Source organism: Providencia sp. PROV268 (assembly GCF_028477805.1).
Taxonomy (GTDB): domain Bacteria; phylum Pseudomonadota; class Gammaproteobacteria; order Enterobacterales; family Enterobacteriaceae; genus Providencia; species Providencia stuartii.
In genome coordinates this window covers 1-57,671 of sequence record NZ_JAMPLW010000023.1, presented here as the reverse complement: position 1 = coordinate 57,671, position 57,671 = coordinate 1, and the positions used below count along the sequence as shown (strand labels likewise).

Below are 57,671 nucleotides of genomic sequence, written 5' to 3'. Positions count from 1 at the left end.
TTCTGCCATCGCTTAGCGAAATATGTCGGTGCATACTGTGCATTGATGGAAGGCCGTCTTGATGCCATTATCTTTACTGGCGGTATCGGCGAAAACTCTGCGCAAGTACGTGAGTTAACGCTGAAGAAACTGGCTCTACTTGGCTTCGAGTGCGACCATGAGCGCAACTTAGCTGCACGTTTCGGTAAAGAAGGCTTAATCACCACAGATAACAGCCGCCCAGCGCTGGTTATCCCAACTAACGAAGAGTTAGTGATTGCTCAAGATTCAGCACGCTTAACCGCTTAAGATTCTCTACCGCCAGCCTAACCCGCTGGCGGTACTACTTTATGATACTGTTTTATTAGAGTAACCGATTAAAGAGGTTCCCGTGTCTCGTACAATTATGTTAATTCCTACCGGCACTAGCGTTGGTTTGACCAGCGTCAGCTTAGGTGTCGTTCGTTCAATGGAACAAAAAGGTGTCCAGTTGAGCGTATTTAAACCTATCGCTCAGCCACGTATTTCCGGTAGTAAAGATCAAACCACTGAAGTTTTACGCTCTCATTCAAGTCTCACCACTATCGTCGAACCATTAAAAATGGAATATGTAGAGTCACTACTGACTTCTTCAAAAAAAGACGTGCTTATGGAAGAGATTGTTGCCCGTTATCATGAGCAAACTAAAAATGCTGAAGTGGTATTAATCGAAGGTTTAGTGCCAACGCGTAAGCACTCTTTTGCACAGTCTCTGAACTATGACATCGCAAAAACCTTAGGTGCAGAAATTGTGTTTGTCACCGCACCGGGTAACAGCAATATAACTCAAATGAAAGAGCGCCTTGAGTTAGTACGTAACGAATTCGGCGGCCAACGCAATAAAAATATTATCGGGGTTATCGTCAATAAAGTGAATGCCCCTGTTGATGAGCAAGGTCGTACTCGCCCTGACCTCTCTGAAATCTTTGATGATTCGACCAAAGCAACCATTGCGAATATCACAGCAAAAGATTTAGAGTGCCTAAGTCTACCGGTTCTAGCATCAATCCCTTGGAACTTTGACCTGATTGCAACGCGTGCCATCGACATGGCAAGACACTTGAATGCCGACGTTGTTAATGAAGGTGAAATCAATACTCGCCGCGTGAAATCAGTGACTTTTTGTGCTCGTAGTATTCCTCATATGCTTGAGCATTTCCGCCCGGGTTCACTCTTAGTGACTTCGGCAGACCGCCCAGATGTATTAGTTTCTGCGTCTCTTGCGGCAATGAATGGCGTTGAAATTGGTGCAATCCTGCTAACTGGCGGCTACCAAATCGACGAGCCTATTCGCCAACTTTGTGAACAAGCTTTTGAAACAGGTCTACCTGTATTTATGGTGAAAAGCAATACATGGCAAACTTCACTGAATCTACAAAGTTTCAGCTTAGAAGTGCCTGCGGATGACCATGAACGTATTGAAAAAATTCAAAACTACGTTGCTCGTCATATTAGCAGTGAATGGATTGAATCACTCGTGGCTGATTCTGAGCGTCCTAACCGCCTATCACCACCTGCTTTCCGTTATCAATTAACTGAACTAGCACGTAAAGCCGGTAAGCGTATTGTTTTACCAGAAGGTGATGAGCCACGTACGGTTAAGGCTGCCTCTATCTGTGCGGAGCGTGGTATTGCAACTTGCGTACTATTAGGTAATCCAGAAGATATTCGCCGCGTCGCTGCTGCGCAAGGTATTGAGCTTGGTACAGGCATCGAAATCGTTGATCCTGTGAAGGTACGCGAAGATTATGTTGCTCGCCTAGTTGAGCTACGCAAAAACAAAGGCATGACCGAAGTTGTTGCTCGTGAGCAACTTGAAGACAATGTTGTTTTGGGTACATTAATGCTCGAAAAAGGTGAAGTTGATGGTCTCGTATCCGGTGCCGTCCACACCACAGCAAATACTATCCGTCCACCTCTGCAATTGATCAAAACAGCGCCGGGTAGCTCATTAGTCTCTTCTGTCTTCTTTATGCTACTCCCTGAGCAAGTCTTCGTTTATGGTGACTGTGCGATCAACCCAGACCCAACCGCAGAGCAACTGTCAGAGATTGCTATCCAATCAGCAGATTCCGCGAAAGCCTTTGGTATCGAACCTCGTGTTGCAATGATCTCCTACTCTACTGGTAATTCAGGTGCAGGAAGTGACGTTGAAAAAGTGCGTGAAGCGACTCGTTTAGCACAAGAAAAACGTCCAGACTTAATGATTGATGGTCCATTGCAGTATGATGCGGCTGTAATGGCAGATGTCGCGAAATCAAAAGCACCAAACTCACCTGTTGCAGGTAAAGCTACCGTATTTATTTTCCCTGACTTGAACACGGGTAACACGACTTATAAAGCGGTTCAGCGTTCAGCCGACCTCGTTTCTATTGGTCCAATGCTGCAAGGTATGCGTAAACCGGTTAACGACCTATCACGTGGTGCATTGGTCGATGATATTGTTTACACCGTTGCTCTGACAGCGATCCAAGCCGTACAAAATGAAAATGCCTAATATAAATTATTAGCATTTTGTCTTAATTAAAAAGCCAACTGAACAAAAACGGTTGGCTTTGTTTTATCTAACAAAAATACGCGAGACGCTTTTCCTCATCTCCTCTTAACTGCTGAAAATTGCAAGATTAATTACCATTAATAGTAATAATAAAGGAACATTTAAAATATAATTAAGCGCGGAGATGAGCATGCTAGATGCTTTTAAATATTCAGTAAAATTTGAGCAAGTTGATATTATCAACCATTTTAAAAACACCTCAAAAAATAATTTTTCTAAAAAAATAATTGGGGTAGATAATATGAAAAGTTTACAAGATGGGATCTGTTATGGGCTAACTAACTCTTTTTTATATTATGCTCATGCAAACCAAGAAGAGATCTATGTCACTGAGACATATAACGCTTATAAAAACATAAAAAAAATAAAGTTGGTTGATTTTTTAAAAGACACCTATCATTATAAAGCCTTTAAAAAACATAGTGAGGCCTTGTTAAATCAGAATTTCAATAAAGCTAGGAACATTCAAAATCATCATCACATGATTTATTTTTTAAGAGATATACTGAATAAATTCAATAAAATAAAAAAAGAATATAATGAAGATGACTGTGATTACATAAATAGGTTATTTCAAAAAACACGTTATCAATTAAAGAGGATGAAAAACATTTATATCTAGAGCTACACGAGTTTATCAATAAAGTTTACCATGATGCACTTAATCCTCCTCTTAAGTTAGAAAAAAACCGTTATAATAACTTAGTTAGTGATGTCTCTTCAAAATGTTTTCAGAATGAAAGCGAAATAGACTCACTGCGCTTTCCACTATTTTTCTCTTTAGTGAAAGATTATTATTTAGAGCTTACAAAAGAAAGATTAACACAGCTTGAAAATATACAAAATATACATTATGACTCAATTACATCTATTGATTTCGATATCACCTTTACATCCAAAGAATTAAAAGCACACATTGAAGATTGCTTAATAAAGAAAAAGGATATTATTGGTAACCTGTGCAGTCAAACGCACTCAATGGGAATTGTCGTTAAATATAGAAATGGTAAACCTATTTTTGAATTTTTCGAACCGAATAAAGGACTATTTAAAACAACCGATAAAAGTCATTTTTTTAACTTCTTAGATGCTCTGTTTAATGATAAGTCATATAAGTTTGAAATGAGAGCCAAAACTGAAGAAAAAACTGTCAGTTTGTCTAGCTCACTGGCTGCAAATCAAACATTCAATTATATCCAAGCACCAAGAATAGATGAGCGCTTGGTAAACCAAGATGCAAAAGCATTAAGAATGAAAAGTAGCAAATTAAAACATCACAGAAAAACAATTTAACTTATGGGGTTATAAAACTAAAATATTAAAAACCATACCAGCAAATAACCGCTACACCACCTATTAGAAATAACTAACTGATTGATAGGGCAAAAACACTGCCCTATCAACAATAGCATCTAAATCGCTTTTTGCTTTCTACCCATCAATAACGATACGACCGTTGCAACAATAATATTTAACACAAATGCAGCGATACCGATATTCATAAATTCAAGCCCTTTGCCTAACCAAGGGAACAGTTGCGATAACGAAATGTGCTCAATATAAGTCACTGCAAGGAAAATGACCCCTGCGATAATACCAGCCATTGCCCCCGTCGCCGTCATAGGGTTATGTTTTCTAAAGCTCATCAATAACGCGGGAAAAAATTGTGCGACAATATTAACACCTAATAACATGATAGCCACTAATGTGTCGTTGCTGTGAAAAATAAAGTACAAACTCACTAACGCAACCAAAGGCACCATAAAACGCGCATAAATCCCTGATTGACGTTTCTCTTCACTCACATTTAATGCTTTTTGCACCACTCCCGCCAACATATTAGACGTCGTCAATAATAACATTGAACCAGGTACTAATGCCGTCAGCATACCCGCGGCACCAATAAGACCAACAATAAGCGGTGAAAATGTGGTTTTAGCGATCTCAAATAACGATAAATCCACCATTGAGCCATCAAGATGCGGTATTTGTAATATTGCAGCATAACCAACAAAGAACGCGAACAGCATAATCAAGCTGTATGCAGGAATGAGAATACTATTACGCTTTAATGACTTTTCATCTTTAGCTGTAAATACGGCGGCCATATAGTGCGGCCAGCAAAAATAAGCCACTACAGATAAAAAGATAGTTGAGATATACCACGGAATATTCAATCCCTGCTCAGAAAATGTCAGAAAGCCTGGGCTAGCCGTATCGATAGCACGGAACATATCGCCAAAACTACCGTAGTAATGCAAGGGAATATAAACACCGATAAAGACAACAACAATTAAGATCATCAAATCTTTTAATGCCGATGTCCATGCTGAACCATGAATACCTGAAATCATCACAAACAAGGTCACTGCAATGATGCCTATCCAAATCGCCATATCTGCGGGAATAGCACCATAAGAGGCTTGAGAAACAATAATACCAAGCCCTTTAAGCTGCAATACGAAAAGGGGTACCATCGCCACAATGGAAATTAGGCTAATCAATAGTGCTAAGCCTTGGCTTTGATATTTTGCCCCAAAAAAGTCAGAGATGGTTCTAATATCATTCTGCTTAGCAAATCGCCATACACGAGGATGCACCCAATATAGAAATATCCCCATAAAAGCATTAACCGCCAATGTGTATAATATGGCAGGCCCTTTCCCATATGCCCAGCCACTCCCCCCTAAAAAAGTAAAGGTAGTATAAATTTCACCTGCACTGAGTAAAAAGACTAATAAAGCGCCATAACTACGTCCACCAACAGACCACCCTTCGTGATCCATGGTTTTACCTTTTTTCGACCTCAATGCAAGGTAGATACTCAATAGGAAAAACAGTGTAATGACAACTAAAGCGTAGCTCATTGTTTTTCCTTATTCTTTTTAGAGTCTAAAATATTAATTAGCAGCATAATTAAAGCACTGATCACCACCCAAGCCACAATCCAAAACATTAAAAAAGGCAATCCCATAACAAAAGGCTCTACGCGATTGGCATAGTAAATACCCACAGTTAGAGCCAGTAGCGGGAAGATCACCAAAAAGTGATACCATTTCATACATTAATTCCTTCTTACTTAACCACCAGAAACCAAATGACGTGGCAAATGGCTGAGCATCTCAACTCCCTCTTCAGTGACTAGCAGCATGTCTTCAATCATAATGCTGCCAATGCCGATACCGTAATAAGGTGTTTCTAGGCTCATCACCATTCCCGGCTGAAACACATCAGTCGTCGCTGCACTCACAAAAGGGGCTTCTTCTAACCCGACAAATACACCATCTCCATGCCCTAAGTGACCACGGTTATAGTGTGGTAAGCCAGAACAGCGAATTAATGCCATGGTTTCATTGAACACATCACTTAAACGTACCCCGGGAGCGACACGGTTGAGCATGTATTCATGGCCTTTATGTATGGTTTGATAAATCTCTTTAACTTTATCGTTAGCATTGCCAACAACAAAGGTTCTTGCAATATCAGCCCCATATCCCGCAACATCAACACCACAATCGAATTTAATAAGATCCCCTTCTTTCGCAGGCACATTTTCCGGTAGCATTTTTGGGGAGAAATCACTGCCGACTGAAATTAAATTGAAACGACTGTAGTTAGTTTCTGGAAACTCCATCACTTTAGCTTTAAAAGCTGCGGTTAATTCAGCGGAAGTACAACCCACTTTGATTAATTCGCTAGCAGCTTGAATACCCGCTTCTGTAATTTGAGCACTTTTTCTTAAGTGAGCGATTTCCCATTCACTCTTGATAACGCGCAATTCATTGAAGAGCGGAGCGGAATCCACTAGATTTAATTCTGGGATCACCTTGTCTAGCCACACTTTCCCCATATGGCTGATTTGACCCAATTCAATGGCGACAGGTTTACCATATACATCGGCTTCGGTCAGCGCATCTTTTAATAGCGTAAAGATAGTCTCAATCGGGCTATGAATAGGCCTTTGCTTAACAACTTTGCCATTATCAGGGTGATAAGGATCATCCACATCAACCCATATTGGGAATGTACGCACTTGTGCATTAGGCATTTCCAATTGCAAATTTGCAGCCTCAAATTCATTCATAATCACCAGCGATTTCACTGATGGGTCACGAAAAATTACCGCGATCGCCGAGCCTGTTTGCCTAAAGGTATACATGAAGAAACTAGCAAAACCGGTTAAGTGATAAAAATTATCTCCCACGGTAGCTACGAGGGCTTCAATCCCCTCTCGCTCCATAATCGCACGGGCTTTATTCGTGACATTTTGTAGGTGTTGTTGTTTTAAAGAAGATACATCTTTATGAATTGTCATTATTTATTCTCTCGGATGGTGCAACATGGTGACCAAGAATTAATTAGCAGGAAGGCATAATTCAGTGGGCATATAAATATATCAAATAGCCCACTTATTAATTATAACTAATAGTTATAATATAGTATCAGTAACACTATAGAATAGAAGACAGTATGAATTAAAGGGCTAAAGCATAGCCCTTATCAATTTAAGTCGTTAAGTTACGAATTATTTGCACACGAAATAGCTTTCTCAAACTCATTATTCCGTGTTAACCATAAAGAGAGCGCTTTTAAGGAGTCAGGGGTAAATTCATCACAACGAGCACTAATTTCGGCTGGCGTTAACCAATTCACCTCAACCACCTCAGACTCTTGCAATGCAAAAGGGCCATGGCTCACACAACTAAACAGACCGCCCCATATACGGCAGTTTTCGCCTTCATAATAAAATAAGCCATGTTCAGCAAACGGCACGCCTGCAATGCCTAATTCTTCTTCTGCTTCACGCTTAGCAGAATCTAAAATATTTTCACCTTGAGTCACCACTCCGCCAGCAGTCGCATCTAAGTAGCCCGGATAGAAATCTTTACTATCCGTTCGCCTTTGTACCAGTATTTTGCCCATTCCATCATGGACAACAATGTAAGTAGCACGATGGCGTAAGTTCTCTGCTCGCATCTGGCTACGTGTGGCCTGAGCGATAACCTCATTGTTCTCATCAACAATGTCAACCCATTCAACCACTTCGGTTTGTTCTTCCATCCTTAAAACCTTTTTTTAACCTGTTAACACAGTTTTTATGCCATAGAACTATTGCCGAAATCGGTCAAGCAAACAGTCTGTAACAAGGTATGCTTTTCACGTTCCCCTTGCAAGTGATAGCACACAAATTTGAGTATTGATTTCATGTTGCAGGAGCTTTAATAATAGGCTATTTACAGCAACAACAAGCGAATTTTTAGGAAATGCAATGCAGTCTCAGCAAATTTTCTGAGTAGCTGCTATAGTTAGCTCAGATAAGCTTTACACTGATTAGTCCAATTTTTCACAGGAGGCGATTATGCGGATACTTATTACCGGTGGTACCGGTTTAATTGGTACACCTCTCGTACAACGGCTTGTTGCTCGCTCTGATAAGGTAACAGTACTAAGCCGTTCCCCGCAGAAAGTCTACAGCCGCTTTTGTAAGGCTATCGAATGTTGGACTTCACTACAGGATAAGCAAGATCTCAATGATTTTGATGCTGTGATTAACCTTGCTGGGGAGCCTATCGCTGAAAAGCGCTGGAGTGATGAACAGAAAAAATTGTTGTGTGATAGCCGATGGAAAATCACTCAACGCTTAACTGAATTAATCGCTGCAAGTAAAACACCACCGCATACTTTTTTATCTGGCTCTGCGGTTGGTTATTATGGCGATCAAGGCCAAGCCGTTGTCACAGAATCAGAGCAGCCACACGATGAATTTACTCATCAACTCTGCCAACATTGGGAAGCCCTTGCTCAAAATGCGCAATCACCATCGACCCGCGTTTGTTTATTACGTACAGGCATTGTGATGTCATTAAACGGAGGCGCGCTCGCAAAAGTCCTTCCTATCTTTAAAATGGGGGCTGGTGGCCCAATTGGTCATGGCAAACAATTTATGCCATGGATACATATTAACGATATGGTCAATGCTATCTGTTTTTTGCTCGATAACCCAACTTTATCAGGCCCCTTTAATATGACAGCGCCTTATCCTGTCCATAATGACCAATTTGCCGCTATTTTAGGCGAGGTCATTAACCGCCCCGCTTTTGTTCGAACTCCCGCCTTTATGATTAAGGCCATTTTGGGTGAAGCAGCGACGTTAGTGCTTGGTGGGCAGCAAGCTATCCCAAAACGCTTGGAAGAGGCGGGTTTTCAATTTGAATATATTGAGTTAAAAATCGCCTTAGAAGATTTATTTAAAACGCGTGATAGTTCAACGAGCTAGTTTGAGCAGGCTACTGACCATTCACTGCGTCATGGTCAGTAGATTAACTAAACGGCGACAATTTATAACTGGCAATCGAATAAAACTACTTCCCTCCCTGCCAGCGGGTAAATAAATCTTGGTCTAATTCAATATCAAATTGATCGAGGATTCGGTTCACTGTTTGGTCAACAATATCTTGAATGGATTTAGGCTGATGATAAAAGGCTGGCATTGGCGGCATAATGACCGCTCCCATTTCAGCCGCTTGCACCAGTAACTTTAAATGCCCTAAATGCAGCGGTGTTTCACGTACCCCTAGAACGAGTTTTTTACCTTCTTTCAAGACCACATCGGCAGCACGAGTGACTAATGTATCGGTATAGCTGTGTACAATGCCAGAAAGTGTTTTCATGGTGCATGGCATAATCACCATACCCGTTGTACGAAAGGAGCCGGAAGAAATAGCCGCGGCGATATCGCGGCTATCATAATGATGATCAGCTAATTGCTGAACCTCTTTGACACTATAATGTGTTTCTAATGATAAGGTTTGACGGGCCGCTGCGCTCATCACTAAATGGGTTTCCACATTCTTAACAGGTTTTAGCACCTCTAATAACCTAACGCCATAGATTGCGCCACTTGCTCCTGTTAACCCAATGATTAGCTTCTTCATTCTGCTCCCCGCACGATTCGATATCACCAACAACCATAGTAGCAATTATCGCAATGAAAAGCCCTTAAATCTATCAACCACAATCCCAGTTATAGACCACTTTGCTAAAATCTTTATTTTTTAAATCTTCAGGATGAATAAAAAAGTTACCGACGCCAATATCGCCCCATAAAATGCCAGTTTCATAATCACTGTCGATTTGCAGTAACAATACATAGTCCTGAATTTCTTTACGATACTCTCTAGGGTCGGTTTGAGTAAAGAAAGGATAGCCGCCAATACGATGACCGTTCGACGCAAAGTGTTCATTGTAGGGTTCTAGCCATTCATCGTAAAAATCCTCGCCTTCAAACTGATCTTCGTAATCATACAGATCATCAACATCTAAAATTTTGCGGCCAAACTGAAAGTCGTTCGAGCTGATATATTGTGTCGCGGGTGTGAATTCGAGACTAAACTGCCCTTCTATTGGTGAGTAATACTCATCTTCATAAGCGGCTTCAATGGTGGAGAAGTCTTGTTGGAGTTTTGCGTTATCTTCAATAACACTCTCCCAATAGATGACGCGAAAACCGTTTTGGGTTTGTAGATCATCAAAATCCGCACCATACAAATCATCACCGCCGATAAAAAACTGCAATAATCCAGTTGTTGGATAGTTTTCAAGTGGCGGCATTTGTGCGAAATTAATTTGTGCCAATAGTTTTAAAGGAATGCCATCACTATCGACAGGAAAATCTGAGCCTAAAGGCAAATAAGGCATGCCACCAATACGACTTTCCCACAAAATCGGCTGTTCAACAGGCGTGAGTTGCATCTCTATGGTTGGTTTAGCTGTAGCCGTGATTTTATCAACAAAAGGCTTTAAGTTATCGGGTAAGGCTGTTAGGTCAATCATGAGAACTCCAGATGCATGAGGATATTCACAACAAGATACTCAATTAAAAACAGCAATATATCAGATATAACTGGAAATTTTTATTTTAATAACGTGCTTTTAATTCCTAACTTAAATATTGATTTCACAACGATTAATTACCTATTTTATCTCAAATAAGAGCCTAATATCTTTATTGTCTTTTGGTATCTGGTAATCAAATAAAAATCGCTTATGGTGATTAAATAAGAGCAAGAAACCGATTTCAGGTTAGCAACTGTTTTCATCACTGACTAATTTAAAGATTAAAATATATGCAGTTTTTTTGAATGTTTTTATTGAAAAGTATTTGTAGAATCAATCGCGGTGAATAAAAAAATGCCAGTAATCATCTCGCTGGCATTCTTAATATGTATAAAGAAATGATTAACCTTCGTTATAAATTTCTAGGTTCTCAATTTCATTTTGATCTTTAATTTTTAATTCATCGTCTTTACGGAGATTTTCTAAATAATCTAAGTAAGTTTGGTCAATATCTTTTGTGACATAGATACCATCAAATACAGAGCACTCGAACTCATTAATTTCTGGATTCTCTTCACGAACGGCATCAACCAAGTCATTCAGATCTTGGAAAATTAATCCATCTGCCCCAATCAGTTTACGAATTTCATCGACTTCACGCCCATGGGCGATCAATTCATTCGCGTTCGGCATATCGATGCCATACACATTTGGGAAACGCACTTCTGGTGCAGCGGAAGCAAAATAGACGTTTTTCGCGCCAGCTTCACGAGCGAGTTCGACAATCTGCTCTGAGGTCGTGCCACGCACGATAGAGTCATCCACTAACAATACGTTTTTATCACGAAACTCTGCACGATTTGCATTGAGCTTACGACGCACCGACTTACGACGCTCCTGCTGGCCTGGCATGATAAAGGTGCGCCCCACATAGCGATTTTTGACAAATCCTTGGCGATATGGTTTATCTAATATGTGGGCAATTTCTAGGGCGATATCGCAAGAGGTTTCTGGAATTGGAATAACCACATCAATTTGCAGATCTTCCCATTCACGGGCAATTTTAGCACCTAATTTCTGCCCCATACGTAGTCTCGCATTGTAAACCGAGATCTTATCAATAAAAGAGTCTGGACGAGCAAAATAGACGTATTCAAATAAACAAGGCGTTAATTGTGGGTTTTCTGCACATTGGCGAGTATACAACTGCCCCTGCTCTGTCACATAAACCGCTTCACCGGGTGCGACATCACGTAAGAATTCAAAGCCTAACGTATCCAACGCAACACTTTCTGAAGCGACCATGTACTCTTGTGCGCCGTTTTCTAATATGCGGCGCCCCAAGACCAATGGCCGGATACCATAAGGGTCACGAAACGCCAACATACCGTGCCCAATAATCAATGCAACACATGCGTATGCGCCACGCAACCTTTTATGCATTGCCGCAACCGCCGTAAACACATTGTTTGGCTCTAACGGAAAGTGGTCAAAACGGTCTAATTCATAAGCCAAGATGTTCAACAAAATCTCAGAGTCGGAGGTTGTGTTGACATGGCGGCGGGCGGTTTCAAATAAACGGCGCGTTAATTCATGCGCATTTGTCAGATTACCATTATGAGCAAGGGTGATACCAAAAGGTGAATTCACATAGAAGGGCTGCGCTTCTGATGCACTCGAACTACCTGCGGTTGGGTAACGGACATGACCGATCCCCATATTACCTTGTAGTCGGAGCATGTGCCGCGTTTCAAAGACATCTTTGACGAGGCCATTCGCTTTACGTAAGCGAATATTATTTTTGCCATCAATGGTAGCAATCCCTGCTGCATCTTGCCCACGGTGCTGAAGCACCGTCAAAGCATCATAAATTGATTGGTTAACCGGCGTAACACCGGCGATACCGACAATACCGCACATTTAGTCTTTCCTCATCAGCCAGACGGAGAAATATTCTCCGGTAGGAAACTTGACGCATTTTGCAGGTAGTCAAAGAACCACCTGATTATATGACTGAACTGCGGAATAAGTTCCGAACGTTGCCAATCCTCACTTTGAGGTAGGGGTGTAAAAGTATCGAGAAAAAAGAGTAATGCCGATACAATCAATACCCCACGCAACGCTCCGAAGCAGATCCCCAGAACACGATCTGTACCCGATAAGCCAGTCTTTTGAACCAGAGAACTAATGACATAGTTCACAACAGCACCGACAATTAATGTCGCGATAAATAATGCTGCAATGGCGATACCATTTCGTACCAGTATATCCTCAAAGCGCGTAAAGTATTCCGCCAAGTAAGGATAAAATGTACTAGCAACAAAAAAAGCACAACCCCATGTGATTAGTGACAACGCCTCTCGAACAAACCCACGGATCAGGCTTACCAATGCCGAGAAGCCAATGATGGCAATAATTGCGTAATCTAACCAGACCATATCTTATTCCAAAATTCGCACCCACGGCAGTGGCTGGAGTGCATTCTAACAGAAAACGAAAACGTTTGCGTAACCAATTTACATACAATTTAAAAAAACCAGCGGCGAAAAGAAAAATTCATCTTCGCCGCTGTAATTGATTAAAAGCTCAGGCTTTTTGTGATATTCCTATTTTAATATCATGGCTTAAAAGCCCTAATCTCTCCCTGTAGCCCCGTGATTGAACGTAGCTCAGGTAGTGCGCCTTCTAACAATTGCCTTGAAGCTTCTGGTCCGACAAAAATTCGCGTCAGTTGCCCATTGACTGGCCGTGAAGGTACGGTATAAACCTGATACCCTGACAACCTCAATTTTGCGACAATTTCCTCAACTTTTGCTGCATTTTTCAACGCCCCAAGCTGTACCACAAAAGCTTTACCTTGTGGGGCCTGTACTTCTGGCTTAGGCTCAGGTTTTGGCTTCGGCTCTACTTTAACCTCAGGTTTTGGCGTTGGTTTAGGTTCAGGCTTTGGCTCCACCTGTTTAGGTGCCTCAGCAGGGATATTCGGCACCTCTTGAGGTTGAGAGGCAGAATTTGCAGCGGCTTGTTGCTCACGCTGTCGCTGTTGCTCCTCCTGCTTCTGCTCGGAAATCGCTTCTGACAGCATAGCCTCAGAAGCTTGGCCTGACGCCGGATTTTGTGCCAGCGGTGCAATAGCTTCGATATCCTGTTCATCACCAGGTTTAGGAATAATAGGAATGGCCGCAAATTCATTTTCATTATATTTCTTATCGCCATCAAGTAGCGCAGGCAATACAATGACCCCCGCCGCGATTAAAACAATGGCACCGACAAGACGATTCTGAAATTTACTCGCCACCGATTTTATCCTTTTGAATTTTCTAACAACATCATTACGTGAGCGACCGTATGGAATGAGCCACAAACAACAATGATGTCGTTATCTGTTGCATCAAGGCACGCTTTTTGCCACGCGTCATCGACTGAATCAAATACTTGTGGTGAATCAAGATATTGACTCAACTGCGAGGCAGGCGCCCCACGAAACTCAGTAAGAGGAGCCACATACCAATCCGTCACTTGCTCTGATAAACAGGTGAGTGTACCTTGAATATCTTTATCTCCAAGCATTCCCACCACGGCTCTGACACGACGCCCTTCCACAGCAGGCAGTTGTGCTAAGCGGTTTATCAAATATCCAGCAGCGTGCGGGTTATGCGCAACATCCAAAATCATTAATGGCTTTTCACCAATAATTTGGAAGCGCCCCGGTAACTGAGCCGATCGCAAGCCGTCATGAATTGCCTGATCAGTGATTTTAGTCGCAAGTTGGCTATCAATCTCTTTAAGGCAACATATCACCCCCAATGCGGTCGCTGCATTTGCTAACGGCACATTAGGTAGTGGTAAATTCAGCCATTGGCATTGACGACTCTGCCATGCCCAACAATCTTGCTGTTGTTCAAATGACCAATCTTTATCCCGACGAAACAGCAACGCACCGATATTTTCGGCATGTTGACCAATTGACTGAGGCATATCAGGTTCACCGACAACCGCATAGCGACCACCGCGGAATATACCGGCTTTCTCAAAACCGATATGTTCCCTATCTGACCCTAACCAATCGGTATGGTCGAGTGCAATACTGGTCACCGCCGCGACATCTGCATCGACGATATTCGTCGCATCCAAGCGACCACCTAAACCCACTTCAAGGATCACGACATCCAATGAGGCTTGCTTAAATAACGTTAATGCCGCCAGCGTGCCATATTCAAAATAGGTTAAAGAAATATCGCCTCGCTCTTGTTCAATCTCAGCAAAGGCACGGCAAAAGTCGGACTCGGCCAATTCCGAACCTTGGATACGAACACGTTCCGTATAACGAACAAGGTGTGGTGAGCTGTAAACACCGACTTTCAGACCGGCAGCCATCAAAATAGATTCAATCGTATGGCAGGTTGTACCTTTACCATTAGTACCACCGACGGTAATGACGCGAGGTGCGGGTTGTGTTAAACCCATTTTGCGGGCGACTAAGCCAACTCGCTCTAGCCCCATATCAATATTTTGGCTGTGCAAGTTTGTCTGATAAGAGAGCCAAGCCTCCAGCGGAGACTCGGCATTAGGGATTGTAAACTGATTATTCATCATCTTTTTTATGCTTAGCAGAGTCCTTTACTTGCTCAGGAGCATCGATGACAGCATCGTCACTGGCGATATCGATTTTCACATCCTCTTCTTCGACGACTAATGTATCTTCAGTGGTATTAAAACTTGGCTTGTTAGTCAACATTGCCAATACATCTGCCAAGGTATCACGCATTTCAGGGCGACGAACAATCATATCAATCGCCCCTTTTTCCAGTAAGAACTCACTACGCTGGAAGCCTTGAGGTAGCTTTTCACGCACAGTTTGCTCAATAACACGAGGACCTGCAAAACCGATCAGCGCTTTTGGTTCAGCCACGTTGATATCACCTAGCATCGCCAAACTTGCAGAAACCCCCCCCATGGTTGGGTCAGTTAACACAGAAATGTAAGGTAACCCACGCTCTTGCATTTTGGCCAATGCCGCGCTGGTTTTTGCCATTTGCATCAGTGATAACAGCGCTTCTTGCATACGCGCACCGCCACTAGCAGAGAAACAAACCAATGGGCAGTTATCTTCTAGAGCTTGTTCAACCGCACGCACAAAACGTGCACCTACCACGGAAGCCATAGAGCCTCCCATGAAAGAGAACTCAAAAGCCGCCACGACAACTGGCATCCCTTTTAACGTTCCTTTCATTACGACGATAGCATCTTTTTCACCGGTCTCTTTTTGAGCCGCTGAGAGTCTATCTTTATATTTTTTGGAATCACGGAACTTCAGCGCATCTTTTGGCTCAAGCTCACTGCCTAATTCTGTTGTCGAGTTTTCATCGAGGAAAGCTTCAAGACGCTGGCGTGCATGAATACGCATGTGATGATCACATTTAGGGCATACTTGTAAGTTACGCTCTAATTCAGCCCCATAGAGGACTTGCCCACAGCTATCACATTTTGTCCAAACACCCTCTGGGATGTTGACTTTGTTTGATTGGGTCAAGTTACCTTTTTTTAATATTTTTTCAATCCAGCTCATTAATGGACCTTTTCGTCTGATTGATCTCTGACTTTCCTTAGCGAATTCAAGCAACAAAAATAATTGCCACATCAACTCACTCAGGTAAAACGCCAGTATGTAATTTTGTGCCATTAAACCACAATGGTACACCACTGTGGATAAAAACTTTTAAATCCGTTATGGATTATCACTTTTTTCAACCGCAACACGTTTTTCTTTCGCGGCTGCACGACGATGACGAATCACTTCGATCACCCCCGGAAGAATTGAAATAAAGATAATTGCCACTATCAATAATTTCAAATTCTGTTGTATAACGGGTAGATCACCAAACAGATAACCTGCATAAGTGAATGACAGTACCCATAATAACGCCCCTGTCACATTATAAAAGGCGAAATGACGATAAGACATTTTGCCCATTCCCGCAACAAATGGCGCAAATGTTCTAACAATCGGCACAAAACGAGCCAAAATAATTGCTTTACCACCATGCTTCTCATAGAAAGCATGGGTTTTTTCCAGATAAACACGACGGAATATTTTTGAATCCGGGTTTTTAAACAGTTTATCGCCGAAAATACGCCCGATCGCATAATTAACAGCATCACCAAGAATAGCGGCTGTAATCATCAATGCGACCATTAAATGTACGTTTAAATCATTGCTATCTAACGCGGAAATAGCCCCTGCGACAAACAGCAGCGAATCTCCCGGCAAAAATGGGGTAACGACCAGCCCAGTTTCGCAAAACAAGATCAGAAATAAAATACCGTACACCCATACACCATACTCAGCAACTAACTCTGCTAGATGGACATCGATATGCAAAATAAAGTCGATAATAAAACTGATAAACTCCATACAAACCTCATTATCAATAGCATCCATGCTATACTCATGATACCTTCAATGACGGCACTGTTGACTCTGGACATCCACACAAGTCACCTAGCTGCTTCTGAAATTATTTAGAGTATATAAAATTAGATTCACATCAGTTCGTCCGCTAAGAACAACGGCCCCATCACATTCGACGGTAAAGCGAATTTTTCAGGATAATCAACGGATACTAAATACAAGCCATCAGCTTTGGCAGTTGCCGCAGCTTTCGTTCTGTCTTTTAGTTCGAGCAATTGTGCCATCCAATTAATATCCTGATTACCGCAGCCAATTTCTAGCAAACTTCCCACTATATTTCTGACCATATGGTGAACAAAAGCATTGGCTTTAATATCCACCACGACATAATTACCGTGACGTGTGACTTGCACATGCATCACATTACGCCAAGGTGTCCGCGACTGACACTGGACTGCTCTGAATGAGGTAAAATCATTTTCTCCCAACAGAGCTTGCGCCGCTTCATGCATCTTTTTTTCATCTAGTGGATAGTGAAAATGTGTCACTCCACTGGACAAAATCGCTGGCCGATAACGGTGATTAAAGATGACATAACGGTAACGGCGTGCTGTTGCACTAAACCTCGCATGAAACTCTTCATCGACAGGTTTACACCAACGTACTGCAATATCCTCTGGCAAATGGGTATTGACTCCCATTGTCCATGCGGCTTCTTTGCGGATCACAGGGGTATCAAAATGCACCACCTGCCCCGTTGCGTGAACCCCTGCATCCGTGCGACCTGCACAAAATACATTAATCGGATGATTCGCCACTTTTGACAAAGCGTCTTCAAGACAGCCTTGCACACTTTTCACTTCCTGTTGGCGCTGCCATCCATAATAACGACTCCCATTGTATTCGATGCCTAACGCAATGCGAGACAACTTAGTTGACTCTGACATCAGTAAAACAACTCCTGAGCCAGTTTTTCAGCCGTTTCCACTGCCATTAAAGCGCCACCGAAACGCACATTATCGGCCACCGACCAAAATTGCAAAATTTCAGGGATACCATAATCATTACGAATACAGCCAATACTTAAGCGATCATTACCCGATGCTTCAGTGACCTGAGTTGGATAATCACCTTCTTCTGAGACCTGAATATCATCAAAACGTTCCAGTTCATCTCGAGCTTCTTCTACTCCAACAGGACGCAATGTTTCGAGATACACCACTTGAGCATTGCCATAAAACACAGGCGATTGAATAAAACTCACCGCAACAGGTAGTCCATCGTCTTGTAAAACTTTTCTGACTTGTTCAACTAAACGGCGTTCTTGCTGTACGCTGCCTTCCATATCTGCCAGCATAGGCAACATATTAAACGCCAATTGTTTACTAAAACGCCCTTCTTCCGCAGGAATACCGTTTAATAAGCGAGCACTCTGCCCCGCTAACTCATCAACAGCCGCTTTGCCATAGGAGGAAACAGACAACATGTTCGTTAAGGTGATACGGCCGATACCCGCCGCTTCAATCAATGGCTTCGTCGCACTAAGTAACTGACTTACATAACTATCCGCTAGTGCAATAATATTGCGGTTACGGTAATCAGCAAGCACATGAGGGTTCACGCTGGGAACAACTAAAGGTACGTCAGGTTCAAGCGCAAATACACCACTCGTATCAATCACGATGCACCCTTCTTGGGCGGCACGCTCTGCATAATATAAACTGGCTTCTTCCCCAGCGGCGAAAAACGCGATTTGAGCTTGTGACCAATCAAAATCGGTAGCGTCTTGAACTTGATAACTTTTATTATTAAAACGCAGGCTTTCTCCAGCGCTTCGTTCACTCGCCAATAGATGCAATTCGCCAACAGGGAACTCGCGTTCTTGTAATAATGCTAAAATAGCTTCACCGACAGCCCCGGTGGCTCCCAATAACGCAATATTCCAACCTTCAGTCATTGCTGTTTCTCCAAAAATATAACCATTAAATGAAATCATCTACGCGTCTTAATAAAAGGTTGATGTTACATTCACCAACCTTTATCGAGACACGCTGTGATCACTTAATTAAATGTGCATTAAAACCCAGTGCAGCAAGTTGAGATACCGTTTGTTCATCATCACAGTGCACTTCAAGAGAGGACCACTCACGGCGTTCTTGGTAGTGTTTACGTAATTTGTCAAATTCACCAGGGATTGCCGCTACTTCACGTAGTGCGGCATCATCGCGACGCACATCATACACCAGATGAACTAACCTTTTGAGTTGACTTTGCGTTAATTTACCGAGAAAAGTGATGGCGCTGATCTCCGGTTTCGGTAATAACGATGATAGCGCGATACGGTCCGGTTGACCTAAAAATTGGCAGTACGCTTCATAAACTTGAGTCGTACCGCGCGCTTTCCCTTCTAAGGTATAACCTGCGATATGCGGTGTGCCAATATCTACCCATTCTAATAATTCAGTGTCTAAATTAGGCTCTGGCTCCCAAACATCTAACACAACGCTCATGTTTTTGCCTTGCTTTAACAAAGACAATAGTGCTTGATTATCAACAACCTCACCACGGCTCGCATTAATTAAAATCGTACCATCACGTAAGTTAGATAAGCGTTCAGCATCCATTAAATGATAGGTTTTATCTGCGCCATCCATATTCAATGGGGTATGGAACGTTAGGATATCCGCATCAGCTAACAAGGTTTCCAGCGGTAAAAACGCCCCTTGTTCCCCCTTTGCTTTACGAGGCGGGTCACATAAAAGCGTTTTCACTCCCCAAGCGGATAATCGGTTAGCGAGGCGTCCACCCACATTCCCGACACCAACAATACCGACCGTTTTATCACGCAAATCGAAATGGTCACGTTCAGCAAGCATCAATAAGGCCGAAAAAACATACTCAACCACCGCAATGGCATTACACCCCGGAGCCGAAGAAAAGGCGATATTGGCTTCCTTCAACCATGCCGTATCTACATGATCAAAACCTGCCGTGGCAGTACCAACAAATTTGACAGGCATTTCACTTAATAGTGCTCGGTTAACTTTTGTTATCGAACGTACCATTAACGCATCTGCATCCAGAAGCTCAACTTCAGGTACTGGACGCCCAGGTACGGCTTTAACCTCACCCAGTTTGCTAAACAACTGCTGAGCATACGGCATATTTTCATCAACCAAAATTTTCACTTTATTCGCCCCAATCATGTCATTGTATGCTCAATGATCAACATACAAACTACTGTATGGTTGTTTCATTTTATGAGTGCTTATTTTGCCACGTTCCACGCACATTGCCTATGTGCGATTACTGTGATTTCACTATTCTTTCGCACGGAAACGGTCGGGAGTTACCCCTGAGATCTGTTGGAACATCGCAATAAATGCAGACGCTGAGCTATAGCCAACATCCAGTGCGACTTCATGTACGCTTTTCCCTCGTTCCAGTGCAGAAACGGCGTGCAAATAGCGTAAACGCTGACGCCATTCGCTAAACGACATTCCCAGCTCTTGCTGGCAACGACGCGACAATGTACGCTCTGAGGTGTAACTCCGTTTCGCCCAATCCGCAAGTGTGGTGTTATCGGAAGGGTCTTTTTGCAAAGACGCTAGGATTGGCGATAAGAATTTATCTTTGGTGATAGGCAGATACGTTTTTTGGCAAGGTGACACTGCAAATTGGTCAATCAGTACACTGGCTAATCGTATGTCCTCCTCCGTTTGTGGCTCGACGACCCCCCTTTGATAAAGATCGGCCATAATTGTTTGAAAAATAGGACTGAGCTTAATCACACCAGCACGGGATGATAATTTATCGCTAAAACGTTGCGCGAAATCGATAATACGAAATTTCACACTCTGCTTATTAAAGCTTGCATGCTGTGTATTTGCGGGGATCCAAACACAAAATTCCGGTGGTGCAAGGTAGTGTTTGCCTTCGACTTCCATTTCCATAATGCCACACACCACATATAACAATTGACCAAATGGATGGGAATGCGATTTGTACTCGCTTTGAGTATCAATTTGTTCATGGCGCAATGCAATGAATGCAGGTTCGATAATATTGCATTCATTAATCAGCCATGTTGGTGATTTTTGATCTTGTTGCATAAATGTTGTCTGAAAACCGTTATCGAATGTCTGGATATCAGTATATATAAAAAATCTGACAACGGTATACTAACGCCACTCATTAGGGAGAAACTTTTAATGAAAAATTTATTATTTCCGCTAATAGCGGTTTTACTTTGGTCAATGAATGCGATAGTGAATAAAGCCGCGGCAACCGCTATCGATCCCGCCGCAATATCCTTTTACCGTTGGGCATTAGCTCTGCTTGTCATGACTCCATTTGTGCTACGCTCTGTCTTGCGTCACTGGTCGATAGTCAGAAAACATTGGTGGCAACTCGCCATTTTAGGGGCGCTGGGTATGATGCTCTACCAAAGCTTAGCCTATTATGCCGCTCATTCTGTCAGTGCAACCTTTATGGGAATTATGAACTCCTTAATCCCATTATTAACCGTTGTCATCAGTATTTTTGTCCTGCGAGTGATCCCAACCGTTGGTATTTTTATCGGTACTCTGTTATCGCTGGCGGGTTTAACTTGGTTAGTCAGCCAAGGTAACCCTGCAACGCTCTTTTCCCAAGGATTAGGCACCGGTGAGCTGTTGATGTTGATTGCCTCTGCCGCTTATGCCTTATATGGCGTCTTAACTAAGCGTTGGGCTATTCAATTATCAAGTTGGGATTCACTGTATGTACAAGTTTTCTTTGGCGTTATTTTATTAATTCCCAATTTCTTATTGGCAGATGACGTGTCGCTTAACCGTCACAACATTGGTCTTGTGGCCTTCGCGGGTATTGCAGCCTCTATCCTCGCACCTGCATTGTGGATCCAAGGGGTTATGCGCCTAGGCGCCAATACGACCTCGATTTTTATGAATTTAGCGCCAGTATTTACAGCAATCATCGCTATCTTTGCGCTCGGTGAAGAGCTGCAAAGCTACCATTTAATTGGTGGTGGCGTGGTATTATTAGGTGTTATGTTAGCACAGCAATTACGTACCCCTCTGACTCATCTTTTTAAGAGCAAGAAAAAAATTGAGCAGAAAAAAGATTGCTTAAACGACTCCTAGCAGTAAAATTAAGCTTCAAGCAATGCAATGTCGTAATCCATATGCCCCACACTTGTGGGGCTATGTTTTTTATTATGACCTATTAATTAGAATAGTTTGAACTAAATATAAATAAGCAAAACATTCCGTTTTGGACAAGTTATTCGCTAAGCAATTAATATTATCAGGAAAAGGAAATTTTTTATTCCACTGCCGTTAGATATCGTGCAAATCACGGCATGCTGGCTAAAACAACCTGACGCAATTTTTGCTTCAGGTTTTCCTGAAAAAGATCAGTTTATTCTTTAATACCCCAAGCGTTAACAACTGTAAACTAGCATTGATAATATATAAGTAATCGCGTTTAAAATAATAGTACAACTTGATTTATGATGAATATGAAAAAGGATAACCATGCTCCCTAATATTAAGCCACTGATAACACCGACTGTGCTTTTAACTGCATTGATAAGCCTAAGTTTTATTCCATCAATAAGTCAGATATCACCACTATCACCTAGTTATGCATTTTCTCAATCCGATGCCCCCCAAAAGGATTTAATATCACTGACCGAAAGTGCCAATAATGACTTATCATCAACGGTTAATCTCCCTACTATTTTTTCAATGATTGTTGACGATCATTATGCAAAAAAAGCTTATTTACTGTATCAAATCTATAATGGTGACAAATATGGAAAAAGTTTAAAACCCGATCAATTGCAGGCTCAAAAATACCTTCAGCTAGCTGCCGAACTTGGGCATCAAGATGCATTAATCGAAATGATTGACCAATCAACCAACCTTTATAATGCACCAGGGAAGTATCTTGATAGTCAAGCCAAAAAATATATCAATATGCTGCTAGAAAAATATCCGAATTCTCCAAAAACACTGATCACTGTAGGAAACCTCTATGCAGACTATAGAAAGCATTTTTATAATCCTGAAAAATCATTTGAACTAATTCAAAAAGCTAGTGAAATCTCACCATCAGCAGAAATCAACTATGATCTCGCAAAAAAGTACGCTCTAGCGCTAGGTACAGAGCAAAATTTAAAAAAGGCGATCAGTCTTTTACAAGAAAATATTACGAATGATAAATTAGTACAAGATAGTCAATATGCATTAGCACGACTCTATTTTCAATTTGATGTATCCGATGAAATTGGAAAAGATTTCGTTATGGATATACTCAGAGAAAGTGTTGAAAGAAATAAGTCCGCCTTGTTTCCAGATTATAGCTTAGCGCATTACTATGCAGACTACCTTTTAGAACAAGATCCGATTAATAATAGAGAATATGCTTTTTCCTTATACAATAGAGCAAGTCATTATTTTACTGATGCGAATATACATCATGCATTAGCGCTAATAAAATATGAAAAACACGAAAAAGAACAAGCCGCCTACCTTATTTTATCAACTTTAAAAGCGGATCAAAAATATCATTATCTCACCACAATAGAGCGTCAAAACGCTTATAACTTGCTCTTTAAACACTTTCTTGACTATCCTGGAACAATTCAATTTCTTGTTGAACAGTCACTTAATAATGAGCAAGTAAAATCAGCTATTCAACCTCTATTAAAGCAAAACCCTGACGCAAAGTTTAAATATGCCATAGCGAATGTTAACCGTATGAGCATCAAGAATACAATTGATGACAAGGCGTTAGCATTACATTATCAAGACATAATTACAGCCGCAGAACTGGGTTCCATTGATGCAATGCTGTTTATTATTCATGGTAAAGTCGATGATGACCGTCTACCCGGAACTCTTTTTGATGATAATAGATTTGACCAACTCACGGGGATAACGAATGATGATCGTTGGATGTGGCACAATAAATGCGCTGACCAAGGAAGTAACCGCTGTTTAGCCGAACTTGGTTATCGCTACCAATATGGTAAATTTGGCGTCGAAAAAGACTATTCAAAAGCACTTAAATATTATAAGCGCATTCATATTACACCGGATAATTATGAATTTCTTAATTATGAATCCGATATGAAGCTTATTGAAAAAGAACAACAAAAATTCAATGAGCTACTCAATCAATACAACAATAATGATGCCGAAGCCACCCACAGGCTAGCCGATGTCTATCGATTTGGTAAATATGGGCAAAAAGAAGACAATGTTAAGTGGCTTAAATATCTAGATCAAGCAGCAAACTTAGGTAGTGCTAAAGCATTACATGAATTATGGTCCTATTATGAGGATGAAGGTCAGCTCGAAAAAAACAGAGCTAAAATCATGAGCTATTATAGCAAGCAGATCGCCTCTGGGAATCAATCTGCTGCTCTCACCTTAGGCTTAAATTATTTATATGGGTTACACCTTGTTAATGCGAACCGAACGAAAGCGCGTGAATTATTGAAGAAATCAGGTAAAGATGGTGAGCGCTATCTCGCTGAAATGGATAAGTTTGATGAGAAATATACATTAAAAGATAAAGATGCCACCACTAATTATCAACTAGGCGTTGCACACACATATGGTCGGGGCGCCAGCATTGATCATTTAAAAGCGAGGCAATTTTTTAAAACCGCAGGAGAACAAGGCCATCAAGAATCTGCTTACACATATATTAGGTCATTGCAAAATGGTATTTATGATTATAAAAAAAATCGCTGGATCGCAGAACCTAATTGGTATGAAGCTATTTCGTGGCTAAAACAATACCCTCTCGCATGTTGTCAGGAAGATGAACTGCTTCGCTATAATACACTGGTATTACCGGCTTTAAATAATGATATTAATGCGACATTAAAACTTTCTCATTGGTATATTGAGCAACAACAACATACTGCTGCGGCCTATTGGTATAACAAATTACTTGATAAAAAAGATTTAAATATCATTATTCCTGCGCTTGATAAAATCATTACGAATGATGGCAAAAAGCGTGAATTGTACTCAGCGGGAACCTTGAAAAATGACTTATATTCTAAAGTACACTTTGCGTCTTTAGCTGTAAATAATAAAAAAGTCGCTGCAAACCCTGAACTCTACCAGTCTATGATTCAATTTCTACATGAGGGATTAGGCTCAAGCGATCCTATCATTTCAGATCTTGCATTTACCTCTTTACTTACTGCCTATAGAGATGGAACCGAACAGTATAGTTATATATTCCGTCGCCCGATAAATGAGAAAGCGTATGTAGAATTATTGGAGTCACAGTCTAAAAATCGTGATGATGTTCTCATGTTATTGTCAGAATATTACACAACCCAAAATCCCCAAAAGGCTCTAGATTATGCTCAAAAGGCTTATGAAAAAGGTGATATCAGAGCAGCTAAATATCTATATAATTTTTATTATGCTCACCTTGATGTCAATCATGAAAATCTTAAGCGTACTACTCAATATCTCAAAAAATATCTCAATATGAGGGAAAGTGCTGATGAGAAGATTATCAATGAGCTTACTCTTCCTACTGAACATATAATCGGCATTGCTGATATCTATTTCGAAGGCTTTTACGATATGCCGCGAGATCTAGATAAGGCAATTGAGATGTATCAATATTTATTAAAATATGAACCTGAAATTGCTTTAGAAAAACTTTATGAGTCACATATCCTAAACGGAAATACCAATGAAGCTTATTACTATGCATTAATTCTCAATAAAGATACGGATAATGTCACCATGTTTAATACGCTAACAGATGTACAACGTGAAGCGATCAAAACACGTGTACAAGATTATTTTGATAACAAAAATACGAATAAATAAGTTAATTACAGCAATGAGGGTGCTAATGTTGATTATATTAATACCCTCATCTGACTTATCACTGGCTAGTTTGAAACACCACCTTTGCCAACAAACCACCGAGTTCTCTTCCCTTCAATAATTGCAGGTCGGTACCATGATAAATCGCAATATCTTTCACTAACGCAAGCCCGAGACCTGATCCTTCCATAGCTAATGCATTATTTAAGCGTGTAAATGCTTCCATTGAGCGACTGATTTTTTTATCGGGGATACCGGGTCCTGAATCTTCAACTTCTAATATGGTATGCTGTTTGTTTTCACTTAATAATATCCGTACCGTTACAATGCCGTTATCAGGGGTATATTTAATGGCATTATCGATTAAGTTCGCACACATTTCTGCCAATAAAATAGGCTCACCTTTAATCCATGATTGCTCTTGTCCTTCATAACCAAGGTCAATTCCTTTACTTTCGGCTTGCCCCAATCGTGTAAAACAAGCCTGTTGGACTAACTCCACTAAATTAATCGCGCGATAGTGACGAATAGCCTCTTTCTCATGCGCTTTTAAACGCGCGAGTTGCAATAACCTATCAGTTAAGACAATCGTACTGTCGAGGGTTTTATTAATCGCATGCAGACTTTGCTGCCGCTGAACTTCATTTGTACTATTCAGGGCAACCGACACTTGGGTTTTAAGTACCGTTAAAGGTGTTTTCAATTGATGAGAAGCGTCGGCACTAAAGCGCTCTTGGCGTTTAACCATCCGTTTTAGCCTTTCAATATAGCGATTCAGGGCGTCCACGAGTGGCGATAATTCAGACCATGGCAGAATATCAGGAATAGGTGTGAGATCATTAGCGGAGCGCCCCATCATTAACTGAGATAACTTTTTCAACGGCGTTAATAGCTTACTCAGTAATAAATAGGCCAGCACTAATGTCAGGAACACGACAGTACCTTGGCTCATTAATGAGGATATTAATAGTTGACGAGCAAACTCATGCCGCGAAGAGACTGTTTCAGCAACGCGAATTTGCACCATTCCCATCATGCCACCTTCATTTATCGGTTGATAAAACGTGGCCACACGGATAGGCAAACCTTTATATTCGGCATCATAAAAATAGACCAGCGCCGTATAGTACTGAGAGCGCATCCAATTTGGGGGGATTTCAGGTAGGTCATCATAGCCAGAAATCGTTTCACCATTAGGCGCAATCACTTGGTAAAACAATCGGTCATTAATATTTCGTTCGAAACTGTCTAAAACGACATAAGGAACATCAACAATCAAATGACCGTTTTCAACCTTTAGCCGCTCGGCAACAGTACGAGCCGAAGCCAATAATGTCCGATCATAGGCCTGATTTGCCGCGTTTTTGGCACTGTAATAGTGAGTATAAACGGAGAATCCCCCCAACATAATGAGGGGGATACCGAAAAAGAGCAGTAACTGATGAAAGAGAGAGCGTGGATGAGAGACTAATTTCATACACTACACTGCTCTAATCGGTATCCTAATCCGCGAAGCGTATTGATATTGACATCGGTTCCTGTGAGTTTTTTTCTTACTCGATGCACATACAATTCAATACTCTGTAAGTTAGCTTCATCGGACAATGAAAAAACCTGTTCGAATAATTGTGTCTTTGAGACAGGCCGCCCACGACGATGAAATAATGTATTAAGTACTGCGAATTCTCTTGGTGTTAAGGCCAGCGGCTCTTTATCCACTAAGAAATAGCCTTCTTCATGGTAGCAAAGTGAACCAAAACGTTGTGGCTCATTCACCTGCCCTTGGCTCCGCCGTAATAATGCTCTGATCCGAGCTTCTAATTCCGCTAAATCAAACGGTTTAGTGAGATAATCATCTGCCCCTGCATTTAACCCTTTGACCCTATCTGAGACATCTGAGTTTGCCGTTAACAACAACACGGGGATCTCTTGACCCCGTTTTCTCATTTGGGCAAGTACTTCTAACCCGCTGAGCCTTGGCAACGACACATCTAATACCACTAATGAGTAGCTTTCTGTTTGTAATAATTGATCAGCAATCGCGCCATCACTCGCAATATCGACAGCAAAGCCGGTCGAACTAAGCGCTTTTTGTAACCATAACGACAACTCGTCATGATCCTCAACCAATAATATTCTCATTTGTATGCTCTCAATTCATTCAATACTGAGTATACGTTCGCATTAACCCCTGAGAAATAAAATACTTAAGCACAATATTTTCAAGGTGGCTCACAAGAATATTATATGAATACAAATTAACATTAAATTAACAAGTTAAAACTACTAATAATAAACAATCTGATATTCATCACAAAAAAACAACTTCATTTGTTAATGAAAGGTAAATGAAAGCTTTATGAGCCCATGATGATGATTAGAAAAACAACAATGACATCTCTTTTTGTCTGCTTTTTTGTGAGGAAATAAAGAATGAAAAAAACATCATTAGCGACACTCGCTGCTGCCCTTTTCTTTGCTGGTCTTAACCAAGCTGCGGCTCTACCTGAGCGTACTGAATGTATCGCACCAGCAAAACCCGGCGGTGGATTTGATTTAACCTGTAAGTTAGTGCAAGTTTCCCTACTCGAAACCAAAGAAATTGAAAAACCCATGCGTGTTACCTATATGCCTGGTGGTATTGGCGCGGTGGCTTATAATGCCATCGTTGCACAACGCCCAGCCGAAGCTGGCACAATCGTTGCTTTCTCAGGCGGCTCACTGCTTAACCTAGCGCAAGGGAAATTTGGTCGTTACAACGAAAATGATGTACGTTGGCTCGCCAGTGTGGGAAGTGATTACGGCATGATAGCGGTTCGTGAAGACTCTCCTTATAAAAATCTAAAAGATCTGATGGAAGCATTCAAAAAAGACCCTAACAGTATCGTCTTTGGTGCTGGTGGATCGGTAGGTAGCCAAGATTGGATGAAGACGGCATTACTCGCGAAACAGATTGATGTGGATCCGCGCAAAATGCGCTATGTGGCCTTTGAAGGCGGTGGCGAAACTTTAACTGCACTGTTAGGTAATCACATCCAAGTCATGTCGGGTGATATGAGTGAAATGGCTCCTTACCTTAATGATGGGAAAGTGCGTGTATTAGCCGTTTATTCCGATAAGCGCCTTGGTGATGGCCTTGAAAATATTCCAACAGCGAAAGAACAAGGTTACGACATTGAGTGGCCGATTATTCGTGGTTTCTATATGGGGCCAAAAGTCTCAGATGAAGATTATAATCAATGGGTTGAAGCCTTCAAAAAACTCCAACAAACCGATGAGTTCAAGAAACAACGTGAGCTACGCGGGTTATTTGAATATAACTTAACAGGTCAAGAGCTGGATAGTTATGTCAAAAAAGAGATCGAGCAATACCGCGAACAAGCTCGTTCATTTGGCTTAGCGAAATAACGGAGGCCAATAATGAGCCAACGCATATTCGCCATTGTCTGGCTAATATTGTGTGGTATCGGCCTCTATATTGGCTGGGGGATACAAAGTGAATACGCCTATGAACCACTTGGCCCCCGCCCTTTTCCGATAGCCATACTTTCGTTAATGGCTTTATGCGCATTCATCTTACTTGTTGGTAAACAAGAAGCGATTGAATGGCCTAAGGCATATGTGTTACGTCGCTTAGTATTACTCATCCTTTCATTGGTTATCTATGCTTGGGTATTTGAGTGGCTAGGCTTCCCGTTATCGACCTCTCTATTGACTATCAGTATTGCGTTGCTGTTTGGCGCGACACCTATTGCTGCCATCATTTCCGGCCCAGTATTAGGTATCACGCTTTTTTATGCTTTCGACAAGCTACTGGATGTCACTTTGCCAATTGGCAACTTGTTTAATTAAGGAGATAGCCATGGAAACTTGGATGTACCTTTCACAAGGCTTTGAAGTGGCACTAATTCCACAAAACCTAGTGATCGCACTTATCGGTTGCTTTATTGGTACGGTTGTCGGTATGTTGCCTGGATTAGGGCCAGTAAACGGCGTTGCAATACTTTTACCGCTCGCTTTTGCCCTTAAACTGCCTGCTGAATCGGCTTTAATATTGTTGGCAACCGTCTACCTAGGCTGTGAATATGGCGGTCGAATCTCGTCTATTTTATTAAACGTGCCCGGTGATGCTGCCGCGATTATGACAACCCTTGATGGCTACCCTATGGCAAAACAGGGTAAAGGTGGGGTGGCGTTATCAATTTCAGCGGTAAGTTCCTTTATCGGCTCTACTATCGCTATCTTCGGGATCATTCTATTCGCCCCATTACTTGCACAATGGGCGCTGGCGTTCGGCCCCGCCGAATACTTTGCGCTCATGGTATTTGCCATCGCGTGCCTTGGCAGTATGATGAGCCAAAACCCAGTTAAATCCCTACTGGCTGCATTAATTGGCCTCGCATTCGCCACGGTGGGTGTTGATGCAAACTCTGGTGAGTACCGCTTTACTTTCAATAGTGTCAATTTATCGGATGGCATCCAATTTATTGTGCTCGTTATTGGGCTATTTTCCGTTAGTGAAATTCTATTGATGTTAGAAGGAACTGCAACAGGCCAAGGGCTGATCCGTAAAACAGGCCGTATGCTGTTCAATCGTAAAGAAGCTAAAGCTTGTGCTGGTCCTACGTTACGCTCCTCTTTTATCGGTTTTTTTGTCGGTGTCCTCCCCGGCGCGGGTGCTACCATCGCCAGTGCTATCACCTATATGACAGAGAAAAAAATCAGTGGGGCTAACAACCAGTTTGGTAACGGTGATGTACGAGGTGTTGCAGCGCCGGAAGCCGCTAATAATGCTTCAGCCTGTGGCTCATTTATCCCGATGTTGACCCTTGGTGTTCCCGGTTCAGGTACGACCGCCGTTATGATGGGCGCATTAACACTGTATAACATTACTCCAGGTCCTGGCATGTTCACGGAACAACCGGATATTGTGTGGGGATTAGTCGCGGCATTGTTGATAGCCAATATCGTTTTATTGATCATGAATATTCCATTAATTGGGCTATTCACACGCATGCTCTCTGTGCCACTTTGGTTCTTAGTACCGACAATCGCCACCATATCAGCCGTTGGAGTATACGCGGTTCACAGTACTACATTTGACTTACTACTCATGATGGGACTTGGCATATTTGGCTATATCCTACGGAAAATGAATTTCCCATTATCGCCGTTGATCCTTGGCTTTGTTCTTGGCGAGATGTTGGAACAAAATTTACGTCGCTCTTTATCTATCAGTAATGGTGATTTCGATATTCTTTGGAGTAGTTCGATTTCTCAATGCTTACTGGTAATGGCTGTACTTGTTCTCGCTCTACCACCAATTATTAAATTAATACGTAAAAAGCGCCAACACCAACCATCCACCCTCTCGGATTAAGCTTATATTATCTCATCGATTTCTCTGTAAACTTTGCCCCGACCGGTAGTTAGGGGCATTTTTTATTACTGAGCATCACATTGTATTTAGTACAAGGCGTTAAACATTCAGCAAGTCAGCCAATGTTCCCTTTACCTATTTATACTCAGTGAGCACTCTTAGACGACATTATTTGTTATGCTTAAATTGTTACAAGCTTTTTTTAAATGGCAGCCTAAGCCACTTCATCATAATCAATTTGTGACTGTATTCAATAACCTATACCAAATCAGTAGCGAGTACCCTGCCACAATAACGTATAAAGATAATGGTGAGCTATTAGCGAAGGCGGTTGGTAAAGTCCATCTGTATTGCGATGGCAAATTGGTACTACGCCTCACTAAGAATGTCAGTGTCATTACAATTGGCGTAGTGGATAACAAAGCAAAAGTGATTAATATTAAAAAAGATGTGTTCCGTTTTCCGTCAAATACATCATCATCACATCCGCCCTATTTATCACCAAGCAGTGATTCAGACAGCCATCATCATACAAGTCGTTCTGACGATAATCATAGTGGCCACTTTTCAGGCGGTGATTCAGGTGGAGGAGATTGTGGCGGTGGCGGCGGTGATTGACCATAAAAAAAGCGAGAATCGAAGTTCTCGCTTTTAATTTGATAGCGTGAAAGACCAATTAGCCTTTATATTTGCTCATCACTAACGTTGCGTTAGTCCCCCCAAAGCCAAAGCTGTTAGACATAACTGTCTCTAATGCTTGCTCTGTCGGTTTCGTAACAATATTCAGCCCTTGAGCTTTAGGGTCTAAGTTTTCGACGTTGATACTTGGTGCAATAAAGCCATGCTCTAACATTAATAAGCTATAAATGGCTTCGTGAACACCCGCAGCACCTAAAGAGTGCCCTGTCATTGCCTTAGTGGCAGAAATAGCGGGTGAGTCATTACCAAATACTTCTTGAATCGCTTCGAGCTCTTTCGTATCACCCACAGGGGTAGAAGTACCATGAGTATTGATGTAATCAACCTTACCATCAATGCCTTGCATAGCCATTTGCATGCAACGTACTGCACCTTCACCTGAAGGGGCAACCATGTCCGCACCATCTGACGTTGCGCCATAACCAACAATTTCAGCGTAGATATGGGCACCACGAGCGAGCGCGTGCTCAAGCTCTTCAACCACCACAATACCACCGCCACCTGCAATAACAAAACCATCGCGGTCAGTATCGTAGGTTCTTGATGCTTTGCTTGGAGTATCATTGTATTTTGTTGACAATGCACCCATTGCATCGAATTCACAGGTCATTTCCCAGCTCAGCTCTTCACCGCCACCTGCAAATACAACGTCTTGTTTACCTAACTGGATCAATTCAACTGCATGACCAATACAGTGTGCTGAAGTGGAGCAAGCAGAGCTGATTGAGTAGTTCACCCCTTTAATTTTAAAAGGTGTTGCTAAGCAAGCTGAGATCCCAGATGCCATAGCTCGTGTAACCATGTAAGGGCCTACACCACGAAGGCCTTTTGCACGCATACCATCAGAGCCAGCAACTTGGTTACGCGGAGAGCCGCCGCCAGAACCAACCACTAAACCAGTACGTAAATTCGAAACTTGTTCGTCTGTTAAACCCGAATCACTAATTGCCTGCTCCATAGACAGATAGGCGTAAACTGAGCAATCACTCATGAAACGGCGGATCTTACGATCAATCAGACCGTCAGTATCCATTTTTACATTACCCCAGACGTGGCTACGCAGCCCCGCCTCTTTGAATTCTTCTGAGAAAGTGATCCCGGAACGACCTTCCTTCAGAGAAGCCAGTACTTCTTCCTGGTTATTACCAATACTGGAAACAATACCCAGGCCAGTGATGACTGCACGCTTCATTCATTACCTCATGTCTTTTAATAATGTGAGTACGGGATTACAGGTTGTCACTTTAGCTTACACTTGTAAGCTGAACAAGTCCGATCAGGGTAAATATTTGTATTTTTTTTTCATCGAACATAATAACATTTTTGTTCAAAGGTAGCCTTGATGCCTGTTCGGCGCTAAAATTCAATGATTATTTGGATAAGAACAGGCATAAGTGTGAAAAAGTCAGCCGTGCAAACAGCCCGCCTTAGCTGGAATGATGAAGGTACGCCAGTATCAGAACAATTTGATGATGTCTATTTTTCTAATCAAGATGGACTTGAAGAAACTCGCTACGTTTTTTTACAAGGAAATCAATTTCCAACGCGCTTTGAAACACATCCTTTTGAAACCTGTGTTATTGCCGAAACAGGCTTTGGTACTGGGTTAAACTTTCTTACTTTATGCCAATGTTTTGAAGAGTTTAAGCAAAATCATCCCAACGCAAAACTACAACGCTTACACTTTATCAGTTTTGAAAAATACCCCCTCAGCCAAGAAGACCTAAAAGCAGCCCACAGCCGTTGGCCTGAGCTAGATCCACTCTCCCAAATGCTCTGTGAAAAATGGCCTGATCCCCTACCCGGTAACCAACGTATTATCTTAAAAAATGGGGAAATCATTCTTGATTTATGGTTTGGTGACGTAAATGAACAATTACCTCTACTTAATAGCAATTTAAACAATAAGATAGATGCTTGGTTTTTAGATGGATTTGCACCTTCTAAAAACCCACAAATGTGGAGCGAACAACTGTTCACTGCAATGGCTAAATTTGCCCGCCAAGGAGGCACTTTTGCGACCTTTACCTCTGCGGGTTTTGTGAAACGCGGATTACAACAAGCGGGTTTCACTATCAAAAAAATTAAAGGTTTTGGTCGTAAACGGGAAATGTTAACAGGCAGCTTAGCGGATAAGCATGACGAAATGATGACACCTTGGTTCGCTCGTCAGCCAGCTGCAATACCAACCGATGTTGCTATCATAGGCGGAGGTCTCGCCAGTTTAACCACCGCCTATGCCTTAAATCAGCGCGGTGCTAACGTCACGCTCTATTGCAAAGACCAACAAGTGGCACAAAATGCTTCTGGCAACCGCCAAGGGGCGGTCTACCCACTTCTCAATGGGCGTGATAACCCTCTAGAGCGTTTTTTCGTCAGTGCGTTCCCTTATGCGCACCGCTTTTATCGTCATCTTTCCCAATCGGGGATCCCATTTGATAGCCAGTGGTGCGGTGTTTCTGAGCTAGCCTACCATGAAAGAAGCCGCAAAAAGATTGATGCGATGCTGCAAACTGAGTGGCCTGCTGCGTTCGCAGCTGCAAAGACACGTGAGCAGTTAACCAAGTTAGCAGGTCTTGATGTTAACCATGCTGGTATTCATTATGCTAAAGGGGGATGGCTTTGCCCCGCTCAATTATGTGAAAGCCTTATGCGCTATCTCGCTGAAAAAGGCGTTCAATTTCATTTTAATCACGATGTTGAGCAATTACAGCATTCTGAGGAAGGGTGGACTTTATCAGCGAATGTTTCCGGCAAACAGCAACAATATTTGCATCAAACGGTTGTCATTGCTAATGGTCATTTACTTACCCAGTTTCAACAAACCCAACAACTTCCAGTGACCCCCGTGAAAGGGCAAGTGAGTCATATCCCAACGACACCATCATTAAGCCAACTTAACAATGTATTATGCTATGAAGGTTATTTAACCCCAGTAAATCCCAATAACCAGCAGCACTGTATTGGGGCAAGTTACCAGCGTAACCACTTAGATTTTGCATACAGTGAAGTAGACCAGCAAGATAATCGCCAAAAACTGCTCAATAGTTTGCCCGATGTGAGTTGGCCAGAAGAGGTTGATGTTTCTGCTCAACAAGCTCGCCAAGGGATCCGCTGTGTGATCCGCGACCATATGCCACTAGTGGGGAATATCCCTCACTTTACGCAATTAATGGCAGCTTATGAAAATTTACCTGAACAGATGGAAAAACAGGCAAATATTGTACTCGCCCCAACCTATCCTAATCTCTTTATCTTAGGGGCGTTAGGCTCACGAGGGCTTTCAACCGCGCCTTTGTGTGGTGAGTTACTCGCCGCACAAATCTTTAATGAACCACTGCCTTTAGATGATGAAACATTAGCCGCATTGCACCCTAACCGCTTTTGGGTGAGAAAATTGCTCAAAGGCCGTGAAGTTAAAGTGATGCTACAAGAAAACATCATAAAATAACTGAATCCTGTGCTCTATTGACGTAATAATATCGAGCGCTTTATCGCTTAAAAAGCGATATGAATGAACAGCAAAAAATAGCCGCATTCGTTCAATGCGGCTATTAACGTCTAAAAACAGTAAGTTACTGCTATCTTAATTCGGACGGACTATTTTAACCCTCATTGCACAACGATCAGCAGCATTAAACCCAGCATCAATTTCTTGTTGTAGAATTTCTTCTAGCTCAGTGGGTAGAGCCTCTTCATCAATGATAGAAAATCCAAAACGCTGATAATACGGTGCATTCCAAGGGATTTCACGGAAAGTGGTTAGCGTCACATAGTCAAAGTGATGTTGTAACGCATATTGGAGAATATGCTGAATTAATGCCCGACCTACGCCCTTACCCTGCCACGATTGGCACACAGAAATTTCACCAATATGGAGGCTATGCGTTAATTTGTCGACATTAATAAAGCCAATGGGCTGATCGTCATTATCTACCGCCACCCATTCCCTATTGTCCTGAATAAACTGTAGATGATCTTGCTCTGATTGCACTTCATCGTCAGCAATCCAAGCAAATTGATGATGACCACGAAAGACTTGCGCGGCAGAGCGCTCGATAGCAGGGAGTTTTTTTGCGTCGCGCGGCTGTGCTTGGCGAATATGAAACATAAAATAAACCTATAAAAAAGAGGAGCTTCCTCCTCTTAATAATCAATATAGTGTGTGATTAACGCACGTCATCCAGTAAGGATTTCCACATACCTAAAACCAGTACTTGATCTGGTGGGGTGAGCTCTCCCCCTTTAATTGCCTGCTGAATACTCTCTTCAACACGTTGATAAAGTGCATCAACACTGGTTTCATTCTCTTGTTCAAGCTCTGCGACAGCAAGGGTTAGATGCCCACGCAAATAGCCGCCCGCAAATAATTCATCGTCACTTGCGTGTTCGACCATATCATCAATTTTTGTCAGTATGCGTGTTTCAAAATCCGCAAGCATGCTTAATCCTTACTCTCGTTAATGTGTCATTAGGCAAAAATATCTTCCGGATAAGGGAAGTCTTCTGCACAAAGTGGTGGAGTATTGTAAAACGTTTGTAACGCGTTCACAAAGCGTAATGGCCTTTCAGGAATACCATTTGCTAAATATTCCATCACTTGGGCATGTACTTTGCGCTGAAATGCGATACGGTCAGGCTCAAAATCCCCTTCTAGATTGTCGCAACTGACATTAAAAGGAATGCCAGCCGCTACACAAAATAACCAATCTAACGCCTGAGGTTTGATTTCAACGACTTCAAATGCACATTGCGTTTTTTCATCACGACCATCGGGGCAATACCAGTAGCCATAATCGACTTGCTGGCGTCTTGCCTCTCCCGCAATGCACCAATGCGAAATTTCATGCAGTGCGCTGGTGAAAAAACCATGTGCAAAGACAATGCGATGATAAGGTGTTTGCTCATCGGCCGGTAAATAAACTGGCTCATCGTCACCTTTCACCAATTTGGTGTTGTACTCTTCGCCAAAGCACTGTTCAAAAATATCAATCAACTGCTGATAATGATGTTTAATCATGGAAATTCAAATCATTTTAAAATAATGAAACAACCCAAGCTTTGATAGCATCGCCATGGCTGTCATGGAGCAATTTAATACTCATCAGCAAAGAGATGATCACAATCATTGGCCTGATCAATTTTTGCCCTTTCGTTAACACCAAGCGAGCGCCTAGTCTTGCGCCAACCATTTGGCCGATAAGCATAACAAAACCGAGCACCCAAAGAACATGACCTCCGATAATAAAAAATATTAAAGAGCCAAAATTTGAGGCAAAGTTCAGTAACTTAGCATGGGCAGTCGCTTTAGCAAGGTTATACCCCAACAATAACACATAGCCTAATGCTAAAAATGACCCAGTTCCCGGCCCAAATGCGCCATCATAAAAACCCATCGTCATACCAACAGCAACCCCAAAAACAGGCATACTAATACGTTGCTTACGATCTTGTGCACCAATTGACGGTGTTAACAAAAAGTACAGGCCAACGCAGATAACCATGATAGGCAAAAGCTGTTTGAGAAAATCCGTATTAATCATTTGGATCAAGATAGCGCCTAACATGGCACCAATGATCGTCATGATAAAGGGGAACATTTGCTCTCGTAAGTTAATCGCTTTACGTCGAACAAAATAGAGTGACGATGAGAACGAACCTCCAACTGCTTGGAGTTTGTTAGTTGCAAGTGCCTCAACAGGCGTTATACCGACAGAAAGTAATGCAGGGATGGTTAATAACCCCCCGCCGCCAGCTATGGAGTCAATAAATCCCGCGAACAATGCAACACAGAAAAGTAATAAATAAATTTCAGGTGCAACAACAGTCAGCCAATCCATTTTTAATCCAAGTAACAGAATTGCCATTACGGCGATACGTAATCTACTCTGCCGCTGATAAACAAATACAAGCCCACAGAGTATCACTGCCCAGATGAGGTATTTTTAAGGAGGCGTCATCCAAACCTTCATATTAACAATAAGGGAGACGATGCCCCCTTACGCACTCTTTACGACAATCCTGAAAATGGTTTCATTGTGGGTATAACATCAGCACATTGCCCACGGTGACGCAAATAGTGGTCCATCAATACAATCGCCATCATTGCTTCTGCAATAGGTACGGCTCGAATACCAACACAAGGGTCATGTCGACCTTTGGTGATCATTTCGACTTCTTCACCATCACGATTTAGCGTTTTACCTGAAACGGTAATACTGGAGGTTGGCTTCATCGCGATATGCGCAATAATAGGTTGGCTGCTACTTATCCCCCCTAAAATTCCCCCAGCGTGGTTTGAAGTGAAGCCCTCGCGAGTGATTTCATCGCGGTTTTCACTCCCTTTCAGGCCAATTACTCCAAAACCATCCCCAATTTCAACCCCTTTAACAGCATTAATACTCATTAAAGCATGAGCAATATCTGCATCTAAGCGGTCAAATACAGGCTCTCCCAATCCTGCTGGTACATTCTCAGCCACGACAGTCACTTTCGCGCCAATCGAATCTCCCTCTTTTTTTAGCCCTCTTAGTAACTCATCTAGCGCTTCTAATTGACTAGGGTCAGGGCTGAAAAAAGGGTTTTGCTCAACAATAGACCAATCTTTGATTTCACATTTCACTGGCCCCATTTGTGTCAAACAGGCACGTATCGTGATCCCCAATTTTTCTTGTAGGTATTTTTTAGCGATTGCTCCAGCCGCAACACGCATAGCCGTTTCACGAGCAGAAGAGCGCCCGCCTCCACGGTAGTCGCGCTGACCATATTTTTGTTCGTAGGTATAATCTGCGTGCCCTGGTCTAAAGACATCTTTAATTGCGCTGTAGTCTTGAGAACGTTGATCGGTATTTTCAATCAATAGGCCTATGCTGGTTCCCGTAGTGACACCATTAAATACCCCAGATAGAATTTTGACCTGATCAGGCTCTCGACGTGCAGTAGTATAACGAGACGTTCCCGGACGGCGGCGGTCAAGATCCCCTTGTAGATCGGCTTCTGTTAATGCTAGCCCTGGTGGCACACCATCAATGATGCACCCCAAAGCCAAGCCATGAGATTCCCCAAAAGTGGTAACCCGAAACAGTTGCCCTATTGAATTTCCTGCCATACCAAATTCCTAATTAATATTTCATGATTGTTATTTTGATGTTGTGGTTGATTAGAATGCCGCGCAATATTTTCTTAATCAATATAAAGTTGAAAATGAGCATGATGTTCAACTAATTGCTCACGCGTCAACATAAATACTCCATCACCACCATACTCAAACTCTAACCAAATAAAGGGAATTTCTGGGTATTGTTCAATCAGATGTACCATACTGTTACCGACTTCGCAGATCAATACACCCTCATCACTCAGAAAGCGTGGTGCATTTGCTAAAATACGACGCACCAATTTTAAACCATCGCTTCCCGCCGCTAGCGCCAATTCAGGCTCAACGCGGAACTCTTCCGGTAAATCATCCATATCCTCAGCATCAACATAAGGTGGATTAGTCACAATTAAATCATACTTAACGTCAGGCATATCCCTAAACAGATCAGAGCGGATAGGAATAACGCGGTGCTCTAAACCATGATTCGCAATATTGTGTTCAGTAACGGCAAGCACATCGGTCGAGATATCGACCGCATCCACTTCCGCTTCAGGGAATTCATACGCACAGGCGATTGCGATACAGCCACTCCCTGTACACATATCAAGTATCGTTCGCGGCTCATCAGCCAACAAGCCAACAAAATGGTTGTTGATAAGCTCTCCAATTGGTGAACGAGGAATTAATACACGCTCATCCACATAGAACTCATGTCCACAGAACCACGAACAGTTAGTCAGGTAAGCCACTGGAACACGCTCATTAATACGACGCAATACACGTTCAATGATACGATGACGCTCCGTTGGAGTCAGGCGCGAGGTCAATAGTTCATCCGGTACATCAAGAGGTAAGTAAAGCGTTGGTAGCACTAATTGTAACGCTTCATCCCATGCATTATCAGTACCGTGACCATAATAAACATTGGCAGCATTAAAGCGGCTCATTGTCCAACGTAAAATGTCCTGAATGGTATGAAGCTCAGCAACAGCTTCATCAACGAAGATCTTTTCCAAGAAGGGTTTCTCCAGACTGTATATCGAAAGTGTTCAAGTTTGCCACGAAGTGAGACACAAATCAGCAGATTAATACAATAAAATCGCGAGGAAAACAGAGGGGAAGCTATTTAATGTCAAGAGGCCCCCTGTTTAAACTGGAGGCCTCTTAGGATAAGTCGTTATTCTACCGACTCAGCGTTGTAATTTACGTCAGTCTCCGCATTGGGTTGTTTAACCCACAGTGCATAAACGACGGCTAAAATCACCAACCAAACAATACCCACATATAAAGCAATACGTGTATCTTCAAAATAACCGAGTACCCCAAAGATAAATAGCATAAATATGATGGCAAGTGCTGGACCAACTGGCCATAATGGTACAGGGAATTTCAGTTTACTCACCTGCTCTGGCGTCATTTTGCGGCGCATGGCTACCTGTGATACCAAGATCATCAGCCATACCCAAATCGTGGCAAAGGTTGCAATCGATGCAATCACTAAGAACACTTTTTCAGGGATCAGATAATTCAATACCACCCCAACCAGCAAAATAATTGACATCACCAGTACGGTCATCCATGGCACACCATTTTTGGTCAGTTTAGTGAATACTTTCGGCGCCTGCCCTTCGTGTGCCATACCATACATCATACGGCCCGCCCCAAAGATGTCACTGTTGATAGCGGAGATTGCTGCGGTGATCACTACCACGTTCAAAATGTTTGCGGCCGATGCAATGCCTAGGCTATCAAAAATTTGTACGAATGGACTGCCTTGGTGACCAATTTGATTCCAAGGGTAGATACACATTAAGACAAATAAAGTTAAGACATAAAAGAGTAGGATACGAATTGGTACCGCATTGATAGCACGAGGAATTGTTACGTCAGGATTTTTAGCTTCACTTGCCGTAATACCAATGACTTCAATGCCCCCAAAGGCGAACATTACCACGGCAAACGATGCGATAACCCCTCCGATCCCATTTGGCATAAAGCCACCGTGCTCAAATAGGTTTGTAATACCGACTGCATGCTCAGAGGCTTGCCCAAAGCCAAACACCATAATCGCCGCACCGCCGATGATCATCGCGATAATTGCAACAATTTTGATGATAGAGAGCCAGAACTCCATTTCACCAAATACTTTTACATGACAAAGGTTAATTGCCCCGATAAAACAGATGATACTCAAAACCCAGATCCACTGAGCGACCTCAGGAAACCAGAGCTTCATATAAAAACCAAATGCGGTGACGTCTGCTAAGCAGACAATGAGCATTTCAAAAACATATGTCCAACCAGCAAAAAAACCTGCTCGTGGACCTAAATAGTGACTTGCATACTGTGAGAAGGAGCCAGCAAGGGGGTTATGTACCGCCATTTCCCCTAGGGCGCGCATCACCATAAAAACCGCCGCGCCACCAATAATATAAGCAATTAAAACCGCAGGGCCTGCCGTCTCAATCGCTTTTGCTGAACCATAAAAAAGACCTGTACCAATCGCTGCCCCGAGGGCCATAAACCGGATGTGACGCGCAGAAAGTCCACGCGTAAGTTTTGTTGTGCTTTGCATGATTTATCCTTCGTTTTTTATATACCCTAAATCATTCAAGCCACTTATCAGAATGATGAGTAGACACTAGCTCACTAAGGTGACAGACAGATATCTATCTCTCATGTCGCTTGAAGATTAATGGGTACTATTTTTAATAATGGTCGTGCAGATAAATACTACAAGCGGCCGATACATTGCCGACCGCTTATTATTTGCGTGATGTATTATTTAGGAAAAACCGAGTTTTCAGGGAACAATGTTGATAGCTTTTGTTCCGTAATGAGCTGAATTGCCGCATCAATATCAGGGGCAAAATAGCGGTCTTTATCATAATACGCGACTTTATCACGCAATATGTGACGGGCTTTTTCTAATACCTCGCTTGATTTTAAGCCCTCACGAAAGTCGATCCCTTGACATGCCGATAACCATTCAATGGCTAAAATGCCTGTCACATTTTTTGCCATTTCCCACAAGCGGCGGCCTGCTGCTGGCGCCATAGAGACATGGTCCTCTTGGTTTGCCGAGGTCGGTAAACTATCAACACTGGATGGATGTGCTAATGCTTTATTTTCACTCGCCAATGCTGCCGCAGTTACCTGAGCAATCATAAAACCAGAGTTGACCCCGCCATTATTAACGAGGAATGGTGGCAATTGAGACATGTGCGTATCCATCAATAACGCAATACGTCGTTCAGACAGTGCACCGATTTCGGCTAAAGCAAGCGCGATGTTGTCCGCAGCCATTGCCACTGGCTCCGCGTGGAAGTTACCGCCAGAGATAATGTCACCATTATCAGTAAAGACTAATGGGTTGTCAGAAACAGCATTCGACTCGATTAAAATTACCTCAGCCGCTTGACGAATTTGCGTCAAACAGGCCCCCATCACTTGAGGCTGGCAACGTAACGAATAAGGGTCTTGTACTTTAACGCAATTTTCATGAGATTGAGCCAACTCACTCGTTGGTGTTAACACCTCACGAAATAGTCTTGCAACATCAATTTGCCCTTTTTGACCACGCACCTCGTGGACGCGCGCATCAAATGGTTTGCGTGACCCCAATGCCGCTTCCACACTCAGAGAGCCACAAACAATACCGCTTAGCAGTAAGTTCTCAGCTTCAAATAACCCTTTTAGCGCAAACGCCGTTGATACTTGGGTGCCGTTTAATAGTGCTAGACCTTCTTTCGCTTCCAGTTTCAACGGTTTTAGCCCTGCTTTTTCAAGTGCCGATTTAGCGCTGAGCCATTTACCTTGATAGCGTGCTTTCCCTTCACCAAGTAGCAGCAAACTCATATGCGCTAAAGGTGCTAAATCACCAGAAGCACCAACTGAACCTTTAGCAGGAATAAAGGGATAAACTTGGTGATTCACTAACGCGATTAGGGCTTCAATCACTTCTAATCGAATACCAGAGAAGCCACGAGCTAAACTATTAATTTTTAAAACCATAATCAGACGAACCAATTCGTCATCAAGCGGTTCACCCACGCCCGCTGCATGTGACATCACAATAGAGCGTTGCAGCGATTGCAGATCTTTTGCAGCGATTCGGGTATTGGCTAATAAACCGAATCCTGTATTAATACCGTATGCCGTCTTATCTTCAGCAATAATCTTATTTACCGTTGCCACACTTTTTTCGATTGCCAAATGAGAGCGTTTATCGAGAGCAACCGTTACAGACTGTGCAAGCACAATACGCAAATCATTCAGTGACATTTTTCCTGGATGGATAGTTAACTTAGTCATGCCCGGCTCCTCTTAGCGTGTTTTTAACATCGGTAGGTTAAGATTTTTTTCTTGTGCGCACTGAATCGCTATATCATAACCCGCATCAGCGTGGCGCATGACACCTGTCGCTGGGTCATTGTGTAGAACACGAGCAATCCGCTCAGCAGCTTCATCAGTGCCATCGCACACAATCACCACCCCTGAATGTTGAGAGAAGCCCATACCGACCCCTCCACCATGGTGTAATGAAACCCATGTTGCTCCACTTGCTGTATTCAATAAGGCATTCAGTAAAGGCCAATCAGAGACGGCATCTGAACCATCTTTCATCGCTTCTGTTTCGCGGTTTGGGCTGGCAACTGATCCTGAATCAAGGTGATCTCGACCAATCACGATCGGCGCTGAAACTTCACCGCTTCTTACCATTTCATTAAAAGCTAAACCTAATTTCGCCCTATCCCCCAAGCCAACCCAACAAATACGTGCGGGTAAGCCTTGGAAACTGATACGTTCACGCGCCATATCTAACCAACGATGTAAATGCTTATCGTCAGGTAAAAGCTGTTTTACTTTTGCATCTGTTTTATAAATATCTTCAGGATCACCGGATAACGCCACCCAGCGGAAAGGACCAATACCGCGACAGAATAATGGGCGAATATAAGCAGGTACAAACCCAGGGAAATCAAAAGCATTTTTGACGCCCATTTCAAGGGCCATTTGACGGATATTGTTACCATAATCAAATGTTGGAATGCCTTGTTTTTGGAAGGCGAGCATCGCTTTAACATGTTCAGCCATCGATGCTTTTGCTGCTTTCGCTGTGCCTTCAGGATCTTTCACGCTACGCTCGCGATACTCTTCCCAACTCATCCCAACAGGTAAATAACCATTGAGAGGATCGTGAGCACTCGTTTGGTCGGTAACCATATCTGGGCGAACGCCACGTTTCACTAACTCTGGTAAGATTTCAGCCGCGTTAGCACATAAGGCGATTGATACAGCTTTCCCTTCCGAGGTGTATTTTTTGATACGCGCCAATGCATCATCCAGATCGGTCGCTTGCTCATCCACATAACGGGTACGCAAGCGAAAATCAATACGGCTTTGTTGACATTCGATATTCAGTGAACAGGCACCCGCGAGTGTTGCTGCTAACGGCTGCGCCCCGCCCATACCGCCTAACCCTGCCGTGAGTACCCAGCGCCCAGTTAAGTCACCATTATAATGTTGGCGCCCTGCTTCAACGAAAGTTTCATAAGTCCCTTGAACAATGCCTTGGCTACCAATGTAAATCCAGCTACCCGCCGTCATTTGACCATACATTGCCAACCCTTTCGCATCCAATTCGTTAAAGTGTTCCCAGTTAGCCCAATGTGGTACAAGGTTTGAGTTTGCGATTAATACGCGAGGGGCATTTTCATGGGTTTTAAAGACGCCAACGGGCTTGCCAGATTGGACCAGTAGAGTTTCATCACTCTCTAAATTTTTAAGTGTTTCAACAATTTTGTCATAGCACTGCCAATTACGTGCCGCACGACCAATACCGCCATAAACGACCAGTTCATGTGGATTTTCGGCAACATCAGGATCTAGGTTATTCATCAGCATACGTAAAGGGGCTTCAGTCAACCAGCTTTTCGCGCTGAGAGTGTTACCTCGTGGTGCTCTGATATCACCATTTCTGTATTTATTATTTATCGTTGTCACATTCATACCCTCTTTCGATAGATTCAGCTTGTACTGATAACGTCTTTATATAGGTATAGTTGTATATACATGTACAATCAATACCCTATTTAACATCAAAATTGAGAATGAAATGCAGATAAATAATAATTACATATTATATTTCAATGGATTATGAAAAAACCACATCAAATTGGTGGTTAAATTTTCTTCTAAATCTGCCAGTGAGATCACATTAAATTTACAATTAATTCACATCTTTCAAGGGTTTTAGCGGGAAATATCAAAATTCACCATGAGATTAAGATAAACCTTCTACTCATGGTCAATATAGACGTAATTTTCAACATTTATTCGATAAAATACGCTAGGAAAGCAACCCCATAAAATAGCGTTGCCTTGAGATACTAAGAGGTAAAATGCCCTTTCAATTTATAGCGATGCCCCGGAAATAATAATTTCGTGCTAGTCACCACAAATGATTGGGACCATGTACGTCTTGAAATTAATAAGCAAGAAGAGCCTAACGCAATATTCAGCCATTTAGCGGCGCGCTCATCGGCTTCAATGGCCTCAACGATATGCTCACCTTCTGTTAATGGCGCCACCATTGAAAGGTAGTCATGAGGAGTGATGGTCAAAAAGTCTTGTTGTAGATAATCAGGAGCCGCTAGCGCATTGACATACCGATCTTCAATTTGCACTGGTACATCATTTTCGTAATGAATAATAATTGAATGGAATACCCTTGTTTCAGGGGCGATATTCAATTCCGCAGCCAACGAAACCGATGCAGCAACCTCTTCTAGCTTGATAATTTTACAGCTATATTGATGATTTCTTGCCAGAATTTCGGACTCGATGCTATGAACTTCAAATAGCGCTGATTGGCCTTTTGGCTCTGCGACGAATGTACCGACCCCTTGAACCCTAACTAACAGCCCTTCTGCTGTCAGCTCCCTTAATGCACGATTTGCCGTCATACGGCTACATTCGAATTGTTTGACCAATTCAGATTCCGAGGGAACACGATCATTCGCCTGCCACTCACCTGTATGGATTTTTTCTGTTATTAACTGTTTTACTTGCAAATAGAGCGGGATCGGGTTGTCTCTATTACCTTTTTTTTCTGCTGTCACAATCGTTTCCATTTTAAAAAGTAAAATGCCAAACCCTTAAAGTAAAAACTTAGGGTTACCGTTATACTATTAAGTTGTGCTATCAAATAGCGGATATTCTGACAGTCGCAAATAAAACTTAACCCTCTGTAAATATCCTACAAGTCTATTTACCAATTAAAGGCTAACAAAAACCCCTTACGGCATATATTACCACACAACAAATTGATAATGTTGGCAACACCAAACAATAGGAATTTTATGATTTAATGAATTTCTAACAAAAATAACTAATAATCAGCTGATTTTATCGACATTATTCTATTTGAAGGAACGGTTTATATTCTCATCCCGTTCCTACTCCACCAGCGTGCAAACTATCTGATACTTTAATTCACTTATGAGTTATGATGACTAATATTGCCTTGATAAACTCGCATATATAATGGCTGGCTACCTTGCTCATAAATCATCTCAACGGGGTCAACCGCATTCCAAACCACAAAGTCAGCCTGATAGCCGACCTTAAGCTGTCCATGGCTTGCCTCGCGACCTAATGCTTTCGCAGCATGACAAGTAACTCCAGCCCATACTTCTTCAGGTGTTAATCTAAATAGTACAGCAGCCATATTCATGATCATACGTAGTGAAGCGAAAGGGCTTGTGCCAGGGTTAAAATCCGTTGATACCGCCATTGGTATTTGATGTTCACGCAACAGTTCTATAGGTGGCAATTTTTTCTCTCTCAAGAAATAAAAGGCGCCCGGAAGTAAAACGGCTACTGTTCCACTCTCTTTTAGTGCACGAATACCATTAAGATCAAGATACTCAATATGATCAACCGACAACCCCCGATAACTAGCAACCAGTTCGCTGCCTCCAAGGTTGGACAACTGCTCAACATGCCCCTTGACTGGGATCCCCAATTTTTGTGCGGCTGCAAATAGTTTTTGGCTCTGTTCTAGCGAAAAGCCCACCGTCTCACAAAAGACGTCAACGGCTTCAAATAACCCTTGCTGCCACAATGTTGGCATAATATCCGTACAAATTAGATCAATATATTCATCAGCTTTATCTTTATACTCAGGCGGTACCGTATGCGCTGATAGCAAAGTTGAACTGACTGTTACTGGGTATGCTTCGGCTAATTTTTTGGCAACCATGAGCTGTTTTTGCTCACTCTTCAAATCCAAGCCATAGCCTGACTTCATCTCAATGGTTGTGACACCTTCACGGATCAGCGCCTCTAATCGCGGTTGTGAAACCTGATAGAGTTCATCTTCATTTAACGCTCGCGTGGCACGTACAGTAGAGTTAATCCCACCACCTTGTTGGCTAATAGTCTCATAAGAGACACCATTCATCCGCTGCTCCCACTCGGCCGCACGATTGCCACCAAAAACCAAATGCGTATGGCAATCAATTAAACCTGGTGTAATTAAGCGCCCTTCTAGATCCACTACTTTACAATTAGCTGTATCTAACTCACCTTTTGGTTCAATCGCCACGATCTTATTCTCTCGCGTGACCATATCGTGATTTTCTAAGAGTCCATATGCCACGTTAGATCCCAGATCCATTGTAGCAATGCGGCCATTTCGCCAGACGACATCATGAGCAAGTGTTTTAAATGACATAACAGATCCTATGGGTTTAATAAGTACATTTACCACTGCAATAGATAACAGGTATATATATGTATATACAATTAGTCAATACGGCTACAATTGTCAATGTAAACTGCCCATAACGTTAAAATTTTGTTAGTTAAATCTTATAATCCACAGCTATAACCTTCGTCACCAAAAATAGGTTACACTAATGTAGATAAGTACTATCTGAAAAAGATAATTAAACAGCTAGCTAAGATAATTAATCGAATGAAAAATAAATTTGAATTAGACAAAGATGACATTCATCTATTTAAAGAAGCTATTCGCGGCACAAAAAAGATAGCACAAGATCAAATCTTGCATACTCCTGTGCGAACAAAAGTCACTCATCCTTCAAGTAAAAAAGTCCAACAAGAACAAATCGATGCTTCATTTTATTTTTCAGATGAATTTCAACCTCAATTGGAAGATGAAGGTCCAACTCGCTATTTGAAACCCGGCTCTAGCCCTTACGAACTGAAAAAATTGCGTCGAGGCGATTATGTTCCTGAACTTTTTCTTGATTTGCATGGCTTAACGCAATTAGAAGCGAAACAGGAAATTGGGGCGCTGATTGCCGCATGTAAACGCGAAAATGTCTTTTGTGCGTGCATTATGCACGGCCATGGTAAGCATATTTTAAAGCAGCAAACGCCCCTGTGGTTAGCCCAACACCCAGATATTCTTGCTTTTCATCAAGCACCTAAAGAATGGGGCGGGAATGCGTCACTACTCTTATTAATTGAAACTCAAGAACACATTAGGCGCTAGCAATTTTCAGCGTCTTCATATTACACAATACAACGTTAGCCATTTTTCATCACGACAACAGACCGTTTAAAAGCCCCTAGGGGCTAACTGGTCGCCATTACTGATTGACTGAGAGTAATTGAGCTGGGCTGAGCATCCAATCTAAATGGGCTTTATGGTGCTTCACATCCATTTCAATGCAGGCAATCGAAGAAGTGATAAACATCGGAGGTGCTTCATGAGGGCATAACTCTGAAACTAAATACCCGACAAGAGGTAGATGAGACACCACCAATACGGCATTCGCTCCCATTATTGCTAGGTCACGAATATGATCTGCCACAAATGCCGCATTCCCACCGGGTGTTAACATCTCCATTACCGTAGCTTGTTCAGGTAGGCTAAGATGCTCACGGACAGTTTGTAGTGTTTGCTCTGCTCGAAGATAAGGACTTACTAGGACATGATCAATCTCTGGATGACGTTTATTCAACCATTGAGCCATCAATACCGAATCATCTTTCCCTTTTTGAGTTAACGCTCTTGCCGCATCACTTGCGGCCTGTAGTGCGGCATCACCATGACGCATAATATAAACTTGCATAATCCACCATCTGAGTAGCCTAGCAAATAGCACTGGCTAATCTTTTTGTTAAAATAATTTATTGTCAGAGTCACCATCAGTGGGGCGAAAAGTGATTCTGCATCAAACTACCGACAAATAAAATGATTTAAGTAATTTTTTGCGTTTAATTTTGTCTGAAAAGCATGCAGCAGTGGCCTAATTACCTTATTGCTCCCGCTCCCATCGGCCCCTCTGACCTACCAATTAACTACATTAGAGGCCATCTAACTTTTTCTATTTTCAATCAATAAAAAACCCGATGATTGCTATATTAAAGCAAATACATCAGGCTTTTTGGTTACATCATCGTACCTTAAAATACACAGTTGTACGCTAAGTGGTATTTCAGGTTGTTAATTAAAGAAGCCACCGTTATGGCTGCTTGAAAGTGGCTTCACAATACTCAACTTTTGTTTGCTGGAAAAAAGGTTTCATTTGTTTGTGCCATCTGACACAAGCGTTCACAAGGGCGGAATTTATCACCGTAACGCTCAGCTAACTGATTCATCGTATCTACTGTTTTTTGAATACCTAAGTTATCCATATATCGGAATGGCCCACCAAAGAATGGTGGGAAGCCAATACCAAATACCGCGCCAATATCCCCATCTCGTGCATTTTGGATAATATTCTCATCTAAACAGCGAACAGCTTCATTGAGCATCAACATCACACAGCGTTCAGCAATATCAATTTTGCTCAAATGATTTTGTGGCTGAATACCGATTAATGAATAGATACTGCTATCTACCTGACGCTTTTTAGATTTTTTCCAGAACATCAATTTAGATGTGGGTTGATGCCCATACAAATAAAAGCCTTTCCCATTTTTCTTGCCTTTACGGTCGTCTTTATTCACTTTATCCAGAAGCTCAGGAGCCTTAAACCTATCACCAAAGCGATTGACTAAAATAGGTAAAATTTTAGTTCCGACATCAATACCGACTTCATCTAATAAGTTAAATGGCCCAACAGGGAAGCCAAAATCAACAAGCGCACTATCAATATGTTCAATTGATTCGCCACTCATTAAACATTCAGCTGCTTCACACAAATAAGGCGCTAAAATACGATTCACATAAAAGCCTGCATCATCCCCCACAACAATGGCCGTTTTACCTTGGCGTTTCGCAAAAGCCACCACCGTCGCAATGGTTTCTGCATCTGTTTGCTGATGAGGGATCACTTCAACCAGAGGCATTTTGTCAACAGGGCTAAAATAATGTAGGCCAATCACTTTTTCAGGGTGGGCTGCATTTTCAGCGATTTGATGAATAGGTAATGAAGAAGTGTTCGAGGCAAAAATCGCCTTCCCGTGGGTGACCTCTTGTACCTCTGCAACCATCTTTTGTTTTAGTGAGAGATCTTCAAAGACAGCTTCAACCACAATATCAGCGTGCTCAAACCCTTGATAATTTAGCGTGCCCGATATTTTTGCCATCACTGCATTACGCTCGCGAGCAAGCATACGCCTTTTATTAACTCTTTGCGTTAATAGATCCCAGCTATAACGCAGTGAATGGGTAATGCCTTTCTCATTAATATCTTTAATACGGACAGGAAGATCACCTTTCATTGCGGTGACAAATGCAATCCCCCCTCCCATTAAACCGCCACCTAACACACCAATCTGCTTAAATGCGAGTGGTTTTGCACTAGAGCCCGTTTCATTTTTTAATGCCGTTGTCGCAAAGAATAAACTTCTTAGTGCGGCTGACTCTGGTGTCATCACTAACTCGCCAAACGCTTTGGCTTCTGCCTCATATCCGGCTTTAGCCCCTTTTTCTACCCCTGTTTTGACAACCTGAATAATTTTCTCTGGAGCAGGATAATGGCCTTTCGTTTTGCGCATTACGGTTTGTTTGGCGCTGGAAAAGACTTTATTACGTAATAAATTACTGCTTAATAAACGATGTTGCCAATGAATAGGCGCGCGTTGGATTTTACCTTTTTTCGCCATTGCAATAGCGACATCTAACAGAATGGTTTCAGGCACGACATCATCCACTAACCCCATTTTTAGTGCCTGTTTCGCGCGTAACTGTTTACCCGTTAACATCATATCCAGTGCATTTGGTATGCCAATTAATTTTGGTAAACGTTGGGTTCCACCTGAACCGGGAAGTAAGCCTAATTGGACTTCAGGTAGGCCTAAACGCGTTTTATCGTCATTCGAGCACACTCTGACATGGCATGCTAATGCAAGTTCTAACCCACCACCGAGACAGGCTCCATGGATTGCCGCAACAATAGGTAAAGGATAGTTTTCTAGCTTTTCGAAAAGCAGGTGCCCTTCTCGAGATAACTCACTGGCTTGCTCTTTACTTTGGCAGTTAGCAATCATGCTAATATCCGCGCCCGCGATAAAACTGTCTTTTTTCCCAGAGGTGATCACCAATCCTTTTAAACCAGGTGTCGACTGTGCTTGCTGTAAAATAGAGAGGAACTGTTGTGCAAACTCAGCCTTCAATGTGTTGACCTTTTCATTTGGTACGTCAATGAAAATGACACCCACTGTTTGGGCATGAACTTCAAGGCGAAAAGCTTCATGCACGAGGCCTGCTTGAACCCCTGTTTCTGAATGGTGCGTCATTATTCCACCTCCAAAATCATTGCTGCGCCCAACCCACCAGCAGCACATGCTGTTGTTAAACCAAACCCACCACCTCGGCGACGTAATTCATGCAGTGTTTGTGTCACCATACGCGCTCCTGTTGCAGCGAATGGATGACCATAAGCAATAGACCCACCAAGCACATTGAACTTATCCATATCTACTTCACCAATTTCTTTTGATAACCCCAATTTTTCTTGAGCAAATTGGCGACTAGAAAAGAGTTTAAGATTCGCTAGCGTCTGAGCGGCAAAAGCTTCATGCATATCGATTAATGTCAAATCTTGTAGCGTCAACCCCGCACGTTTAAGCGCTATTGGTGTCGCATAAGAAGGGCCTAACAGCATATCTTGCCAAACATCAATAGCAGAGAAAGCAAAGCTACGTATATAACCTAATGGGGTATAACCTAATGCTTTAGCACGAGATTCCGTCATCATTAGCACGGCGGCCGCTCCGTCGGTCAGTGGTGTACTATTGGCTGCCGTCACCGTACCGTGTTTACGATCAAATGCAGGTTTTAACTTTGCATAAGAAGATAAAACTGAATTTGTACGGATATTATTATCTTGAGTGAAGGCTTGTTTGAATGGCGGCATGTAAGCACTCATCACCTCTTGCTCCAAAACACCACTTTCCCAAGCTTTGGTCGCGAGCAGATGTGAGCGATGCGCAAGTTCATCTTGCTGCTCACGAGTGATGTGATACGTTTTCGCCATTTGCTCCGCCGTATCCCCCATCCGTAAACCTGTCGAATATTCTGCAACGGCGGGTGCGACAGGTAACAGATCTTTTAGACGTAATTTCGACATCAATGAAAGCTTTTGCCCGAATGACTTCGCTTTACTTAATGACAAAAGCGTTGCTGCAAGTTTCTTGGAAACCCCGATAGGTAATACAGAAGATGAATCTGCACCTCCAGCAATACCAACTGAGATATGACCAGCCATCATACTCTCAGCAATATTTGCCATAGCCTGGAAACTCGTCGCACAAGCGCGAGAAACACTATAGGCATCCGTCGAGACACTCATACCTGTACCGAGCACTATCTCCCGCGCAATATTCGGGGCTTCTGGCATTTGTACCACTTGCCCAAACACCAGCTGTTCAATAAGTTGTTTTTCAATACCGCTTCGACTTAGCAGTTCTGCAACAACAGCTTTTCCCAGATCAACCGCAGCAATACCTTGATATGCTGTGGCTTGCTTGGCAAAAGGTAAACGGAGGCCGCTAATAATTGCTATCCTCTCTTTTGCTGCATAAGTGCTTTCGCCATGATGGGAAAGTTGATTCATGGTAGCTCCTGCTAAAAAGTGATAAACCGTTTTTTATGACCTCTAAACCTTTCATGCTGGTTTCTGTAGCCACAAGTGAAACCCGCGCTTTAAAATAATAGGTGTAACTTATTTATATTTAACCGATTCTCGTAACCTGTTAAAAAAGTGCTTGTGGCTAGCTGACCCTCGCTAAAGAGGTCTGACCTGTTTAATATTGTTAACATAAACGTTACATTCAGAAAATAGCGACATTAAGAAAATGCGAGCTTGCACACAACTTAATGAATATTAATGAAAGCAGAAAAGAGTTGAGCAGAAAATAAAGGGAATTAAATAGAAAAACACCTTCACTATAGCGCAATTAGACTATAGTGAAGGAGATAAAGAGTTAATCAGTTGTTTGATTAGCGTAAGCCTAATTGAAAAATCAGACTTTCTGCTTCACAACTAAAAGTAAAGTTTGCAAACAACTCAACACCACCTTCAACATTGGTGATGGAATGGTCGATAGCACAAGGTTCTGACTCAACAGATTTGGCCTTTTCAGTTAGCTGTTTCAACATAGATTCCGCTTCTTCATGGCTCGCGAAAACATGCTGATACGATGCAGTGCAATCTTTATTATCTAAAACTGTACCCACATCTACACAGCAGCAAGCAGCAGTTTCTTCCGCGCTACAACGGTTAATCGCATCAGTCATTTTACTCTCCAAATCAACAAACTGTTAAGTTGCTATCATAACGCTGAAAAAGAGAGAAAAACCAGTGTATATCAAGCCTATTCCCTGACTATCTGAGATAAGTTTGATCTAACCCCATAAATACTCATCAATGACAGAATTACGCCCAACGAATGTTGCCATTTTGTTAAATGCATCGCAATTTTGAAAACAATTTGTATATAAACGAAAAACATGCTTGCAACATATGAGGTGGTCAGACCTATACTCTAGTAACTGGTCTGATTTGTCATAGAGGCAAGCGACCCTACAATTCTGCGCTTCTTGCGATAGAAGTCGCCTAATATACATAATAAACAAGAGGGTTTTGGTCATGAGCCAGAAAAACCTATTTACTCGATCAGCTTTAGCAATAGCAGTGGCAATAGTTTCATCTAATGCGGGCGCCGCTGGTTTTTTGCTTAATGAATATTCCACATCTGCGCTCGGACGTGCATTTTCGGGAGCCGGCGCACTCGGTGACAACGCAAGTGAAGGTAGTCGTAACCCTGCTGCAATGATGTTATTTGATCGCCCAGCCATTTCAGTCGGTGCAGTTTATATTGACCCAAGTGTTGATATTAAAGGGCGTGGAGCATCTCCTTTAGGCAGTAACTTAACCGCAAATGATATTGCACCAAGCGCTCTCGTGCCTAACGCGCATTTCATTTTCCCTATCAATGATAAGTGGGCGGTAGGTACATCAATGACCACCAACTTTGGCCTCGCAACTGACTTTAGTAAAAACTATGCAGCAGGCCCTATTGGCGGTAAAACTGACCTGAAAACAGCCAACTTAAATTTAAGTGGTGCATACCGTTTAAATGATAACTTTAGTTTTGGTTTAGGTGTCAATGCGGTTTATGCCGATGCTGAAATCACTCGCCATGCAGGTGATTTAGGTAAATTAACACCAAAACTTGGATTACCACCTATTCCTGCTAGTACCACAATGGCAAAACTGACAGGCGATGATTGGGGCTACGGCTGGAACGCAGGTATCCTCTACGAACTCAATCCAGATAACCGTTTTAGTTTAACCTATCGTTCTAAAGTTACCGTCAAGTTTAAAGATGGTAAGTACTCAAATGACCTTCCAAGTAATAACCCTTACCTTAATGGCGCTGGTATTGTCGGCACTGATGGTGAAAAAATCAAAGGTAAGCTTGACCTAAACCTTCCTGATATTTGGGAGTTCTCAGGTTACCATAAAGTTGCTCCAAAATGGGCATTGCACTACAGCGTAGCTTATACTGGCTGGAGTGAATTCAAAGATTTAACAGCATATCGTAGTAGTGATGGAAGGCAATTATTCCACAAGGCTGAAAACTTTAAAGATGCTTGGCGTTTCGCAGTAGGTACAACCTATTACTATGATGATAACTGGACATTCCGTACAGGTATCGCCTATGACGAAAGCCCTGTACCGACAAAATACCGTTCAATTTCCATCCCAGACCAAGATCGCTATTGGTTAAGTGCGGGTACAACCTATGCATTTAATGAAAATGCTTCTGTAGACTTGGGTATTTCTTATATGTACGGTAAAAAAGTCAACATATCTGAGAAGCTAGTAGAAACTAACGCACTGCCACTTCCTGCTTATGAGTTTAAATCTGAAGGGTCAGCCTGGTTGTATGGTGTGAACTTCAACTACACATTCTAATTGTGTCGATGCAAATAAATAACAGGGGATGATCCCTCTGCCAAACCGTTAGCTAACCCCATGCTTTTCTACATGGGGTTTCTTGTTTAAGGAACATAATCGTTAAAATGATTCTCCCATTATCTTCTGAACGTCATTAATGAAAACGATAACTCATTTTAATTGGCACCAATCTCTCTTTTTAGTCCTAAAAGGATAAAAAAGAGTGTTAACCTAGTTACTGTCTCCATCTTATATGTCGTAGCTGCAATAAACCGAAAACACGGACAAGCAGAAATAAAAACTCTCACACCAAAAATTTACCTTTTTACAAAATAATTAACTAATTTACATTCGATTTTCTTGATAATAAGTAACCATTAATTATTAAAACAGAAAAATACACTACTTTAAATCCCCCTAAAAGTGAGTTTGAGGCCGTTCAGACCTGAAGTGCTCTTGACTTTTATCCCTGTAAATCTATAAATTAAATTGTGGCTTGAATGTTATCTTAGTATTAACTAATGATTTATCGGGCTTATCACTGTAAAACTATTTCAATTTCTTCTTTCTCGATCACTTCGTTGTAAATAGTTTTGCAATTCATTTTCATAACATCACACACCCTGCATGTTCTTGTCACTACGCCTAGTACAATGTAGTCATTGTCTGGTTCGGCGTAGCGCCGCTAGCATATAGGAAAAATAAATTAACGTTTAAGCAATAATCGTAAGCTAACCGTTAATTCTAAAGAGGTTAATATGACGATATAGAGAGGAGGTATTTATGGGAACACTGTTTACGGTTGGCTTTATTGGTGTTTTAGGTGTTATTGCTCTGATTGATGCAATCACTTCTCGAGGAAAACGAGGCAATGAATAATACTCTTATCACTCTCTGATGCCATACATAGCAAAAGAGAGTGATAGCTTCCTGTCATTAATCGATAGAATCTAAATCATCTTCGATAGCTGAGGCATTTGGATTTTCCGTCGCTTTTAACTCCCCACCACTTGATAAGAAATCATTTCGCTGGAAATATGCTTCGCGCATCAACAAATAAGGATCAGACGAATTTTTCAGCAATCCATCCGAATCGAGTAGCTGGGAACGCGTTTCGATGCCTTCTAAGGCCCATTTACCTGCCGACATCCAGAATGTCAGATAGCTCAACATTGGGTAAAGATCATCAACTAAATTACCGCCCTCTTCACGTGGTGTAAAACTACCGTAACCAGGTAACACCACATAAGGACCATAACCTACATCATAGTAACCCAATGTGTTACCAAAACGTTTAGGATCTTCTTTTGCTAACTGCGGGTTAGCCATTGAAGCTACATCAATGAGTCCTCCAACACCAAAGACGGTGTTAAGGAAGAAACGGTTAAAGTGTTTAAACCCTTGGCTGACTTCACCTCGTAAAAAGCTGTTCAGCATGCTGGCTGGCTCTTCAAGGTTGACAAAGAAGTTCGTTAAACCATTTCGTGCAGGCATAGGTACATAATCGCGCCAAGCAACGGCAACCGGCCTTAAGATATAGGGATCTAACACATTGTAGTTAAAATTGAACATCGCTCGGTTAAAACCTTCAAGCGGATCTGAGCGCTCCTGAGTTTCAGGATTAATTGAGCTTGAACACCCAACAAGCAAAACCCCCGCAAGAAGAACGCCACTCATGCGAAACTTCATAATACTCTCCATTCCCTGTACCACCAGCCATGGCACTTCAATTCAAATTATAAACCAATGCGTTTATATTAAAACCAAATAAATATAATTGTTAACCAATTTGAGTGCTCAATATGACCAAGCAACCATAACGCTAAGTATACATTATTAAGTATATTGTTTTTATAAGAAAAGTGATCAAATGCACGATTGGCTAACTGTATCCGTTACAATGGAGTAATAAACAGTACAGTGTTCACGAGGCTTAGAATGGGCTTTTTAAGATAAGCGATAAACATCGGCGCTCACTGAGTTTACTTAGCATTACTCATCAAAAATGCGAATCTCGATTTACGGCTTATCCCTGCATAGGATGAGCAATTCACGCCATAATTACCCTCAATAATAACATTACGTGTTTTTATAGTTTCATTAACATATCGCGCAAAAGATCACCTAAAACTATAGTTTATTACTCTTTTATAAAAGAAATTCCACGTAACAACTTGATTCAATTAGAAGTCAGAAGTAGAATGCCGGACGTTGTAACATAATTTATGTCCCCTTAGTTAAATGGATATAACGAGCCCCTCCTAAGGGCTAGTTGTAGGTTCGATTCCTGCAGGGGACGCCACTGTAAGCCAATAAACCCGCTATCCTCCCACTAAAAACCTGCTTTACCTGTCCGTTGAGTTAAATAATACTAAACTGAATAAATATTTCTCAGGGGAATATGGGGTC

Annotated in this window: 49 protein-coding genes and 1 tRNA gene (1 of these 50 running past the window's edge); 15 read left to right on the top strand and 35 right to left on the bottom strand. The window is 42.1% G+C overall.

Features of this window, described 5'->3' with window-relative positions:
• The 4 genes from ackA to PR699_RS15875 all read left to right on the top strand — a co-directional run.
• Positions 1-288 carry the 3' end of an acetate kinase gene (gene ackA, locus PR699_RS15890; protein ID WP_004921151.1) on the top strand. It extends 915 nt beyond the left edge of the window, so only the last 288 of its 1,203 coding nucleotides appear in the window; its start codon lies beyond the left edge, outside the window; the stop codon is at positions 286-288.
• 82 nt (positions 289-370) lie between these two features.
• Positions 371-2,515, top strand: a complete 2,145-nt coding sequence (gene pta, locus PR699_RS15885) for a phosphate acetyltransferase (RefSeq protein WP_014656270.1) — start codon at positions 371-373, stop codon at positions 2,513-2,515.
• Between the two features lie 190 nt (positions 2,516-2,705).
• Positions 2,706-3,197: a hypothetical protein gene (locus PR699_RS15880; protein ID WP_272572926.1), complete on the top strand. Its 492-nt coding sequence runs from the start codon at positions 2,706-2,708 to the stop codon at positions 3,195-3,197.
• Positions 3,198-3,358: 161 nt separating this feature from the next.
• Positions 3,359-3,868 carry a YopT-type cysteine protease domain-containing protein gene (locus PR699_RS15875; protein WP_014656273.1) on the top strand — a complete coding sequence of 170 codons (510 nt, stop codon included), beginning with the start codon at positions 3,359-3,361 and terminating at the stop codon, positions 3,866-3,868.
• A gap of 119 nt (positions 3,869-3,987) precedes the next feature.
• On the opposite strand, the gene PR699_RS15870 is transcribed toward PR699_RS15875, so the two are convergent.
• The 4 genes from PR699_RS15870 to yfcD form a co-directional block, all read right to left on the bottom strand.
• Positions 3,988-5,442, bottom strand: coding sequence for a sodium:solute symporter (locus PR699_RS15870; protein WP_014656274.1), 1,455 nt, complete (start codon positions 5,440-5,442; stop codon positions 3,988-3,990).
• On the bottom strand, positions 5,439-5,636 hold the full coding sequence (locus tag PR699_RS15865) for a DUF3311 domain-containing protein (protein WP_004921159.1): 198 nt from the start codon (positions 5,634-5,636) through the stop codon (positions 5,439-5,441). The genes PR699_RS15870 and PR699_RS15865 overlap by 4 nt, the downstream gene beginning before the upstream one ends.
• An 18-nt stretch (positions 5,637-5,654) precedes the next feature.
• Positions 5,655-6,890, bottom strand: coding sequence for a M24 family metallopeptidase (locus PR699_RS15860; RefSeq protein ID WP_014656275.1), 1,236 nt, complete (start codon positions 6,888-6,890; stop codon positions 5,655-5,657).
• 203 nt (positions 6,891-7,093) lie between these two features.
• Entirely contained in the window at positions 7,094-7,636 is a 543-nt protein-coding gene (yfcD, locus tag PR699_RS15855) for an NUDIX hydrolase YfcD (RefSeq protein ID WP_004921163.1), read from the bottom strand.
• Positions 7,637-7,934: 298 nt separating this feature from the next.
• Between yfcD and PR699_RS15850 the strand changes: the two genes are divergently transcribed.
• Entirely contained in the window at positions 7,935-8,852 is a 918-nt protein-coding gene (locus PR699_RS15850; protein ID WP_004921167.1) for a TIGR01777 family oxidoreductase, read from the top strand.
• A gap of 85 nt (positions 8,853-8,937) precedes the next feature.
• Here the strand turns inward: PR699_RS15850 and PR699_RS15845 are convergent, their stop codons facing one another.
• From PR699_RS15845 to PR699_RS15790, 12 genes are all read right to left on the bottom strand, one after another.
• Positions 8,938-9,510 (bottom strand): UbiX family flavin prenyltransferase, encoded by a 573-nt coding sequence (locus PR699_RS15845; RefSeq protein ID WP_004921169.1) that lies wholly within the window; start codon positions 9,508-9,510, stop codon positions 8,938-8,940.
• A gap of 73 nt (positions 9,511-9,583) precedes the next feature.
• Positions 9,584-10,408, bottom strand: a complete 825-nt coding sequence (locus PR699_RS15840) for a YwqG family protein (RefSeq protein WP_004921171.1) — start codon at positions 10,406-10,408, stop codon at positions 9,584-9,586.
• Positions 10,409-10,813: 405 nt separating this feature from the next.
• Entirely contained in the window at positions 10,814-12,331 is a 1,518-nt protein-coding gene (purF, locus tag PR699_RS15835) for an amidophosphoribosyltransferase (RefSeq protein ID WP_004921177.1), read from the bottom strand.
• Positions 12,332-12,345: 14 nt separating this feature from the next.
• Positions 12,346-12,849, bottom strand: a complete 504-nt coding sequence (gene cvpA / locus PR699_RS15830) for a colicin V production protein (protein WP_004921179.1) — start codon at positions 12,847-12,849, stop codon at positions 12,346-12,348.
• A 179-nt stretch (positions 12,850-13,028) separates the two neighbouring features.
• Entirely contained in the window at positions 13,029-13,709 is a 681-nt protein-coding gene (gene dedD, locus PR699_RS15825; protein WP_004921181.1) for a cell division protein DedD, read from the bottom strand.
• A 5-nt stretch (positions 13,710-13,714) separates the two neighbouring features.
• Entirely contained in the window at positions 13,715-15,004 is a 1,290-nt protein-coding gene (gene folC / locus PR699_RS15820) for a bifunctional tetrahydrofolate synthase/dihydrofolate synthase (RefSeq protein WP_183124486.1), read from the bottom strand.
• Complete coding sequence (gene accD / locus PR699_RS15815; RefSeq protein WP_036943936.1) at positions 14,997-15,980, bottom strand: acetyl-CoA carboxylase, carboxyltransferase subunit beta; 984 nt, start codon at positions 15,978-15,980, stop codon at positions 14,997-14,999. Before accD ends, folC begins: the two co-directional genes overlap by 8 nt.
• Positions 15,981-16,139: 159 nt before the next feature.
• The gene (locus tag PR699_RS15810) at positions 16,140-16,826 is read right to left on the bottom strand and encodes a DedA family protein (protein WP_036943938.1); all 687 of its coding nucleotides are present in this window, start codon (positions 16,824-16,826) and stop codon (positions 16,140-16,142) included.
• 128 nt (positions 16,827-16,954) lie between these two features.
• The gene (gene truA / locus PR699_RS15805; protein WP_004921188.1) at positions 16,955-17,770 is read right to left on the bottom strand and encodes a tRNA pseudouridine(38-40) synthase TruA; all 816 of its coding nucleotides are present in this window, start codon (positions 17,768-17,770) and stop codon (positions 16,955-16,957) included.
• Positions 17,770-18,780 carry an aspartate-semialdehyde dehydrogenase gene (locus PR699_RS15800; RefSeq protein ID WP_014656277.1) on the bottom strand — a complete coding sequence of 337 codons (1,011 nt, stop codon included), beginning with the start codon at positions 18,778-18,780 and terminating at the stop codon, positions 17,770-17,772. Before PR699_RS15800 ends, truA begins: the two co-directional genes overlap by 1 nt.
• A 100-nt stretch (positions 18,781-18,880) precedes the next feature.
• On the bottom strand, positions 18,881-20,011 hold the full coding sequence (gene pdxB, locus PR699_RS15795; RefSeq protein ID WP_014656278.1) for a 4-phosphoerythronate dehydrogenase PdxB: 1,131 nt from the start codon (positions 20,009-20,011) through the stop codon (positions 18,881-18,883).
• A 132-nt stretch (positions 20,012-20,143) separates the two neighbouring features.
• Positions 20,144-20,935, bottom strand: coding sequence for a helix-turn-helix transcriptional regulator (locus PR699_RS15790; RefSeq protein WP_004921194.1), 792 nt, complete (start codon positions 20,933-20,935; stop codon positions 20,144-20,146).
• A gap of 99 nt (positions 20,936-21,034) precedes the next feature.
• Between PR699_RS15790 and PR699_RS15785 the strand changes: the two genes are divergently transcribed.
• Positions 21,035-21,964 (top strand): DMT family transporter, encoded by a 930-nt coding sequence (locus tag PR699_RS15785; RefSeq protein WP_014656279.1) that lies wholly within the window; start codon positions 21,035-21,037, stop codon positions 21,962-21,964.
• 393 nt (positions 21,965-22,357) lie between these two features.
• Positions 22,358-25,693 carry an SEL1-like repeat protein gene (locus PR699_RS15780; protein ID WP_014656280.1) on the top strand — a complete coding sequence of 1,112 codons (3,336 nt, stop codon included), beginning with the start codon at positions 22,358-22,360 and terminating at the stop codon, positions 25,691-25,693.
• Between the two features lie 58 nt (positions 25,694-25,751).
• Here the strand turns inward: PR699_RS15780 and PR699_RS15775 are convergent, their stop codons facing one another.
• Positions 25,752-27,170: a sensor histidine kinase gene (locus PR699_RS15775; protein ID WP_014656281.1), complete on the bottom strand. Its 1,419-nt coding sequence runs from the start codon at positions 27,168-27,170 to the stop codon at positions 25,752-25,754.
• Complete coding sequence (gene tctD / locus PR699_RS15770; RefSeq protein WP_004921202.1) at positions 27,167-27,835, bottom strand: transcriptional regulator TctD; 669 nt, start codon at positions 27,833-27,835, stop codon at positions 27,167-27,169. The genes PR699_RS15775 and tctD overlap by 4 nt, the downstream gene beginning before the upstream one ends.
• A gap of 291 nt (positions 27,836-28,126) precedes the next feature.
• Between tctD and PR699_RS15765 the strand changes: the two genes are divergently transcribed.
• The 4 genes from PR699_RS15765 to PR699_RS15750 all read left to right on the top strand — a co-directional run bounded on the left by PR699_RS15765 (position 28,127) and on the right by PR699_RS15750 (position 31,691).
• Complete coding sequence (locus PR699_RS15765; RefSeq protein WP_004921205.1) at positions 28,127-29,101, top strand: tripartite tricarboxylate transporter substrate binding protein; 975 nt, start codon at positions 28,127-28,129, stop codon at positions 29,099-29,101.
• Positions 29,102-29,113: 12 nt separating this feature from the next.
• Positions 29,114-29,545 carry a tripartite tricarboxylate transporter TctB family protein gene (locus tag PR699_RS15760; RefSeq protein ID WP_004921207.1) on the top strand — a complete coding sequence of 144 codons (432 nt, stop codon included), beginning with the start codon at positions 29,114-29,116 and terminating at the stop codon, positions 29,543-29,545.
• A gap of 10 nt (positions 29,546-29,555) precedes the next feature.
• Entirely contained in the window at positions 29,556-31,073 is a 1,518-nt protein-coding gene (locus PR699_RS15755; RefSeq protein ID WP_004921210.1) for a tripartite tricarboxylate transporter permease, read from the top strand.
• Between the two features lie 177 nt (positions 31,074-31,250).
• Complete coding sequence (locus PR699_RS15750) at positions 31,251-31,691, top strand: hypothetical protein (protein ID WP_014656282.1); 441 nt, start codon at positions 31,251-31,253, stop codon at positions 31,689-31,691.
• A gap of 58 nt (positions 31,692-31,749) precedes the next feature.
• On the opposite strand, the gene fabB is transcribed toward PR699_RS15750, so the two are convergent.
• On the bottom strand, positions 31,750-32,964 hold the full coding sequence (fabB, locus tag PR699_RS15745; RefSeq protein WP_004921214.1) for a beta-ketoacyl-ACP synthase I: 1,215 nt from the start codon (positions 32,962-32,964) through the stop codon (positions 31,750-31,752).
• A 204-nt stretch (positions 32,965-33,168) separates the two neighbouring features.
• Here fabB and mnmC point away from each other — a divergent pair, with 204 nt between their 5' ends.
• Positions 33,169-35,223: a bifunctional tRNA (5-methylaminomethyl-2-thiouridine)(34)-methyltransferase MnmD/FAD-dependent 5-carboxymethylaminomethyl-2-thiouridine(34) oxidoreductase MnmC gene (mnmC, locus tag PR699_RS15740; RefSeq protein ID WP_202799685.1), complete on the top strand. Its 2,055-nt coding sequence runs from the start codon at positions 33,169-33,171 to the stop codon at positions 35,221-35,223.
• Positions 35,224-35,358: 135 nt separating this feature from the next.
• On the opposite strand, the gene PR699_RS15735 is transcribed toward mnmC, so the two are convergent.
• The 11 genes from PR699_RS15735 to hutI all read right to left on the bottom strand — a co-directional run bounded on the left by PR699_RS15735 (position 35,359) and on the right by hutI (position 47,611).
• Complete coding sequence (locus tag PR699_RS15735) at positions 35,359-35,883, bottom strand: GNAT family N-acetyltransferase (RefSeq protein WP_014656284.1); 525 nt, start codon at positions 35,881-35,883, stop codon at positions 35,359-35,361.
• A gap of 58 nt (positions 35,884-35,941) precedes the next feature.
• Positions 35,942-36,214 (bottom strand): YfcL family protein, encoded by a 273-nt coding sequence (locus tag PR699_RS15730; protein ID WP_004921219.1) that lies wholly within the window; start codon positions 36,212-36,214, stop codon positions 35,942-35,944.
• A 29-nt stretch (positions 36,215-36,243) separates the two neighbouring features.
• Positions 36,244-36,792: an elongation factor P hydroxylase gene (locus PR699_RS15725; RefSeq protein ID WP_014656285.1), complete on the bottom strand. Its 549-nt coding sequence runs from the start codon at positions 36,790-36,792 to the stop codon at positions 36,244-36,246.
• 16 nt (positions 36,793-36,808) lie between these two features.
• Entirely contained in the window at positions 36,809-37,612 is an 804-nt protein-coding gene (locus tag PR699_RS15720) for a TSUP family transporter (protein ID WP_014656286.1), read from the bottom strand.
• A 170-nt stretch (positions 37,613-37,782) separates the two neighbouring features.
• On the bottom strand, positions 37,783-38,880 hold the full coding sequence (gene aroC / locus PR699_RS15715; protein ID WP_004921225.1) for a chorismate synthase: 1,098 nt from the start codon (positions 38,878-38,880) through the stop codon (positions 37,783-37,785).
• Positions 38,881-38,954: 74 nt separating this feature from the next.
• The gene (gene prmB, locus PR699_RS15710) at positions 38,955-39,887 is read right to left on the bottom strand and encodes a 50S ribosomal protein L3 N(5)-glutamine methyltransferase (RefSeq protein WP_004921227.1); all 933 of its coding nucleotides are present in this window, start codon (positions 39,885-39,887) and stop codon (positions 38,955-38,957) included.
• A gap of 161 nt (positions 39,888-40,048) precedes the next feature.
• Positions 40,049-41,446, bottom strand: a complete 1,398-nt coding sequence (locus PR699_RS15705; RefSeq protein ID WP_014656287.1) for an amino acid permease — start codon at positions 41,444-41,446, stop codon at positions 40,049-40,051.
• A gap of 206 nt (positions 41,447-41,652) precedes the next feature.
• On the bottom strand, positions 41,653-43,185 hold the full coding sequence (hutH, locus tag PR699_RS15700) for a histidine ammonia-lyase (RefSeq protein ID WP_014656288.1): 1,533 nt from the start codon (positions 43,183-43,185) through the stop codon (positions 41,653-41,655).
• 12 nt (positions 43,186-43,197) lie between these two features.
• Entirely contained in the window at positions 43,198-44,883 is a 1,686-nt protein-coding gene (gene hutU / locus PR699_RS15695; RefSeq protein ID WP_004921233.1) for a urocanate hydratase, read from the bottom strand.
• Positions 44,884-45,263: 380 nt separating this feature from the next.
• Positions 45,264-46,007 carry a histidine utilization repressor gene (hutC, locus tag PR699_RS15690; protein ID WP_004921235.1) on the bottom strand — a complete coding sequence of 248 codons (744 nt, stop codon included), beginning with the start codon at positions 46,005-46,007 and terminating at the stop codon, positions 45,264-45,266.
• A gap of 365 nt (positions 46,008-46,372) precedes the next feature.
• Entirely contained in the window at positions 46,373-47,611 is a 1,239-nt protein-coding gene (gene hutI, locus PR699_RS15685) for an imidazolonepropionase (RefSeq protein ID WP_014656290.1), read from the bottom strand.
• A gap of 243 nt (positions 47,612-47,854) precedes the next feature.
• Here hutI and smrB point away from each other — a divergent pair, with 243 nt between their 5' ends.
• Complete coding sequence (gene smrB, locus PR699_RS15680) at positions 47,855-48,397, top strand: endonuclease SmrB (RefSeq protein WP_004921238.1); 543 nt, start codon at positions 47,855-47,857, stop codon at positions 48,395-48,397.
• Between the two features lie 97 nt (positions 48,398-48,494).
• Here smrB and sixA read toward each other — a convergent pair whose 3' ends face one another.
• From sixA to PR699_RS15660, 4 genes are all read right to left on the bottom strand, one after another.
• Positions 48,495-48,980 (bottom strand): phosphohistidine phosphatase SixA, encoded by a 486-nt coding sequence (gene sixA, locus PR699_RS15675; RefSeq protein ID WP_004921240.1) that lies wholly within the window; start codon positions 48,978-48,980, stop codon positions 48,495-48,497.
• A 424-nt stretch (positions 48,981-49,404) separates the two neighbouring features.
• Positions 49,405-51,594 (bottom strand): fatty acid oxidation complex subunit alpha FadJ, encoded by a 2,190-nt coding sequence (gene fadJ / locus PR699_RS15670; protein ID WP_014656291.1) that lies wholly within the window; start codon positions 51,592-51,594, stop codon positions 49,405-49,407.
• Positions 51,594-52,913: an acetyl-CoA C-acyltransferase FadI gene (gene fadI / locus PR699_RS15665; RefSeq protein WP_004921245.1), complete on the bottom strand. Its 1,320-nt coding sequence runs from the start codon at positions 52,911-52,913 to the stop codon at positions 51,594-51,596. The genes fadJ and fadI overlap by 1 nt, the downstream gene beginning before the upstream one ends.
• A 386-nt stretch (positions 52,914-53,299) precedes the next feature.
• Positions 53,300-53,596, bottom strand: a complete 297-nt coding sequence (locus tag PR699_RS15660) for a YfcZ/YiiS family protein (protein WP_014656292.1) — start codon at positions 53,594-53,596, stop codon at positions 53,300-53,302.
• Between the two features lie 352 nt (positions 53,597-53,948).
• Between PR699_RS15660 and fadL the strand changes: the two genes are divergently transcribed.
• A complete protein-coding gene (gene fadL, locus PR699_RS15655) occupies positions 53,949-55,280 on the top strand; it encodes a long-chain fatty acid transporter FadL (protein WP_014656293.1) in 1,332 nt (443 codons plus the stop codon).
• A gap of 918 nt (positions 55,281-56,198) precedes the next feature.
• On the opposite strand, the gene mlaA is transcribed toward fadL, so the two are convergent.
• The gene (gene mlaA, locus PR699_RS15650) at positions 56,199-56,951 is read right to left on the bottom strand and encodes a phospholipid-binding lipoprotein MlaA (RefSeq protein ID WP_014656294.1); all 753 of its coding nucleotides are present in this window, start codon (positions 56,949-56,951) and stop codon (positions 56,199-56,201) included.
• 538 nt (positions 56,952-57,489) lie between these two features.
• Between mlaA and PR699_RS15645 the strand changes: the two genes are divergently transcribed.
• Positions 57,490-57,564 (top strand) — tRNA-Arg (locus PR699_RS15645).
• The last annotated feature ends 107 nt before the right edge of the window (positions 57,565-57,671 follow it).

Bases quoted from the DNA above. Each gene is read 5' to 3' on its own strand.
- PR699_RS15880 (WP_272572926.1), top strand. From the start codon at position 2,706: ATGCTAGATGCTTTTAAATATTCAGTAAAATTTGAGCAAGTTGATATT.
- PR699_RS15870 (WP_014656274.1), bottom strand. From the start codon at position 5,442: ATGAGCTACGCTTTAGTTGTCATTACACTGTTTTTCCTATTGAGTATC.
- PR699_RS15865 (WP_004921159.1), bottom strand. From the start codon at position 5,636: ATGAAATGGTATCACTTTTTGGTGATCTTCCCGCTACTGGCTCTAACT.
- PR699_RS15860 (WP_014656275.1), bottom strand. From the start codon at position 6,890: ATGACAATTCATAAAGATGTATCTTCTTTAAAACAACAACACCTACAA.
- yfcD (WP_004921163.1), bottom strand. From the start codon at position 7,636: ATGGAAGAACAAACCGAAGTGGTTGAATGGGTTGACATTGTTGATGAG.
- PR699_RS15850 (WP_004921167.1), top strand. From the start codon at position 7,935: ATGCGGATACTTATTACCGGTGGTACCGGTTTAATTGGTACACCTCTC.
- PR699_RS15845 (WP_004921169.1), bottom strand. From the start codon at position 9,510: ATGAAGAAGCTAATCATTGGGTTAACAGGAGCAAGTGGCGCAATCTAT.
- PR699_RS15840 (WP_004921171.1), bottom strand. From the start codon at position 10,408: ATGATTGACCTAACAGCCTTACCCGATAACTTAAAGCCTTTTGTTGAT.
- purF (WP_004921177.1), bottom strand. From the start codon at position 12,331: ATGTGCGGTATTGTCGGTATCGCCGGTGTTACGCCGGTTAACCAATCA.
- cvpA (WP_004921179.1), bottom strand. From the start codon at position 12,849: ATGGTCTGGTTAGATTACGCAATTATTGCCATCATTGGCTTCTCGGCA.
- folC (WP_183124486.1), bottom strand. From the start codon at position 15,004: ATGAATAATCAGTTTACAATCCCTAATGCCGAGTCTCCGCTGGAGGCT.
- accD (WP_036943936.1), bottom strand. From the start codon at position 15,980: ATGAGCTGGATTGAAAAAATATTAAAAAAAGGTAACTTGACCCAATCA.
- PR699_RS15810 (WP_036943938.1), bottom strand. From the start codon at position 16,826: ATGGAGTTTATCAGTTTTATTATCGACTTTATTTTGCATATCGATGTC.
- truA (WP_004921188.1), bottom strand. From the start codon at position 17,770: ATGTCAGAGTCAACTAAGTTGTCTCGCATTGCGTTAGGCATCGAATAC.
- PR699_RS15800 (WP_014656277.1), bottom strand. From the start codon at position 18,780: ATGACTGAAGGTTGGAATATTGCGTTATTGGGAGCCACCGGGGCTGTC.
- PR699_RS15790 (WP_004921194.1), bottom strand. From the start codon at position 20,935: ATGCAACAAGATCAAAAATCACCAACATGGCTGATTAATGAATGCAAT.
- PR699_RS15785 (WP_014656279.1), top strand. From the start codon at position 21,035: ATGAAAAATTTATTATTTCCGCTAATAGCGGTTTTACTTTGGTCAATG.
- PR699_RS15780 (WP_014656280.1), top strand. From the start codon at position 22,358: ATGCTCCCTAATATTAAGCCACTGATAACACCGACTGTGCTTTTAACT.
- PR699_RS15775 (WP_014656281.1), bottom strand. From the start codon at position 27,170: ATGAAATTAGTCTCTCATCCACGCTCTCTCTTTCATCAGTTACTGCTC.
- tctD (WP_004921202.1), bottom strand. From the start codon at position 27,835: ATGAGAATATTATTGGTTGAGGATCATGACGAGTTGTCGTTATGGTTA.
- PR699_RS15765 (WP_004921205.1), top strand. From the start codon at position 28,127: ATGAAAAAAACATCATTAGCGACACTCGCTGCTGCCCTTTTCTTTGCT.
- PR699_RS15760 (WP_004921207.1), top strand. From the start codon at position 29,114: ATGAGCCAACGCATATTCGCCATTGTCTGGCTAATATTGTGTGGTATC.
- PR699_RS15755 (WP_004921210.1), top strand. From the start codon at position 29,556: ATGGAAACTTGGATGTACCTTTCACAAGGCTTTGAAGTGGCACTAATT.
- PR699_RS15750 (WP_014656282.1), top strand. From the start codon at position 31,251: ATGCTTAAATTGTTACAAGCTTTTTTTAAATGGCAGCCTAAGCCACTT.
- fabB (WP_004921214.1), bottom strand. From the start codon at position 32,964: ATGAAGCGTGCAGTCATCACTGGCCTGGGTATTGTTTCCAGTATTGGT.
- PR699_RS15735 (WP_014656284.1), bottom strand. From the start codon at position 35,883: ATGTTTCATATTCGCCAAGCACAGCCGCGCGACGCAAAAAAACTCCCT.
- PR699_RS15730 (WP_004921219.1), bottom strand. From the start codon at position 36,214: ATGCTTGCGGATTTTGAAACACGCATACTGACAAAAATTGATGATATG.
- PR699_RS15725 (WP_014656285.1), bottom strand. From the start codon at position 36,792: ATGATTAAACATCATTATCAGCAGTTGATTGATATTTTTGAACAGTGC.
- PR699_RS15720 (WP_014656286.1), bottom strand. From the start codon at position 37,612: ATGGATTGGCTGACTGTTGTTGCACCTGAAATTTATTTATTACTTTTC.
- aroC (WP_004921225.1), bottom strand. From the start codon at position 38,880: ATGGCAGGAAATTCAATAGGGCAACTGTTTCGGGTTACCACTTTTGGG.
- PR699_RS15705 (WP_014656287.1), bottom strand. From the start codon at position 41,446: ATGCAAAGCACAACAAAACTTACGCGTGGACTTTCTGCGCGTCACATC.
- hutH (WP_014656288.1), bottom strand. From the start codon at position 43,185: ATGACTAAGTTAACTATCCATCCAGGAAAAATGTCACTGAATGATTTG.
- hutU (WP_004921233.1), bottom strand. From the start codon at position 44,883: ATGAATGTGACAACGATAAATAATAAATACAGAAATGGTGATATCAGA.
- hutC (WP_004921235.1), bottom strand. From the start codon at position 46,007: ATGGAAACGATTGTGACAGCAGAAAAAAAAGGTAATAGAGACAACCCG.
- hutI (WP_014656290.1), bottom strand. From the start codon at position 47,611: ATGTCATTTAAAACACTTGCTCATGATGTCGTCTGGCGAAATGGCCGC.
- smrB (WP_004921238.1), top strand. From the start codon at position 47,855: ATGAAAAATAAATTTGAATTAGACAAAGATGACATTCATCTATTTAAA.
- sixA (WP_004921240.1), bottom strand. From the start codon at position 48,980: ATGCAAGTTTATATTATGCGTCATGGTGATGCCGCACTACAGGCCGCA.
- fadJ (WP_014656291.1), bottom strand. From the start codon at position 51,594: ATGACGCACCATTCAGAAACAGGGGTTCAAGCAGGCCTCGTGCATGAA.
- fadI (WP_004921245.1), bottom strand. From the start codon at position 52,913: ATGAATCAACTTTCCCATCATGGCGAAAGCACTTATGCAGCAAAAGAG.
- PR699_RS15660 (WP_014656292.1), bottom strand. From the start codon at position 53,596: ATGACTGATGCGATTAACCGTTGTAGCGCGGAAGAAACTGCTGCTTGC.
- fadL (WP_014656293.1), top strand. From the start codon at position 53,949: ATGAGCCAGAAAAACCTATTTACTCGATCAGCTTTAGCAATAGCAGTG.
- mlaA (WP_014656294.1), bottom strand. From the start codon at position 56,951: ATGAAGTTTCGCATGAGTGGCGTTCTTCTTGCGGGGGTTTTGCTTGTT.